This is a genomic window from Micromonospora sp. WMMA1947, from assembly GCF_027497355.1.
In the GTDB taxonomy this organism is placed as follows: Bacteria; Actinomycetota; Actinomycetes; order Mycobacteriales; family Micromonosporaceae; genus Micromonospora.
Map to the genome: position 1 here is coordinate 3,872,801 of NZ_CP114909.1, position 57,104 is coordinate 3,929,904.

General features: G+C 73.0%; 49 protein-coding genes and 1 pseudogene (2 of these 50 running past the window's edge). 33 read left to right on the forward strand and 17 right to left on the reverse strand.

Going from position 1 to position 57,104, the window contains the following annotated elements; all coding sequences use genetic code 11:
• The 4 genes from O7604_RS18600 to polA all read left to right on the forward strand — a co-directional run.
• Positions 1-142: the final stretch of an ABC transporter substrate-binding protein gene (locus tag O7604_RS18600; protein WP_104114974.1), read on the forward strand. Its footprint begins 770 nt before the window's first position; the window shows 142 of its 912 coding nt (coding positions 771-912); its start codon lies beyond the left edge, outside the window; it ends in the stop codon at positions 140-142.
• A gap of 2 nt (positions 143-144) precedes the next feature.
• On the forward strand, positions 145-1,119 hold the full coding sequence (locus O7604_RS18605) for an amino acid ABC transporter permease (RefSeq protein ID WP_269704970.1): 975 nt from the start codon (positions 145-147) through the stop codon (positions 1,117-1,119).
• Positions 1,116-1,919: an amino acid ABC transporter ATP-binding protein gene (locus tag O7604_RS18610; protein WP_269704971.1), complete on the forward strand. Its 804-nt coding sequence runs from the start codon at positions 1,116-1,118 to the stop codon at positions 1,917-1,919. The genes O7604_RS18605 and O7604_RS18610 overlap by 4 nt, the downstream gene beginning before the upstream one ends.
• Before the next feature lie 72 nt (positions 1,920-1,991).
• Positions 1,992-4,691, forward strand: a complete 2,700-nt coding sequence (gene polA / locus O7604_RS18615) for a DNA polymerase I (protein ID WP_269704973.1) — start codon at positions 1,992-1,994, stop codon at positions 4,689-4,691.
• 101 nt (positions 4,692-4,792) lie between these two features.
• Here the strand turns inward: polA and O7604_RS18620 are convergent, their stop codons facing one another.
• From O7604_RS18620 to O7604_RS18645, 6 genes are all read right to left on the reverse strand, one after another.
• The gene (locus O7604_RS18620; protein ID WP_281577221.1) at positions 4,793-5,053 is read right to left on the reverse strand and encodes a MerR family transcriptional regulator; all 261 of its coding nucleotides are present in this window, start codon (positions 5,051-5,053) and stop codon (positions 4,793-4,795) included.
• Between the two features lie 7 nt (positions 5,054-5,060).
• Positions 5,061-5,810: an SDR family oxidoreductase gene (locus O7604_RS18625; RefSeq protein WP_281577222.1), complete on the reverse strand. Its 750-nt coding sequence runs from the start codon at positions 5,808-5,810 to the stop codon at positions 5,061-5,063.
• Positions 5,811-5,850: 40 nt separating this feature from the next.
• Positions 5,851-6,717 carry a CPBP family intramembrane glutamic endopeptidase gene (locus tag O7604_RS18630; RefSeq protein ID WP_281577223.1) on the reverse strand — a complete coding sequence of 289 codons (867 nt, stop codon included), beginning with the start codon at positions 6,715-6,717 and terminating at the stop codon, positions 5,851-5,853.
• Between the two features lie 41 nt (positions 6,718-6,758).
• The gene (locus O7604_RS18635; protein ID WP_194803517.1) at positions 6,759-7,106 is read right to left on the reverse strand and encodes a DUF3140 domain-containing protein; all 348 of its coding nucleotides are present in this window, start codon (positions 7,104-7,106) and stop codon (positions 6,759-6,761) included.
• The gene (locus tag O7604_RS18640) at positions 7,093-7,311 is read right to left on the reverse strand and encodes a DUF2945 domain-containing protein (protein ID WP_030503817.1); all 219 of its coding nucleotides are present in this window, start codon (positions 7,309-7,311) and stop codon (positions 7,093-7,095) included. The genes O7604_RS18635 and O7604_RS18640 overlap by 14 nt, the downstream gene beginning before the upstream one ends.
• A gap of 125 nt (positions 7,312-7,436) precedes the next feature.
• Positions 7,437-8,240 carry a methyltransferase domain-containing protein gene (locus O7604_RS18645; RefSeq protein WP_269704978.1) on the reverse strand — a complete coding sequence of 268 codons (804 nt, stop codon included), beginning with the start codon at positions 8,238-8,240 and terminating at the stop codon, positions 7,437-7,439.
• A gap of 312 nt (positions 8,241-8,552) precedes the next feature.
• Between O7604_RS18645 and rpsA the strand changes: the two genes are divergently transcribed.
• Together rpsA and coaE are read left to right on the forward strand one after the other, a co-directional pair.
• Positions 8,553-10,082, forward strand: a complete 1,530-nt coding sequence (gene rpsA / locus O7604_RS18650) for a 30S ribosomal protein S1 (protein ID WP_051611429.1) — start codon at positions 8,553-8,555, stop codon at positions 10,080-10,082.
• Positions 10,083-10,243: 161 nt separating this feature from the next.
• Positions 10,244-11,422, forward strand: a complete 1,179-nt coding sequence (gene coaE, locus O7604_RS18655; protein ID WP_281577224.1) for a dephospho-CoA kinase — start codon at positions 10,244-10,246, stop codon at positions 11,420-11,422.
• Positions 11,423-11,452: 30 nt separating this feature from the next.
• Here the strand turns inward: coaE and O7604_RS18660 are convergent, their stop codons facing one another.
• Positions 11,453-13,075: a hypothetical protein gene (locus O7604_RS18660; RefSeq protein WP_281577225.1), complete on the reverse strand. Its 1,623-nt coding sequence runs from the start codon at positions 13,073-13,075 to the stop codon at positions 11,453-11,455.
• Positions 13,076-13,373: 298 nt separating this feature from the next.
• On the opposite strand from O7604_RS18660, the gene uvrB reads away from it, so the two are divergent.
• From uvrB to O7604_RS18680, 4 genes are all read left to right on the forward strand, one after another.
• Positions 13,374-15,479, forward strand: coding sequence for an excinuclease ABC subunit UvrB (gene uvrB, locus O7604_RS18665; protein WP_281577226.1), 2,106 nt, complete (start codon positions 13,374-13,376; stop codon positions 15,477-15,479).
• Between the two features lie 25 nt (positions 15,480-15,504).
• A complete protein-coding gene (locus tag O7604_RS18670; RefSeq protein ID WP_281577227.1) occupies positions 15,505-16,341 on the forward strand; it encodes a helix-turn-helix domain-containing protein in 837 nt (278 codons plus the stop codon).
• Positions 16,342-16,366: 25 nt separating this feature from the next.
• A complete protein-coding gene (locus tag O7604_RS18675) occupies positions 16,367-16,735 on the forward strand; it encodes a VOC family protein (RefSeq protein WP_281577228.1) in 369 nt (122 codons plus the stop codon).
• A gap of 85 nt (positions 16,736-16,820) precedes the next feature.
• A complete protein-coding gene (locus O7604_RS18680) occupies positions 16,821-17,720 on the forward strand; it encodes a DUF5753 domain-containing protein (RefSeq protein ID WP_269704986.1) in 900 nt (299 codons plus the stop codon).
• A gap of 108 nt (positions 17,721-17,828) precedes the next feature.
• Here O7604_RS18680 and O7604_RS18685 read toward each other — a convergent pair whose 3' ends face one another.
• A complete protein-coding gene (locus O7604_RS18685) occupies positions 17,829-18,122 on the reverse strand; it encodes an antibiotic biosynthesis monooxygenase (RefSeq protein ID WP_281577229.1) in 294 nt (97 codons plus the stop codon).
• Positions 18,123-18,503: 381 nt separating this feature from the next.
• Here O7604_RS18685 and O7604_RS18690 point away from each other — a divergent pair, with 381 nt between their 5' ends.
• Positions 18,504-19,502: a TerC family protein gene (locus tag O7604_RS18690; protein WP_281577230.1), complete on the forward strand. Its 999-nt coding sequence runs from the start codon at positions 18,504-18,506 to the stop codon at positions 19,500-19,502.
• A gap of 58 nt (positions 19,503-19,560) precedes the next feature.
• Here the strand turns inward: O7604_RS18690 and O7604_RS18695 are convergent, their stop codons facing one another.
• On the reverse strand, positions 19,561-20,691 hold the full coding sequence (locus O7604_RS18695; protein ID WP_281577231.1) for an NlpC/P60 family protein: 1,131 nt from the start codon (positions 20,689-20,691) through the stop codon (positions 19,561-19,563).
• A gap of 57 nt (positions 20,692-20,748) precedes the next feature.
• Positions 20,749-21,846 (reverse strand): dipeptide epimerase, encoded by a 1,098-nt coding sequence (locus O7604_RS18700; RefSeq protein WP_281577232.1) that lies wholly within the window; start codon positions 21,844-21,846, stop codon positions 20,749-20,751.
• A gap of 44 nt (positions 21,847-21,890) precedes the next feature.
• Between O7604_RS18700 and O7604_RS18705 the strand changes: the two genes are divergently transcribed.
• Positions 21,891-22,688 carry a tyrosine-protein phosphatase gene (locus tag O7604_RS18705; protein WP_281577233.1) on the forward strand — a complete coding sequence of 266 codons (798 nt, stop codon included), beginning with the start codon at positions 21,891-21,893 and terminating at the stop codon, positions 22,686-22,688.
• A gap of 41 nt (positions 22,689-22,729) precedes the next feature.
• Here O7604_RS18705 and O7604_RS18710 read toward each other — a convergent pair whose 3' ends face one another.
• Positions 22,730-23,596 (reverse strand): serine hydrolase, encoded by an 867-nt coding sequence (locus O7604_RS18710; protein ID WP_281577234.1) that lies wholly within the window; start codon positions 23,594-23,596, stop codon positions 22,730-22,732.
• 61 nt (positions 23,597-23,657) lie between these two features.
• Here O7604_RS18710 and O7604_RS18715 point away from each other — a divergent pair, with 61 nt between their 5' ends.
• On the forward strand, positions 23,658-24,323 hold the full coding sequence (locus O7604_RS18715; protein ID WP_281577235.1) for a class I SAM-dependent methyltransferase: 666 nt from the start codon (positions 23,658-23,660) through the stop codon (positions 24,321-24,323).
• Positions 24,324-24,937: 614 nt separating this feature from the next.
• On the opposite strand, the gene typA is transcribed toward O7604_RS18715, so the two are convergent.
• Entirely contained in the window at positions 24,938-26,806 is a 1,869-nt protein-coding gene (typA, locus tag O7604_RS18720) for a translational GTPase TypA (protein ID WP_174535428.1), read from the reverse strand.
• A 131-nt stretch (positions 26,807-26,937) separates the two neighbouring features.
• On the opposite strand from typA, the gene O7604_RS18725 reads away from it, so the two are divergent.
• Positions 26,938-28,437, forward strand: a complete 1,500-nt coding sequence (locus O7604_RS18725) for a DedA family protein (protein ID WP_269704998.1) — start codon at positions 26,938-26,940, stop codon at positions 28,435-28,437.
• A 31-nt stretch (positions 28,438-28,468) separates the two neighbouring features.
• Entirely contained in the window at positions 28,469-29,338 is an 870-nt protein-coding gene (locus O7604_RS18730; protein ID WP_269705000.1) for a transglycosylase SLT domain-containing protein, read from the forward strand.
• A 72-nt stretch (positions 29,339-29,410) separates the two neighbouring features.
• Here the strand turns inward: O7604_RS18730 and O7604_RS18735 are convergent, their stop codons facing one another.
• Positions 29,411-31,537 carry an efflux RND transporter permease subunit gene (locus tag O7604_RS18735; RefSeq protein WP_281577236.1) on the reverse strand — a complete coding sequence of 709 codons (2,127 nt, stop codon included), beginning with the start codon at positions 31,535-31,537 and terminating at the stop codon, positions 29,411-29,413.
• A gap of 136 nt (positions 31,538-31,673) precedes the next feature.
• Here O7604_RS18735 and O7604_RS18740 point away from each other — a divergent pair, with 136 nt between their 5' ends.
• The 5 genes from O7604_RS18740 to O7604_RS18760 all read left to right on the forward strand — a co-directional run bounded on the left by O7604_RS18740 (position 31,674) and on the right by O7604_RS18760 (position 36,916).
• Positions 31,674-32,189 (forward strand): MarR family transcriptional regulator, encoded by a 516-nt coding sequence (locus tag O7604_RS18740; RefSeq protein ID WP_269707055.1) that lies wholly within the window; start codon positions 31,674-31,676, stop codon positions 32,187-32,189.
• Positions 32,186-33,841 carry a CocE/NonD family hydrolase gene (locus O7604_RS18745; protein WP_269707056.1) on the forward strand — a complete coding sequence of 552 codons (1,656 nt, stop codon included), beginning with the start codon at positions 32,186-32,188 and terminating at the stop codon, positions 33,839-33,841. Before O7604_RS18740 ends, O7604_RS18745 begins: the two co-directional genes overlap by 4 nt.
• Positions 33,842-34,011: 170 nt before the next feature.
• Positions 34,012-34,920 carry a hypothetical protein gene (locus tag O7604_RS18750; protein WP_281577237.1) on the forward strand — a complete coding sequence of 303 codons (909 nt, stop codon included), beginning with the start codon at positions 34,012-34,014 and terminating at the stop codon, positions 34,918-34,920.
• 96 nt (positions 34,921-35,016) lie between these two features.
• The gene (locus O7604_RS18755) at positions 35,017-35,589 is read left to right on the forward strand and encodes a metalloregulator ArsR/SmtB family transcription factor (RefSeq protein ID WP_281577238.1); all 573 of its coding nucleotides are present in this window, start codon (positions 35,017-35,019) and stop codon (positions 35,587-35,589) included.
• Between the two features lie 52 nt (positions 35,590-35,641).
• A complete protein-coding gene (locus tag O7604_RS18760; protein ID WP_281577239.1) occupies positions 35,642-36,916 on the forward strand; it encodes an MFS transporter in 1,275 nt (424 codons plus the stop codon).
• Positions 36,917-36,965: 49 nt separating this feature from the next.
• On the opposite strand, the gene O7604_RS18765 is transcribed toward O7604_RS18760, so the two are convergent.
• A complete protein-coding gene (locus O7604_RS18765; RefSeq protein ID WP_013287480.1) occupies positions 36,966-37,169 on the reverse strand; it encodes a cold-shock protein in 204 nt (67 codons plus the stop codon).
• Between the two features lie 181 nt (positions 37,170-37,350).
• Here O7604_RS18765 and O7604_RS18770 point away from each other — a divergent pair, with 181 nt between their 5' ends.
• Both O7604_RS18770 and O7604_RS18775 read left to right on the forward strand, forming a co-directional pair.
• On the forward strand, positions 37,351-38,025 hold the full coding sequence (locus O7604_RS18770; RefSeq protein WP_269705006.1) for a 50S ribosomal protein L11 methyltransferase: 675 nt from the start codon (positions 37,351-37,353) through the stop codon (positions 38,023-38,025).
• 88 nt (positions 38,026-38,113) lie between these two features.
• On the forward strand, positions 38,114-38,722 hold the full coding sequence (locus tag O7604_RS18775) for a VTT domain-containing protein (RefSeq protein WP_281577240.1): 609 nt from the start codon (positions 38,114-38,116) through the stop codon (positions 38,720-38,722).
• 45 nt (positions 38,723-38,767) lie between these two features.
• Here the strand turns inward: O7604_RS18775 and O7604_RS18780 are convergent, their stop codons facing one another.
• Both O7604_RS18780 and O7604_RS18785 read right to left on the reverse strand, forming a co-directional pair.
• On the reverse strand, positions 38,768-39,421 hold the full coding sequence (locus O7604_RS18780) for an MBL fold metallo-hydrolase (RefSeq protein WP_269705008.1): 654 nt from the start codon (positions 39,419-39,421) through the stop codon (positions 38,768-38,770).
• Positions 39,422-39,429: 8 nt separating this feature from the next.
• Positions 39,430-40,145: pseudogene (locus tag O7604_RS18785) on the reverse strand (maleylpyruvate isomerase family mycothiol-dependent enzyme).
• A gap of 224 nt (positions 40,146-40,369) precedes the next feature.
• Between O7604_RS18785 and rsgA the strand changes: the two are divergent.
• From rsgA to O7604_RS18810, 5 genes are all read left to right on the forward strand, one after another.
• Positions 40,370-41,449, forward strand: coding sequence for a ribosome small subunit-dependent GTPase A (rsgA, locus tag O7604_RS18790; protein WP_281577241.1), 1,080 nt, complete (start codon positions 40,370-40,372; stop codon positions 41,447-41,449).
• A gap of 208 nt (positions 41,450-41,657) precedes the next feature.
• On the forward strand, positions 41,658-44,600 hold the full coding sequence (uvrA, locus tag O7604_RS18795; protein ID WP_269705013.1) for an excinuclease ABC subunit UvrA: 2,943 nt from the start codon (positions 41,658-41,660) through the stop codon (positions 44,598-44,600).
• A gap of 118 nt (positions 44,601-44,718) precedes the next feature.
• Positions 44,719-45,207, forward strand: a complete 489-nt coding sequence (locus O7604_RS18800) for a Rieske (2Fe-2S) protein (protein WP_269705015.1) — start codon at positions 44,719-44,721, stop codon at positions 45,205-45,207.
• A gap of 83 nt (positions 45,208-45,290) precedes the next feature.
• On the forward strand, positions 45,291-47,237 hold the full coding sequence (gene uvrC / locus O7604_RS18805) for an excinuclease ABC subunit UvrC (protein WP_269705017.1): 1,947 nt from the start codon (positions 45,291-45,293) through the stop codon (positions 47,235-47,237).
• Between the two features lie 874 nt (positions 47,238-48,111).
• The gene (locus tag O7604_RS18810; protein WP_281577242.1) at positions 48,112-48,768 is read left to right on the forward strand and encodes a C39 family peptidase; all 657 of its coding nucleotides are present in this window, start codon (positions 48,112-48,114) and stop codon (positions 48,766-48,768) included.
• 104 nt (positions 48,769-48,872) lie between these two features.
• Here O7604_RS18810 and recQ read toward each other — a convergent pair whose 3' ends face one another.
• The gene (gene recQ / locus O7604_RS18815) at positions 48,873-50,759 is read right to left on the reverse strand and encodes a DNA helicase RecQ (RefSeq protein WP_281577243.1); all 1,887 of its coding nucleotides are present in this window, start codon (positions 50,757-50,759) and stop codon (positions 48,873-48,875) included.
• 172 nt (positions 50,760-50,931) lie between these two features.
• Here recQ and rapZ point away from each other — a divergent pair, with 172 nt between their 5' ends.
• The 6 genes from rapZ to tpiA all read left to right on the forward strand — a co-directional run.
• Positions 50,932-51,855 carry an RNase adapter RapZ gene (gene rapZ, locus O7604_RS18820; protein WP_269705021.1) on the forward strand — a complete coding sequence of 308 codons (924 nt, stop codon included), beginning with the start codon at positions 50,932-50,934 and terminating at the stop codon, positions 51,853-51,855.
• Positions 51,852-52,856 carry a uridine diphosphate-N-acetylglucosamine-binding protein YvcK gene (gene yvcK / locus O7604_RS18825; RefSeq protein WP_120568917.1) on the forward strand — a complete coding sequence of 335 codons (1,005 nt, stop codon included), beginning with the start codon at positions 51,852-51,854 and terminating at the stop codon, positions 52,854-52,856. The genes rapZ and yvcK overlap by 4 nt, the downstream gene beginning before the upstream one ends.
• A 54-nt stretch (positions 52,857-52,910) precedes the next feature.
• Positions 52,911-53,891: a DNA-binding protein WhiA gene (whiA, locus tag O7604_RS18830; RefSeq protein ID WP_018788213.1), complete on the forward strand. Its 981-nt coding sequence runs from the start codon at positions 52,911-52,913 to the stop codon at positions 53,889-53,891.
• Positions 53,892-54,155: 264 nt separating this feature from the next.
• Positions 54,156-55,160 (forward strand): type I glyceraldehyde-3-phosphate dehydrogenase, encoded by a 1,005-nt coding sequence (gene gap / locus O7604_RS18835; RefSeq protein ID WP_013287466.1) that lies wholly within the window; start codon positions 54,156-54,158, stop codon positions 55,158-55,160.
• Positions 55,157-56,356 (forward strand): phosphoglycerate kinase, encoded by a 1,200-nt coding sequence (locus O7604_RS18840; protein ID WP_281577244.1) that lies wholly within the window; start codon positions 55,157-55,159, stop codon positions 56,354-56,356. The genes gap and O7604_RS18840 overlap by 4 nt, the downstream gene beginning before the upstream one ends.
• Positions 56,357-57,104, forward strand: partial view of a triose-phosphate isomerase gene (gene tpiA, locus O7604_RS18845; RefSeq protein ID WP_269705031.1) — the 5' portion only. 44 nt of this gene lie beyond the right edge of the window; the window shows 748 of its 792 coding nt (coding positions 1-748); its start codon is at positions 56,357-56,359; the stop codon falls past the right edge of the window.

The following is a 57,104-nucleotide window of genomic DNA, read 5'->3' on the forward strand; positions in this document are numbered from 1 at the left end:
CAAGGAGCAGCAGGCGTTCGCCGAGGTGCTCAAGGAGGCCGTGCAGGCGGTCATCGCCGACGGCAGCTACAAGGCCGCGCTGAGCAAGTGGGGTGTCGAGGGCGGCGCGATCACCAACGCTGAACTGAACCCGTCGGTCTGACCATGTCGGTCGACACATCCGGACGGGCACGGCCTGAACCGATCAAGGCCGTGCCCGTGCGGCACCCCGGGCGCTGGGCCGGTGTGGCGGTCATCGCCGTGCTGGTCGCGATGTTCGTGCACATGCTGGTCACGAACTCCGCGTTCCAGTGGTCGTTCATGGTGGACGAGATGTTCCGCCCGCCGATCATCGAAGGACTGCGCGGCACCATCCTGCTGCTGATCACGTCGATGGTGATCGGCATCGGCCTGGGCATCGTCATCGCGATCATGCGGCTGTCGCCCAACCCGGTGCTGCGCGGCGTGGCCTGGGTCTACACCTGGTTCTTCCGTGCGGTCCCGCGGCTGGTGCTGGCGATCCTCTTCGGCAACCTCGGCATCCTCTGGTCGCGCCTGGAGTTCGGTCTGCCGTTCGACAGGCAGATCGGCGCCCTGTTCGGGTTGCACGACTTCGAGGCCCGCCTGTTCGGGTTCAGCGCGGTGGACATCCTGACCGGCTTCGTCGCCGGCATGCTGGCGCTGGGTCTGTCCGAGGCCGCGTACATGGCCGAGATCGTCCGGGCCGGCATCCAGTCGGTGGACGAGGGGCAGACCGAGGCGGCTCAGGCGCTGGGCATGAGCCGGGCGCAGATCCTGCGGCGGATCGTGCTGCCGCAGGCGATGCGGGTGATCATCCCGCCGACCGGCAACGAGACCATCGCGATGCTCAAGGACACCTCGCTGGTGGCCTTCGTGCCGGTGTCGATGGAGCTGTTCTTCCAGCTCAAGGCCGTCGGTTCCCGGACCTTCCAGCCCTTCCCGATGTACGTCGCCGCGACGCTGTGGTACCTGCTTCTGACCAGCGTCCTGCTGGTGGGGCAGTACTACCTGGAGCGGCACTACTCCAAGGGTGTCGGACGCAGCGGGCGGGCTCGGCAGCGGCTCCGGGGTCTGGCCGCCGAGAGCGGCGGCACCACGAGTGGGACGGCGGAATCATGACCGAGGCGACGGTTTCCCCGCAGGCGCCGGGCGCCGAGTCCGGGCTGATGGTGCGGGCCGAGCAGGTGCACAAGTCGTTCGGGCCGCTGGAGGTGCTCAAGGGCATCGACCTGGAGGTCCGCTCCGGCGAGGTGTGCTGCCTGCTCGGGCCTTCCGGCTCCGGCAAGTCGACGTTCCTGCGCTGCATCAACCACCTGGAGAAGATCGACGCCGGCCGCATCCGGGTCGACGGTGACCTGATCGGCTACCGGGAGCGCGGCGGCAAGCTCTACGAGATGCGGGACAGGGAGGTGGCCGCGCAGCGCCGTGCCATCGGCATGGTGTTCCAGCGGTTCAACCTGTTCCCGCACATGACGGTGCTGCAGAACGTCATGGAGGCCCCGGTGCTGCTGCGCCAGGCCAAGAAGGCGCAGGCCCGCGAGCACGCCGCGCAGCTGCTGGACCGGGTGGGCCTGGGTGACAAGCTCGGCGCGTACCCCGGTCAGCTCTCCGGCGGCCAGCAGCAGCGGGTGGCTATCGCCCGGGCGCTGGCCATGCGGCCGAAGCTGATGCTGTTCGACGAGCCGACCAGCGCGCTCGACCCGGAGCTGGTGGGCGAGGTGCTGGACACGATGAAGGACCTGGCCCGCGACGGCATGACGATGATCGTGGTGACCCACGAGATCGGTTTCGCCCGCGAGGTGGGCGACCACCTCGTGTTCATGGACGGCGGCGTGGTGGTCGAGCAGGGCGACCCGCGCGAGGTGATCTCGGCGCCGCAGCACGAGCGGACCAAGGCGTTCCTGGCCAAGGTTCTCTGACCTCGGCCTCCGGTGCGGCGCGCGCCGCACCGGAGGCCGGAGTTGTCGGGCGTACGGACTAGAGTCGCAGCCGTGACAGCTACGACGCCGCGCCTGCTCCTCGTCGACGGACATTCCCTGGCATACCGGGCGTTCTTCGCCCTGCCTGTGGAGAACTTCTCCACCACCACGGGGCAGCCGACCAACGCCGTCTACGGCTTCACCTCGATGCTGATCAACGTGCTGCGCGACGAGCAGCCGACGCACATCGTCGTGGCGTTCGACGTCTCCCGCCGATCCTTCCGCACCGAGAAGTACTCCGAGTACAAGGCCGGCCGCAGCGAGACCCCGACCGACTTCAAGGGTCAGGTCAGCCTGGTCAAGGAGGTCCTCGCCGCGCTGCGCGTGCCGGTGGTCGAGAAGGAGGGCTACGAGGCCGACGACGTCATCGCCACGCTCGCCTGCCAGGCCCGCGACCAGGGCATGGACGTGCTGATCACCACCGGCGACCGGGACGCGTTCCAGCTCGTCGGCGAGCGCGTGACGGTGCTCTACCCGCGCAAGGGCGTCTCCGACCTGGCCCGGATGGACCCGGCCGCGGTCGAGGCGAAGTACGGCGTCACCCCTGATCGCTACCGCGACCTGGCCGCGCTGGTCGGCGAGACCAGCGACAACCTGCCCGGCGTGCCGGGCGTCGGCCCGAAGACCGCGGCCAAGTGGATCAACCTGTACGGCGGCGTCGAGGGCGTGGTGGCCCGCGCCGACGAGATCAAGGGCAAGGCCGGCGACAGCCTGCGCGAGCGGCTCGCCGACGTGATCCGCAACTACGAGATCAACTGCCTGGTCTCCGACCTGGAGCTGCCGGTACGCCCCGAGGACGCCCGCTGGCAGGGCTGGGACCGCGAAGCCGTGCACCAGGTCTTCGACACGCTCCAGTTCCGCATCCTCCGCGACCGGCTCTACCAATACCTGGAAGCGGTCGAGCCGGAGGCCGAGGCGGGCTTCGACCTGGCCGGCGAGGTGCTCACCGAGCCGGGCGCGCTCACGGGCTGGCTCGACACGCACGCCCCGGCGGGCGCACCGGTCGGCCTGGCGGTCACGCTCGACACCGGCCCCAACCGCCGGCACACCGCCACCGTGACCGCGATGGCGCTGGCCACCGCCGACGGGGCGGGCGCCTGGTTCGACCCGAGCCGGCTGGAGGCCGGCGACGAGGCCGCGCTGGCCGGGTGGCTGGCCGACGCGGAGCGCCCGAAGGTGCTGCACGACAGCAAGCCGGCGGTGCTGGCGTTCGCCGCGCACGGCTGGGAGCTGCACGGCATCGCCCGCGACACGCAGATCGCCGCCTACCTGGCCCGCCCCGACCAGCGCTCCTACGACCTGACCGACCTGGCCCTGCGCTACCTGCACCGCGAGCTGCGCGTCGACGCGCCGGAGACCGGTCAGCTCACGCTCGACGGGCTCGGCGACGAGGGGGTGGCCGAGCAGAACCTCATGCTCCAGGCCCGCGCCACGCTCGACCTGGCCGACGCGATCGACGCCGAGCTGTCCCGCGACGGCGAGCAGTCGGCCCGGCTGATGGCCGGCGTGGAGCTGCCGCTGATGCGGGTGCTCGCCACCATGGAGCGCACCGGCATCGCCGCCGACACCGACTACCTCTCCGAGCTGGAGGCGCACTTCGCCGCCGAGGTGAAGGCCGCCGCCCAGAGCGCGTACGAGGTGGTCGGCCGCGAGTTCAACCTCGGGTCGCCGAAGCAGCTGCAGGAGATCCTCTTCACCGAGCTGGGCCTGCCCAAGACCAAGCGGATCAAGACCGGCTACACCACCGACGCCGACGCGTTGCAGTGGCTCTACGCCCAGACCGAGCACCCGCTGCTGCACCACCTGCTGCGCCACCGCGACGTGGCGAAGCTCAAGTCGACTGTCGACGGTCTGCTCAAGTCGGTCTCCGACGACGGCCGGATCCACACCACGTTCAACCAGACGGTGGCGGCGACCGGGCGGCTGTCCTCCACCGAGCCGAACCTGCAGAACATCCCGATCCGCACCGAGGAGGGGCGGCGGATCCGGCGCGCGTTCGTCGTCGGCGAGGGCTACGAGTGCCTGCTCACCGCCGACTACAGCCAGATCGAGATGCGGATCATGGCGCACCTGTCCTCGGACGACGCGCTGATCGAGGCGTTCAACTCCGGGCATGACTTCCACGCCGCCACCGCGTCGTCGGTCTTCACCGTCGAGGTCGGTGACGTCACCGCCGACCAGCGCCGCAAGATCAAGGCGATGAACTACGGCCTGGCGTACGGGCTCAGCGCGTTCGGCCTGTCGCAGCAGCTCGGCATCAGCGCCGAGGAGGCGCGCGGGCTGATGGAGAACTACTTCGCCGGGTTCGGCGGGGTGCGCGACTACCTCCAGGAGGTGGTGGCCCGCGCCCGCCAGGACGGCTACACCTCCACCATTCTGGGCCGCCGCCGCTACCTGCCCGACCTGGTCAGCGACAACCGGCAGCGCCGGGAGATGGCCGAGCGGATGGCACTCAACGCCCCGATCCAGGGTTCGGCGGCCGACATCATCAAGGTCGCGATGCTGCACGTCGACAGCGCGCTGCGCGACGCCGGGCTGCGCTCCCGGATGCTGCTGCAGGTGCACGACGAGCTGGTCTTCGAGGTCGCGCCGGGCGAGCGCGAGGCGCTGGAGGCGCTGGTACGCAAGCAGATGGGCGAGGCGTACCCGCTGTCGGTGCCGCTGGAGGTCTCGGTGGGCGAGGGCCGCGACTGGAACAGCGCCGACCACTGACACCCCACCGCCGTCCCACCCGCGCCACCACCCGCCCGCCCCGGCGATGATCAAGGAGTTTGTGTCCCCGAACGGGCTCTGGCGTGACACAAACTCCTTGATTACCGCACAGGAGGCGACGGCGGCGCGGACGCCACGTCCCCGTCCAGGCACGGCAGGAAGACCCGCACGTCGTCCAGCGTCAGCCCGGCGTCGAGCAGGTGACGGATGTTGCGGACCCGGGTGACGACCCCGTCGTCGTACTCGCGGTAGCCGTTCGCCGCCCGGGCCGAGGCGATGAGCCCGTGTTCCTCGTAGTGCCGCAGGGCACGTGGTGTGCAGCCCGTCGCCTTCGCCACCGCGCCGATCCGCACCGTCGCCACCGTCCTCTCACGCGACCACCGCGCCCCCGTCCACCGGCAGCACCACGCCGGTGACGAAGTCCGCCTCCGGCTCGCACAGCCGCCGGATCGCCCAGGCTACGTCCTCCGGGCGGCCGAGCCGGCCCGCCGGGGTGTGCGCGAGCTGCCAGTCCCGCACCGCCGCGCGCCGCTCGGGGGACAGGCCACTGTGCACCCCGATGGGAGTGTCGATCGCGCCCGGCGCCACCGCCACCACCCGGACGCCGCGCGGCGCGAGTTCCACCGCCCAGCTGCGGGTCAGGGAGTCCAGCGCCGCCTTGCCCGCCGCGTACACCGAACTGCCCGGCCAGGCACGCAGGCCGACCGACGTGGTGACGTTGACCAGCACACCGCGTGTCGCGGCGAGCGCCTCGACGGCGGCGTGCGCCAGCCGGACGGGCGCGAGGAGGTTCGTCTCCAGTTGCCGCCGGGCGGCGTCCTCGTCCAGATCCGCGAGCGGCCCGCCGCCGGCTACGCCCGCGTTGTTGACCAGGACGTCCAGGCGGCCGTACCGGTCGAGCGTGACGCTGACGATCCGGCCGGGCCCGTCGGGCGCGGTGACGTCGGCGGTCAGTGGCGTGATGTCCGGCCGGCCGGCGGCGGTCTCCGACAGCGGCGCGGCGCGCCGGCCGACGGCGACGACGGCGTACCCGGCGGTGGCGAGGGCGTGTCCGGTGGCCCGGCCGATGCCGGTGCCCGCACCGGTGACCACGGCGACGCGTGGTGTGCGGCGTTCCATGCCGGCATCGTCCGACCCTGCCGCCTGCGGCAGGGTCAAGTCAGAGGCCGAGCAGGACGGGCATCGCGTTCACCGCGCCGTGCACCACGAGCAGCGGCCACATCCGGCGGTACCGGGACCACAGGTAGCCGAGGAACAGCCCGATCACGCCGTGGTTGACCAGCACCGCGGCCAGGTCGATGCCGGGCCGGCCGCTGCCCTGGATGGCCACGTGCCATACCGCCCACACCAGCGACGCGAGCACGATCGCCGGCCACCGGCCCAGCAGCGACTCCCACCGGGTCTGCAGCCACCGCCGGTAGAAGACCTCCTCCAGCAGTGCGTTCACCGCGAAGGCCACCAGCAGCGTGACGGCCAGCTCGACCGGCGTGACGGTCCGCCCCCAGTCGCTGGCCGGCACGGCCAGCGGCGTCGCGTAGCTGAGCACCAGCCACACCGCCACCGGCAGCGCCGGACCCCACCGGTGGGCGGCGTCCGCCGGGGCCGGCCCCGGACGCCACCGTGGCGGCCGGCGGCGCGCGGCCAGGAACACCACAAGGGGTACGCCGAGCAGCAGCGCGAGCTTCAACACCGTGTACGCGGGTTCGCCGCCCAGCAGCGGCATCACGGCGGCGAACGCGATCCCGGCCAGCAGCAGCGGCACCGCCTCGCGGTACGGCGCGACCGGGTCGGGCCACCTAGGGTCGGGCGCGGGCGGGATCAGCCGGATCAGCGCGATCCCGGCCAGCGCCGGGATCCAGCGGCTCCACATCGGCACGGTGCCGTCGTGGTCGGCGCTGTACCTGACGCCGGTGTTGCCGGTCACCACCAGGACGAGAGCCGCGACGGCGACGAGCCCGAGGCCCGCCAGGAGGACAATCCGTCCGGCGCGGGGATGACGGCCGGCGGTCGAGACGTCTGTCGTCATCGCCGGCACGGTACCAACGCGCGGCGAACGGCTCGGGCGGCTCAGCCCTTGAGCGGGTCGTGCCCCCAGTTCATCAGCGACCACCGCCACCGGGTGTCCCGGACGTCGCCGGACGGGCGCTGCGCCAGGTGGCGGTGGACGTACCCGATCACCTTGCGCATGTGCTTGTAGTCGGCGGCGGTCAGGTCGGCACGCTTGCGGCGCAGCAGGTCGACGATGCGCCGGCCGGAGTCGTGCCCGACCGACTCGCCGCCCTGGGTGCCCTTCTTGTGCCAGCCGACGTGCTTGGACTCCTCGGTCTCCAGCCAGCGGGTCAGCTCACCGGGCTTCATGTTCACCGCGTCGGTGAACTCCCGGTACGTCTGCTGCGGGTCCTCAGCGCGACTCATGGCGCAGCACCTCCGGGCGGTGGGCGACGTCGCGGCCCGAGTCGTCGTTGGTGATCCGGTACTGCGGCTGCTCCGGCGAGGCGTTCACGGTGTGCCCGCGGACGTGGGTGCGCTCGGTCAGCTTCTCCTTGACGACCCCGTACGCCCGGCCGCTGTGGCTGGCCCAGGAGACGTGGTCGCCGGCGCGGAACTCCTTCTCGGCCATGCCGGCCGGTTACCCGCGGCCGGTACCGAGTAACGGAGAGGGTGGTGTCGCGATCGGCTCGGCGCTCACCGGGGCAGCATGGGGGCGCTACCGCCGGCCCGATCGCACCGCGCGTCCGTCCGGCGTCAGCGGGCCGGCTTCTCGGCGACGAAGATCGCGGTGCCGGGGAACAGCCGACCGCGCAGCGGGCTCCACTGGCCCCAGATCCCCTCGTGCCCGGCCGGCCACTCCGGCTCCACCAGGTCCAGCAGGCGGAAACCGGCGCCGACCAGTTCCCGGATCCGGTCGCCCAGGGTGCGGTGCTGCTCGACGTACGTGGCGACGCCGTGCTCGTCCTGCTCGACGTAGGGGGAGCGGTCGAAGTACGAGTGCACGGCGGTCAGCCCGCCCTCGCCCGGGTCGTCCAGGAAGATCCAGCGCATCGGGTGGGTGACCGAGAAGACCCACCGGCCGCCGGGCCGCAGCACCCGGGCCACCTCGCGCATCGCCGCCGCCGAGTCGTCCACGAACGGAATCGCGCCGAACGCGGTGCAGACGGTGTCGAACGCGGCGTCGGCGAACGGCAGGGCGAGCGCGTCGGCCTGCACCAGCGGCACGCGTACCCCGGTGCGGTCGGCGGCCTCGGCGGCGTGCCGCAACATGCCGGCGGACAGGTCGAGCGCGACCGGCCGGGCGCCCTGGCCGGCGAGCCAGCGGGCGGCGGCGGCCGCCCCGGCGCCCAGTTCGAGGATCCGTCGGCCGGCCACGTCGCCGAGCAGCCGGGCGTCGGCCTCGCGCAGGCCCTCCGGGCACCAGACGAAGTCGGCGTCGCCGAGGAACGCGCCGTGCTCGGCCTGGTACGCGTCGGCGTCGGTGTCCCACCAGCCGCGGTTGGCCCGGCGGATCTCACCGGCGTCGACCCGTCGGCGGGTCACCCTGTCGTCGTCCACCCGTCCACGCTAGGTCCGGCGGCCTCCGGCCGGACGGGTGGGGTGGCGGTTGGGACGGGTGTGACGGACGAGACAGCTGTGGCCCCTTACCGCGCAAAATCTCCGCTTTCGCAGCGGATGAGTTCGCACGGACCCGGGAGGGCTTGCACGCTGTGGTAATGCAGCGGGTAGGCTAGACGATGCGCTCGCGGATCGTGTGCCTCGGCAGGGAGCAGGTGCGCGGTCACCGGAGCCACTAATGATCTTCTCGCGTCGATCGTTCGGTGTGCCCGGCGACGGATCCGCTGGCGCGGAAGAGTCACTGCGACACCCATGCCCGCTGTGACAACCCATCCGACCGGAGCAACCGCCCACATGACGAGCAGCATCGAGGCCACCTCGAGCGCCAACAAGGTCACCCACGACGACCTCGGCTCTGAGGAAGCTTTCCTCGCCGCGATCGACGAGACCATCAAGTACTTCAACGACGGCGACATTGTCGAAGGCACCGTCGTCAAGGTCGATCGGGACGAGGTCCTGCTCGACATCGGCTACAAGACCGAGGGTGTCATCCCCTCTCGGGAGCTGTCGATCAAGCACGACGTGGACCCGGCCGAGGTCGTTTCGGTGGGCGACCACATCGAGGCCCTCGTCCTCCAGAAGGAGGACAAGGAGGGTCGGCTGATCCTCTCCAAGAAGCGGGCGCAGTACGAGCGGGCCTGGGGCACGATCGAGAAGATCAAGGACGAGGACGGTGTCGTCCGCGGCTCGGTCATCGAGGTCGTCAAGGGTGGTCTCATCCTCGACATCGGCCTGCGTGGCTTCCTGCCCGCGTCGCTCGTCGAGATGCGGCGCGTGCGTGACCTGCAGCCGTACGTCGGCCGCGAGCTCGAGGCCAAGATCATCGAGCTGGACAAGAACCGCAACAACGTGGTCCTGTCCCGCCGTGCCTGGCTGGAGCAGACGCAGTCCGAGGTGCGCACCGAGTTCCTCAACAAGCTCCAGAAGGGGCAGGTCCGCAAGGGCGTCGTCTCCTCGATCGTCAACTTCGGCGCGTTCGTCGACCTGGGCGGCGTGGACGGCCTCGTGCACGTCTCCGAGCTGTCCTGGAAGCACATCGACCACCCGTCCGAGGTCGTCGAGGTGGGCCAGGAGGTCGAGGTCGAGGTCCTGGACGTCGACCTGGACCGCGAGCGGGTCTCGCTGTCGCTGAAGGCGACGCAGGAGGACCCGTGGCGTCAGTTCGCCCGCACCCACGCGATCCAGCAGATCGTGCCGGGTAAGGTCACCAAGCTGGTGCCGTTCGGCGCGTTCGTCCGGGTGGACGACGGCATCGAGGGCCTGGTCCACATCTCCGAGCTGGCCGAGCGCCACGTGGAGATCCCGGAGCAGGTCGTGCAGGTCGGCTCCGAGGTCATGGTCAAGGTCATCGACATCGACCTGGAGCGCCGCCGGATCTCGCTGTCGCTCAAGCAGGCCAACGAGGGCTTCGTCGAGGGCGAGGAGCACTTCGACCCGACCCTCTACGGCATGGCCGCGACCTACGACGAGCAGGGCAACTACATCTACCCGGAGGGCTTCGACCCGGAGACGGGCGAGTGGCTCGAGGGCTACGACAAGCAGCGCGAGACCTGGGAGCAGCAGTACGCCGAGGCGCGTCAGCGCTGGGAGGCCCACACCAAGCAGGTGCAGACCTCCCGCGCCGCCGACGCCGAGGCCGCTGCCAACCCGGCTCCGCCCGCCACCAGCGGCACCACCACCTCGACCTCGGCCCCGAGCCGTCAGGCCGAGGAGCCGGCCGGCACGCTCGCGACCGACGAGGCGCTCGCCGCGCTGCGGGAGAAGCTCGCCGGCGGCAAGTGACCGGACGCTGACGCCCGTTCGTCCCACCGGACGAACCGGCGACTGCCTCTGACGACGGGCCCCGTCCCCGCGTTCCGCACCAGCGGAGCGCCGGGGGCGGGGCCCGCGTCGTGTGCCGGGGCGGTTTGGCATGCCGACACCGCATCCGGTTGACTGTCCGGGTGCTGAAGGTGGGGCTGACCGGCGGAATCGGATCGGGCAAGAGCGCGGTGGCGAGCCGGCTCGCCACGCTGGGCGCGGTGATCGTCGACTCGGACCGCATCGCCCGCGAGATCGTCGCGCCCGGCACCGACGGGCTGGCCGAGGTGGTCGCCGCCTTCTCCGACAAGGTCCTGGACGCCGACGGGGCGCTGGACCGGGCCGCCCTCGGCGCGCTGGTCTTCGGCGACGAGGCCGCCCGCCGCACGCTCGAAGGGATCACCCATCCCCGGGTACGGGCGCGCAGCGCCGAACTGGTGGCCGCCGCTCCCGCCGACGCGATCGTCGTGAACGACGTACCGCTGCTGGTCGAGGTGGGACTCGCGCCGACGTACCACCTGGTGGTCGTGGTGCAGACGGCCGTGCCGATCCGGACGGCCCGGCTGACCCGCGACCGGGGGATGGCCCCGGCGGAGGCGCAGCGGCGCATCGCCGCGCAGGCCGACGACGCCACCCGCGGCGCGGCCGCCGACGTGCTGCTGAGCAACGACGGCACGCTGACCGAGTTGCACGCCGCGGTGGACGCCCTGTGGCGGGACCGCCTGCTGCCCTACGAGCGCAACGTGCGCGAGCACCGCGCCGTCCCGCCCGACCCGGTGGCGCTCGCCGGGCCGGACCCGACGTGGCCCGAGCAGTACGCCCGGCTCGCCGCCCGGATCCGCCACGCCGCCGGCGGTGACATCCGGGTCGATCACGTCGGCTCCACCGCCGTGCCCGGGCTCGCCGCGCCGGACGTGATCGACATCCAGGTGACGGTGTCCTCCCTGGACGAGGCGGACGGGCCGCTCGCGCAGCGGCTGGCCGAGGCGGGGTTCCCGCGTCTGCCGGGTGACTGGTGGGACGCGCCGCGACAGCCGGAACCGGTTCGCTGGGCCAAGCGGCTGCACGGCGGTGCGGACCCGGGGCGTCCGGTGCGGCTGCACCTGCGGGAGGCCGGTTCGCCCGGCTGGCGGTACGCGCTGCTGATGCGCGACCACCTGCGTGCCGACCCGGCACGGCGGGCCGACTACCTCCAGGTGAAGCGGGAGCTGGCGGCCGCGGCGCCGGAGCACGCCGCGTGGGGCACGGTGACCGATCCGTGGTTCGACGAGGAGCACCTGCGCGCCGAGGAGTGGGCCGCGCAGACCGGCTGGCGCCCCTGAACGGGCCGTCCCGCCCGCGCCGGGCCCGGTTCAGCGGGCCGTCGACGCCGACGAGCCGCCGCCGCCCGCCGCGCCCGGGGTGAGGTCGAGCCGGATCCACACACCCGGCCCGGTCCGCAGTTCCAGCCGGTGCGGCAGGCCGCCCCGGTCCAGCCACCAGCGCCTGCCGCCCGGCACCTCGAACACGTCGACCGCCCGGTCGCCCAGCCGGTCCTCCCGGACCCGGACGGTGTCGCCGGCCGGTGCGCGCCGGGTCGTCCGCAGCGCCGCGTCGAGCAGCCGGTTCAGGTCGTCGCCGGGCGGGCGCGCGGGGGCCGCGAGCAGCGCGGCCGGCATCGGCGCCGGGGGTGTCGCGGGTCCGTCGGGGGAGCGCTGCACCTCGGCCACCCGTCCCGGCCGGGCCCACCGCAGGGTACGCCGGCCGCTGCCCTGCTCGATCACCGTGACGTACGCCGACGGCGTCGTCCCGTTCACCGTGCCGGTGGCCCGCAGGTTGGCCGACGGGGCGAGCGGAGCGTCCACCGCCACCGTCGCGCCGCGCAGTGCCCGGAGCCGGGCGGGCAGCGCGGCCAGCCGGGCGGTCTCGTCGTCGGTGAGCGCCCGGGGCTGCCCGGGCCGGCCGCCGAGGGCGTCCACCGGATGCACGGTGGGCCGGTCGGCGCGGGTCAGGTCGACGGTGACGGGGGTGCCGTCGGCCAGCCGCCCGGTGAGCCGGTGCAGCCGGGCGTCCGCGTCCACCCACAGCGTCGGCGGCGGGTCACCGGGCGGTCCGAGGGGCGCCTGGAACACGTCCACCGGGATGCCGCCCACCCGGTCGCCGCGCAGCCACCGCCCGTCGGTGGCGGGCCTGTCGACCCGGTCGGCGCCGAGCCCGATCAGCAGGTCGCGTACCGCGCCCAGGCCGTGCCCGCCGGCCGGCTCCCGCATCCGCCAGCGGTCCGCCGGCGGCACCAGCGGGGGACGGGCGGGGGTGGGGAGCGCGCCGGGGTCGGGCCGCACCAGCAGCGCGGACGCGGTGGCCTGGACCAGGCCCCGGTCGGCGCCCGCGCCCGGGCCGCCGACGTCCAGGTAGACCAGGGGGCGCGCCCAGTCGACCCAGCCGACCAGTTCGGTACGGGCACCGCCGGCCCCGACGGTGACCCGGACGCCGGCGCGTACGTCGCGCAGGTTGGTGACTCGCAGCGCGGCCACCCGGTCGGCCTCGGCGGTGGTGAGCGGACGTGCGGTCCCGGTGTCGTCGGCCCGGTCGGGTACCCAGGCGAGAAGGGCGGCGACGAGCATGGCGGCGGAGAGCGCGGCCGCCGCCACGAGCGTGACGAGCGCGATGCGGCGCCGGTCCGGCCCGTCCGGCGGGTCGTCGGCGCCGTCCAGTTCCGGGTCGACTCCCGGCCGGGTGGTGAGTGTGGGGTGGCGGCCGCCGAGCGGGTCGGCCCGGCGGCGCCGACCGGCCACCGCGGCGGGCCGGGTCGGTGTGCTGGTGCGGCCGCGGCGGTGGCCGCGTCCCGGCTCCCGGGGTACGGCCTGGTCGCCGTCGCCCCGGGCGGAGAGCCGGTGGGGGTGGCTCGCGCCGCGGCGGCGGCCCGGCTCGCCGGCGGGTGGGGGCGCGGCGGGGTCGGGCTCACGTCGCGGCCGGCGCTCGGGAGAGGTCCCCACGAGTGGAGAACGCGAGAGCGGGGTTTCGGTGACGAGCAGGGGCGCTCGCGGCGGCCGGTCAGCGCTGCGCGCGACCACCGTCGGCGCGCACGCCGGTCGTCCCGGGTGCTGCGGCCCTGGCGCCGGGGGCGACCGGCCCCGCGAGGGGGCGATCACCGGCCCGGTCGGCCGCCGCGAGCGGCCTACGGTACGAGGGTAGACCGGTGAGATGAGCCACACAATGGGAATATCGAAGCCGATCAGGGACGGTCCGTGGTCGTGGCCGGAAGTGTCGGACCGCGGGCGTACGGTTGGTGTCATGGCGCTCGACATTCCCCGGCTCGACGGCCGCTTCCAGGTCGTCAGTGAGTTCCAGCCGGCCGGTGACCAGCCGGCTGCCATCGACGAGCTTGAGCGTCGCGTGCGGCGCGGCGACCGCAACACGGTGCTGCTCGGCGCGACCGGCACGGGCAAGAGCGCCACCACGGCGTGGCTGGTCGAGCGGCTCCAGCGGCCGACCCTCGTGCTCGCCCCCAACAAGACCCTCGCGGCCCAGCTGGCGAAGGAGTTCGGCGAGCTGCTGCCGCACAACGCCGTCGAATACTTCGTCTCCTACTACGACTACTACCAGCCCGAGGCGTACATCCCGCAGACCGACACCTACATCGAGAAGGACTCCTCGGTCAACGAGGAGGTCGAGCGGCTGCGCCACTCCGCCACCATGTCGCTGCTCACCCGGCGCGACGTCATCGTGGTCGCCACCGTCTCGGCGATCTACGGCCTGGGCACGCCGGAGGAATACCTCGACCGGGCCGTGCGGGTGAAGGTGGGGCAGGAGCTCGACCGCGACCAGCTGCTGCGGCGGCTGGTCGACATCCAGTACACCCGCAACGACATGGCCTTCCAGCGCGGCACCTTCCGGGTCCGCGGCGACACGCTGGAGATCATCCCGGCGTATGAGGAGCTGGCGGTCCGCATCGAGCTGTTCGGTGACGAGATCGAGAAGCTCTACTACCTCAACCCGCTGACCGGTGACGTGGTCCGCGAGGTCGACAGCCTGATGATCTTCCCGGCCACGCACTACGCCGCCGGCCCCGAGCGGATGGAGCGGGCGATCCGCGACATCGAGGCCGAGCTGGGCGAGCGACTGGCCGAGCTGGAACGGCAGGGCAAGCTGCTGGAGGCCCAGCGCCTGCGCATGCGCACCACGTACGACATCGAGATGATGCGCCAGGTGGGCTTCTGCTCCGGCATCGAGAACTACTCCATGCACATCGACGGCCGGCTGCCGGGCAGCCCGCCGCACTGCCTGCTCGACTACTTCCCCGACGACTTCCTCACCGTGGTCGACGAGTCGCACGTGACGATCCCGCAGATCGGCGGCATGTACGAGGGCGACGCCTCCCGCAAGCGGATGCTGGTCGACCACGGCTTCCGGCTGCCGAGTGCCGCCGACAACCGGCCGCTGCGCTTCGACGAGTTCCTTGAGCGGGTGGGCCAGATGGTCTACCTCTCCGCCACCCCCGGCCCGTGGGAGCTGGAGCAGGCCCAGAGCGAGTTCGTCGAGCAGGTGATCCGGCCCACCGGCCTGATCGACCCCGAGGTGGTTCTCAAGCCGACGAAGGGCCAGATCGACGATCTCATGCACGAGATCAAGCTGCGCACCGAGCGGGACGAGCGGGTGCTCGTCACCACGCTGACCAAGAAGATGGCCGAGGACCTCTCCGACTACCTGCTGGAGAACGGCATCCGGGTGCGCTACCTGCACTCCGAGGTCGACACGCTGCGCCGAGTCGAGCTGCTGCGCGAGCTGCGCAAGGGCGACTACGACGTGCTGGTCGGCATCAACCTGCTCCGGGAGGGTCTCGACCTGCCCGAGGTCTCCCTGGTGGCGATCCTCGACGCCGACAAGGAGGGCTTCCTGCGCAGCGGCCGGTCGCTGATCCAGACCATCGGCCGCGCGGCCCGAAACGTCTCCGGCCAGGTCCACATGTACGCCGACAAGATCACCCCGTCGATGGCGAGCGCCATCGACGAGACCAACAGGCGCCGGGCCAAGCAGATCGCGCACAACGAGGCCAACGGCATCAAGCCGGAGCCGCTGCGCAAGAAGATCCACGACATTCTCGACGACATCTACCGCGAGGCGGAGGACACCGAGAACAGCAACGTCGGCGGTGCCGTGCGGCAGTTGTCCCGGGGCAAGGCGCCGGTCAAGGAGACGCGCAGCCGCCGGGGCGCCGCCGCGACCCCGTCGCGGGAGGGGATGGCCCGGGCCGACCTGGCCAACCTCATCCAGGAGCTCAACGACCAGATGCTCGCCGCCGCGCGCGAGCTGCAGTTCGAGCTGGCCGCGCGGATCCGCGACGAGGTCGCCGACCTCAAGAAGGAGCTCCGCGGGATGGACGCCGCAGGGGTCCGGTGACCGGCGTGACGGCCGGGGTGGCGCGATGCTGACCGAGGCCGTCATCGCACGCCCCGACCCGCGGCTGCGCCAGTGGGTGGACCGCTACCTCGGATACCGCGAGGACGCGCCCGTCCCGCTGGTGCGCAGGGAGGTGGCGGGCGCGTTCGTCGTGCTGATCCTCGGCTGGGGCGACCCCATGGAGGTGACCGACCCACGCGCCCCCGGCCGGGGCGGGTGCGCCGGGAACGCCTTCCTGGCCGGTCCGTTCGACGGCTGGTGCGCCACCCGGACCGCCGGGACGGGCACCGGGGTGCAGGTGCTGCTGACCGCACCGGCGGCCCGCCGCCTGCTCGGGCTGCCGCTGGCCGAGCTGGCCAACCAGGCGGTGCCGCTCGACGCGGTGGCGGGCTGGCTGGCCCGGCTGCGCGACGAACTGGCCGGTGCGCCGGGCTGGCCGGAACGCTTCGCCCGGCTCGACGCCGCAGTGGCCGCACGGCTGGCGGCGACCGCGCCGGTGGACCCGCACCTGCTGGCGGCCTGGCGGCGCCTGGGCGGCAGCGGCGCGGCGGTCGGCGTGGCCACGCTCGCCGGGGAACTCGGGTGGTCCCGCCGCCATCTGTCGGTCCGGTTCCGGCGGGAGTTCGGCCTGCCGCCCAAGACGGTCGACCGGCTGCTGCGCTTCGAGCGGGCGTACGCGAGCCTCGGCCGGACGCTCCTCACCGCGGACGCCGCCGTGCCGGACGACGCCGGGTGGGCGGAGCGGGCCGCCCGGTGGGGCTACTACGACCAGTCGCACCTGATCCGGGAGTTCCGCGAGTTCGCCGGCGCCACCCCGGCGGCGCTGACCGCGCCCGGATCGCATTCGTCCAATCCGGCCTGACCGGCCCGGCGGCAGACTGACTGTCATGCGAAGCATCTATCCGGTCCTGCGGTATCCCGACGTGCGAGCCGCCGTCGGTTTCCTCTGTTCCGCGTTCGGCTTCACCGTGCGCGAGGCCCACGAACTCCCGGACGGCACGATCGGCCACGCCGAGCTGGCGTACGGCGACGACTTGGTGATGCTCGGCCCGGGGCCGGCGCCCCGGTCCCGGCCCGCCGACGACGACTACCGCGTCTACGTGGCGATCGACGACGTCGACGCGCACCACGAGCGTGCCCGGGCAGCCGGCGCGGAGATCGTCCGGGCGCCGTTCGACACCGACTACGGCTCCCGTGACTACGCCGCCCGCGACCTCGCCGGGCTGGTCTGGTCGTTCGGCACCTACCGGCCCTGAGCGCGTCGCCCGCCCGGTTGCGCTGTGTGGGCGAGGTATTGCCGAGCGTGACGGTGATGCGTACGCTCCCTCCCGGGAGGCGTGCATGCCGTTGTCAGCAAGTCCTGTGGTCCGGAGGGCGCGGCTCGGTGTGGAGCTGCGCCGGCTGCGTCGTCGCGAGTCGCTCACGTTGGAGCAGGTCTGCGCCCGGCTCGGCTGGGCGTCCACGTCGAAGCTGTCCCGCATCGAGCTGGGGCAGAGCCGGCCCGACCTGGCCGACGTGCTCGACCTGCTCGACGTCTACGAGGTGCCGCCGCCGCAGCGCGACGAGCTGATCGTCATCGCCCGCGACGCCGCCACCGGCCGGGGCTGGTCGAAGGCGCTCGGCGAGATGGGGGAACGCCAGCGGGCGTACGCCGAGCTGGAGGCGGGCGCGGAGCGCATCGTGGAGTACCAGTGCGTGCTCGTGCCCGGCCTGCTCCAGACCCCGGCGTACGCCCGGTTGCGCGTGTCGGCCGGTGCGGCGCTGACCGGGGAGGTGAACGTGGACGCCGACGTGCGCGCCCGGGTGGCGCGTCAGGAGCTGCTGATCCGGCCGGACCCGCCGCACTACACCGCACTTGTCGACGAGCGCGTCTGCGACCCGGACGGCCTGCCGGGGGACGTGTGGCGCGACCAGATGCGGCATCTGCTCGCCCTCGCCGAGCGGCCGCGCGTCAGCGTCCGGGTGCTGCCGTCAGCGGTGTCGAGCGGTGACGGACCGCACCCGCTGGCGCCGTTCTCCTACTACGCCTATCCCGACCCCGAGGACCCGCGCACCGTCCTGGTGGAGACGCTCACCACCGACCTGCGGCTGGTCGCCGAGGCGGACGTGACCCACTACGAGCGGATCATCGAGCGGCTGCTGGCGGCGGCGCTGCCGCCGGACGCGTCCGCCGAACTGGTGGCCCGGCGGCTCGGCGCGGCGCCGGTGCCCCGGCCGCGCGGTCCGCACGAGTCGGAGTGAGCCTCGCGACCCGCAGTCGGTCGGGCGCGACCACCGGGCCCGGCGCCCCCGACGCCCGTCGGGACCGGTGGCCGCGCAGCGCGCAGGCTACGACGGGGGTACGACAGTTCAGGCCGGAACGTCGATGAAGTGCTCGACCAGCGGCGGGCCGGCGAAGTGCGGGCCGATCAGCCCGCGCCACTGCGCGAAGCGCTCGGTCTGGCGGAAGTTCACGTCGTGTGCCTCGACCGAGTCCCACTCGACGAGCAGCACGAAGCGGCTGGGCGACTCCACGCCCCGGGTCATCCGCACGGAGCGGCAGCCTTCGGCCCCGGCGAGGATCGGCCGCGCCTGTGCGTAGGCGGCGGCGAACTCGTCCTCGTGTCCGGGCGTCACATCGATGAGCGCAACCTCAAGAACCATGCTGGCAGCCTGCCATGCCGGCCCACCGCCGGTACGTCCCGGGGCAGGCGCTCGACCCGATAGAGCTAGCCTCCTAGGACGCACTGCGGGACGTGAGCCGCGGCACGTCGGGAGATCAACCGAGAGCCCGGAGATGCGCCTCCTGGGTGTGATGGTGAACAATGGCGCCCGAGGAGGGGAGTATTCCCCCGCGACGGAGTCGTCAGCACGGAAGAGCGCCGGCACCCCCGGTGGCTCGACCCGGCTCCGCCGGTCGGAACCCGGCACCCGGTTTCCGGCGGAAGAGACCTCCGACAGTCACCCCTGTCAGCGTCGACGCACCCCGGCACCCTGTCCGGCGTACGGTGTGCACCGACGCAGCGTGTCTGCCGGAGGATGGATTTGAACGTGTCCGCATGGGTGTGGGCGGTAACGCTGATCGCGATGACCGCGATCCTGCTCGCCGACCTGTTCATCATCGGCCGGCGGCCGCACGAGCCGAGCGTCCGCGAGTCCAGCCTGTGGGTGGGCTTCTACGTCGGCCTGGCGCTGATCTTCGGCGTGGTGCTCTGGCTAACCGCGGGTGGTCGCGTCGCCGGCGAGTTCTACACCGGCTGGCTCACCGAGTACAGCCTCTCGGTGGACAACCTCTTCGTCTTCGTGATCATCATGGCCCGGTTCGGGGTGCCCCGGCAGTACCAGCAGAAGGTGCTGCTCGTCGGCATCATCCTGGCGCTGGTCATGCGGGGTGGCTTCATCGCGGCCGGCGCGGCGCTGATCTCCCAGTTCTCCTGGGTGTTCTACATCTTCGGCGCGTTCCTCATCTACACCGCGGTGAACCTGGCCCGGCAGGGCGAGCCGGACGAGGACGAGTTCAGCGAGAACCTGCTGATCCGGTGGAGCCGCCGGGCGCTGCCGCTGTCCCGGGACTACGACGGAGCGAAGATCACCACGCGGGAGCACGGACGGCGCCTGTTCACCCCGATGCTGATCGTCATGATCGCGATTGGCACCACCGACCTGATCTTCGCGCTGGACTCCATCCCGGCGATCTTCGGCATCACCCAGGAGCCGTACCTGGTCTTCACCGCCAACGTGTTCGCGCTGATGGGCCTGCGGCAGCTCTACTTCCTGCTCGGCGGCCTGCTGGACCGGCTCATCTACCTCAGCTACGGCCTCGCCGTGGTGCTCGGCTTCATCGGCGTGAAGCTGGTGCTGGAGGCGCTGGCCGAGAACAACCTGCCGTTCATCAACGGCGGCGAGCACGTGGGCTGGGCCCCGCACATCCCGATCTGGCTCTCGCTCACCGTCATCCTCGGCACCCTGGCCGTGGCGACGGCGGCGAGCCTGGCGAAGTCCTCGCGGGACCGGCGCCGGGAACTGGCCCAGGCCCGCCGCTGACCCACCCGTACCGTCGGGGCGCCTCCGTGCCGGGGGCGCCCCGACGCGTGTCAGGGGGTCAGACGCGGTGGGCGCCGACGAGGGTGGCGGTCCGGTCGGCCGGCAGCTCCTCCTCGACCACGCGGCGGGTCAGGTAGCAGGCGTGCAGCATCCGGCGCCGGCCGCCGCGCGGCTCGGCCGACACGATCCCGACGTGGTGGATGCGCCGGCCGGGCCGGGCGAAGAAGTAGAGGTCGCCGGGGCGCTCGGCGTCCAACGGCACCCGCGAGGTCGCCGCCGCCTGGTCGTCGGCGTCGCGGGGGAGCGTGATCCCGTACCGCCGCCAGGCCAGGTGCACCAGCCCGGAGCAGTCGATGCCGTCGGTGGACATGCCGCCCCAGACGTAGACCAGGTCGCGCAGCCGCTCGGCGACCGCGAGCACCTTCTCGGCCTCCGGGCGTTCGGCGGGCAGCGGCACCAGGTCGCTCTCCGGGGCCCAGAGCGGGTCGGCCCGTCCGGGTACGCGCACCGGTCGCGTGCCGTCCACCGGCGGCCCGGCCGGGGTGAGGCGGGTGCCGAGGACCACGCCGGTGAGGGCCGCGTCGCCGTCCGGCTCGGTGCGCAACGCGGTGTGCGCGACGTCGACGGTCAGCGGACCGTCGGCCGCCGTCCCGGAAGCGGTCGGCGCGGAGGCGGTCGGCCCGGAGGCGGTCGGCCCGGAAGCAGCCGGCCCGGGGACAGCCGGACCGGAAGCGGCCGGTCCGAAGGCGGCCCGATCGCTTCCGGTCGCACCGGCACCGGAGTGACCGGCACCGGCCGGAGCGGTGCCGGCCGGAGTGGTGCCGGCCGACGTGGTGCCGGCGGGAACGATGCGAGCCGGATCGGCGTCGGAGGTGTCGGCCAGGTGGGCGGCTCGCAGCCAGCCCGGGTAGCCGTCGGCACCCAGCTTCGCCGCCGGCTGGCCCAGGGCCACCACCCGCACCCAGCCGTCCGGCCGGGTCTCGGTGACACGCACCGGCTCGCCGAGCAGCAGCTGGGTCAGGACGCAGTCACCGACGAGCTGGTCGCGGTCCATGCCGGCGACCCAGGCGGCGACGTTGGGGGAGCCGGCGAGGGCGGGGCAGTCGACCGGGCGTACCGCCTCGGGCGCGGTCCAGAGGGTCGCCACCGGTACCCGTACGACGGCCCGGCGGCCGGGCTGAGGCGCCACGCGTACCCCTCTCTGCGGTGGTCGTCGGGGCGACCATATGAAAAATTCTGACGTTGCTCAAGCAGTTGTCTGAATTTTAGCTTCACGCAGCCCGGTGACGCCGAGGCCCGGCGCGTCCGGCAGCAGCACGCTCGCGTCCTCGTACCGGATGCCGCCGGCGACCGGCGACCAGGCCAGCCACCAGGCGGCGTCGAGGTCCGACACGGCAGTGGTGCCGCAGGCGGCGACCAGGCTGGCCGCGGCGCCGACCCCCACCGGGCCCTCCATCATCGAGCCGACGATGGTGCCCATGCCGTGCGCGGCGGCCAGGTCGAGCAGCGTACGGGCCGGCTGCAGGCCGCCGCACTTGGCCAGCTTCACGTTCACCATGTCGGCGGCCCGCCGCCGGATCACCTCGACCAGGTCGCGCACGTCGAAGACGGACTCGTCGGCCAGGATCGGCACGTCCACCCGGTCACTGACCCAGGCCAGCCCGTCCAGGTCACGACGGTGCACCGGCTGCTCGACCAGCTCCACGTCGAGCCCCGCGTCCTCGATCGCGCGGATCACCCGGACCGCCTCCCGGGGCGTCCAGCCCTGGTTGGCGTCCAGCCGGATCCGCACGTTCGGACCGACCGCGGCCCGCACCGCGCGGACCCGGTCCAGGTCGCCGCGGGCGTCGGTGCCGACCTTGAGCTTGAGCACGGTGAACCCCTCGGCGCCGCGCCGCGCCGCCGTCGCGGCCAGGTCGACCGCGTCACCGGCGGCCAGCGTGACGTCCGTCGGCACGCGCAGCGCCGTGCCACCGAGCAGACGCACCAGCGGTACGCCGAGCCGCCGCGCGGCCAGGTCGTGCAGCGCCACGTCGAGCGCCGCCTTCGCCGACTCGTTGCCCACCACGGCGCGACGCACCAGGGCGCAGCCCGCCTGGAGGTCGTCGGCGTCCCGGCCGATCAGCAGCGGCGCGAGCAGTTCGCGTACGCACGCCTCGGCGCCGGCCACCGACGCGCCGGTCACCTGCCAGACCTGCGGCGCCTCCCCGAAACCGGGCCGGCCGTCGCCGTCGATCACCTCCACGACCAGGGTGTCCACGGTGGTGGTACGGCGCAGCGCGGTGACGAACGGGGTGTGTAAGGGGGCCGAGAGCCGGTGGGTGCGTACCGCGGCGATCGTCATGTGGGGCACCCTATAGCCAACTGGCGGCGAGCAGGGGAGGGCCGATGGCCGGACGGGACTGGGAGCTGGTGGGCGCGCCGAACGCGCGCGACCTGGGTGGATTGCCGACGACCGATGGGCGGCGGGTACGCGCGGGGCGGCTCATCCGCACGCCCGCGCTGGGCCGCCTCACCGACGAGGACCTGCCGGTGCTGGGCAAGCTCGGCCCGGCCTGCGTGGTGGACCTGCGCGACGTCCACGAGCAGGCGGTGGCCCCGCCGGACCGGCTGGTGGGCGAGCCCCGCACCGTGCACCTGCCGGTGTACGACGCGGCGCACCCGGTGTTCACGTACGTCTCGGCGGTGTTGCAGGGCCACGACCTGAACGCGTACGCGGCGCTGGCCCGCGAGGGCATGCCGGGGGCGATGACGGCGATCTACCGCTGGTTCGTCACCGGTGAGTCGGCGCGGACCGGGTTCGGCGCGGCGGTGCGGCTCGCCGCCGAGGGCGCGAACCTGCCGCTGCTGTTCCACTGCTCGGCCGGCAAGGACCGCACCGGCTGGCTGTCGGTGGTGCTGCTGACCGCGCTGGGGGTGGAGGAGGAGGCGATCCGCGCCGACTACCTGGTGCACAACGAGCTGACCGAGAGCCTGCGCGAGGTGCTGCTGTCGGCGATGATCGAGCGCCGGCCGGACCTGGACCCGGCGGTGGCGCGGCCGCTGCTGGAGGTGCGCCCGGAATACCTGGACGCCGCCTACGACGAGGTGCGCCGCGCGCACGGCTCGTTCGACGCGTACCTGCGCGACGGTCTGGGGGTGACCGACGCGCACCGCGCGGCGCTGCGCGAGCGGCTGCTGGAGTAGCCGGCCGCGGCCGTGCGCGGGCGGCTGCTGGAGTAGCCGGGTCAGCCGGCCAGGTCGTGCCGCGCGGCCCAGACCCGCTCGGAGACGTGCGCGATCAGCCGGCAGGCGTCGTCGGAGACCTCGTCGCCGTCCGCGCCGCCGTCGGCCAGGTCGGTGGTGGTGCAGACGACGATCGTGTACGGCGGCGCGTCGTCCGGGAACACCACGCCCGCGCCGTGGCGCACACCGCGTACCCAGCCGTTCTTGTGCGCGATCCGGGTGCCGTCGGGCAGCCCGGCGGCCAGGTCCTCGCGGTGCTCCTGGGCGACGAGCACGTCGAGCATGGCGGCGCAGCCGGACGGCGAGGCGAGCGGGCCGGGCCGGGTCGCGCCGAGCGCCAGCTCACCGAGCAGGGCGGCCAGGTCGGCGGCGGTGACCAGGTTGTCGACGCCGGAGTCGCGGGCGGCGAAGTCCTCGATGCCGCGGCCGGTGACGCTGTGCCGGGCACCGGCGAGCGCCCACGCCTGCGCCACGGCGGGCAGCCCCACCTGGCCGATGCAGATGTTCGTGGCCAGGTTGCTGGACCGGATGATCATCCGCTCGGCGAGCCAGCGCAGCGGCGCCTCACCGCCGACGCGGTCCCAGACCGCCTCGTCGTTGTCGTAGTTCCGGGCGTTGGCGAACCGGGGTGCACCGGGCAGCGCGGAGTCGAACGAGTTGCGCACCGGCACCGGCGCGTCCAGGTCGAGCCGGCCGGCCTCGGCGGCCCGGAACAGCGCCGCCAGCACCGCCAGCTTCATGGTGCTCGCCGCGTAGTGGGTGGCGTCGGCCCGCCGCGTCCACGTGGGTCGCGCGCCGGGCCGACCCACGTACGCGGAGACGGTGCCGGGCACCTTGTCCAGGTGCGCGTCGAGCTCCTCCCAGGTCATGGGGGCACCGTAGCCGATCTGCGGGGCAGCGGCGGGCCCGGTGCGGGGCTAGCGTGCGGAGATGACGACCCCGTTGTACGACGACATCGCCGACTGGTACGAGGAGTACGCCAGCGAGACCTCGTCGGTCTACATGGACCGGGTCCGGTCGGTGCTGGCCGACCTGCTCGGTGACGGCCCGGGTCGCTGCCTGGACCTGTGCTGCGGCACCGGGGCGCACGCGGCCGAACTGCACCGTCTCGGGTGGACACCGGTGGGGGTGGACCTGTCCGGCGGGCAGCTACGCCACGCCCGCGCCCGGCTGCCGGTGGCCCGGGCCGACGCGACAGCGCTGCCGCTGGCCACCGGCGCCGTACCGGCGGTGGTCTGCGTGCTCGCGCACACCGACATGCCGGACTACCCGGCGGCGGTCGCCGAGGCGGCGCGGGTGCTGGCACCCGGCGGGCGGCTGGTGCACGTCGGCGTGCACCCGTGTTTCGTGGGCGCGTTCGCCGACCGGTCCGAGCCGGAGCGGATCGTGATCGACGGCGGGTACGCCTCGCGGGAGCACACGGTCCGCTCGTGGAACTCGGTAGGCGTCCGCGCCCGGGTGGGCGCCTGGCACCTGCCCCTGGCCGGTTTGCTGAACGCCGTGACGGCCGCCGGCCTGCGGCTGACCCGGGTGGTCGAGTCCGGCTCCGGTCCTGTCCCCGACGTGCTGGCCCTGGAGGCCACCAAGCCCCACTGACCCCGCAGCCGTGACTTCGTCCCGCGCCCGTTCCCGCGGCACCGGCCCCGTGGTGCGTCTCGCGTCCGTGGCGCGGTGCGGGAACCGTGACGCCGTCCCGCGTCCGGTCGCGCGGTGGTCGGCCCGTGGCGCGTCTCGCCGTCTCGCATCTGTCGCGCAGCCGTGCACCCGTCGCGCAGCCGTGCACCCGTCGCGTCGTCTCGCGCGCCCGTCACCGCGCTCATCCGTCGGCGGAGAGGTTCCGCTGCCGCCCTGCCCTCGCAGTAGCCCGGCGACCCACTTCCGCCCTTCACCTCCCTCCTGCCTTGCCCCCAACCAGCCGCCTTCGTCGCCGTCCGATCCCAAGCAACGGGATCCGCGTCCGCAGAACGAGACACGCGGAAGATCTTGGAAGGAATGCGCCCCTATGGGGGCCATTTCGTACCAAGATCTCCCGCTCACCCCGTCGATCATGAGGTTGGCGGCGGACTTGATCTCCAGAACTGCCGCCAACCTCATGATCGACCGGCGACCGGCGACCGGCGACCGGCGACCGGGGGGGCGGTGGAAAGGGGGAGCCCGGTCCGCCGAGGGGCGGGCCGGGCTCCGGGTGGGGCTCGTGAGCGGGCGGTGCGTCAGCCGGCGTGCTTGCGGCGGGCGGCCATCCGGCCGCGCTGGGTCTGGTCCAGCACCACCTTGCGGATGCGCACCGCGGCCGGGGTGACCTCGACGCACTCGTCCTCGCGGCAGAACTCGAGCGCCTGCTCCAGCGACAGCTTGCGCGGCGGGATCAGCTTCTCGGTCTCGTCGGCGGTCGACGAGCGCATGTTGGTGAGCTTCTTCTCCTTGGTGATGTTGACGTCCATGTCGTCGGAGCGGGAGTTCTCACCGACGATCATGCCCTCGTACACCTCGGTGCCCGGCTCGACGAAGAGCTGGCCACGCTCCTGGAGGTTGGTCATCGCGAACGCGGTGACCGACCCGGACCGGTCGGCGACCAGCGACCCGTTGTTGCGGGTGCGCAGCTCGCCGAACCACGGCTCGTACGACTCGAAGACGTGGTGCAGGATGCCGGTGCCGCGGGTCTCGGTGAGGAACTCGGTCCGGAAGCCGATCAGGCCGCGCGCCGGGACCAGCCACTCCATCCGGATCCAGCCGGTGCCGTGGTTGACCAGCTGCTCCATTCGGCCCTTGCGGGTGGCCAGGAGCTGGGTGATGGCGCCCAGGTACTCCTCCGGGGCGTCGATGGTCAGCCGCTCGACCGGCTCGCAGGTCTTGCCGTCGATCTCCCGGGTGACGACCTGCGGCTTGCCGACGGTCAGCTCGAAGGACTCGCGGCGCATCTGCTCGACCAGGATCGCCAGGGCCAGCTCGCCACGGCCCTGCACCTCCCAGGCGTCCGGCCGCTCGGTGGGCAGCACCCGCAGCGACACGTTGCCGACCAGTTCCTTGTCGAGCCGGTCCTTGACCATCCGGGCGGTGACCTTGGCGCCCTTGACCCGGCCGACGAGCGGCGAGGTGTTGGTGCCGATGGTCATCGAGATGGCCGGTTCGTCCACCGTGATCAGCGGCAGCGGCACCGGGTTCTCGGCGTCGGCGAGCGTCTCACCGATCATGATCTCCGGGATGCCGGCGACGGCGATGATGTCGCCCGGCCCGGCGGACTCGGCCGGCTTGCGCTCCAGGCCCTCGGTCATCAGCAGCTCGGAGATGCGTACCCGCTGGGTGCTGCCGTCGGTGCGGCACCAGGCCACGGTCTGGCCCTTGCTGATCGTGCCCTGGCGGACCCGGCACAGCGCGAGCCGGCCCAGGAACGGGGAGGCGTCGAGGTTGGTGACGTGCGCCTGCAGCGGCGCGCCCTCGTCGTAGGCGGGGGCGGGGATGGTGTCCAGCAGGGTGCGGAACAGCGGCTCCAGGTTGCTGCTGTCGTCCGGGACGGCGCCGTCGGCGGGCTGGGTCAGCGAGGCGATGCCGTCGCGGGCGCAGGCGTAGACGATCGGGAAGTCGATCTGCTCCTCGTCGGCGTCCAGGTCGAGGAACAGCTCGTACGTGTCGTCCACGACCTCCTTGATCCGGGCGTCCGGACGGTCCACCTTGTTGATCACCAGGATGATCGGCAGCCGCGCGCGCAGCGCCTTACGGAGCACGAACCGGGTCTGCGGCAGGGGGCCCTCGCTGGCGTCGACCAGCAGCACCACACCGTCGACCATGGTCAGGCCGCGCTCGACCTCGCCGCCGAAGTCGGCGTGACCGGGGGTGTCGATGATGTTGATGGTGACCGGTTCCGAGCCGTCCGCCGGCAGGTACCGCACGCCGGTGTTCTTGGCGAGGATGGTGATGCCCTTCTCGCGCTCGAGGTCCATCGAGTCCATGACCCGCTCGGTGTTCTCACCGCGGGCGCCGTAGGCGCCGGCCTGCCGCAACATGGCGTCGACCAGGGTCGTCTTGCCGTGGTCGACGTGGGCGATGATGGCGACGTTGCGGAGGTCGGTGCGTAGCTGCATACCCTCCATACTCCTGTCTGCGGTTGCCGGGGCACGCCTCGGGGTCACCCCGAGACAACCCGGATCTGCGTCGAAAGTGCTGTGCCGACCGTTCCAGCGACTGGCATGCTGACACCCGTGCGGGGTGTCCGATGCCTGACCTGCTGAGCTGGCTGCAGGAGCTGCCGCCCCTGCTGATCTACCTGGCCGCCGCGGCGATCGTCGCGGCGGAGACCGCGGTGATCGTCGGGCTGCTGATGCCCGGCGAGGCGACCCTGCTTCTGGTCGGCTTCCTAGCGTACGCGGGCACGCTGCGCCTCGCGCCCGTGCTGGTGGCCATGACCGCCGCCGCCGTGATCGGAGACACACTCGCGTGGCGGGCCGGCCGCCGGTACGGCCCCCGGCTGCGCGCCTCGGGAGTCGGCGCCCGGATCGGCGCGCACCGGTGGCGGCGGGCCGACTCGCTGCTGGAGCGCCTCGGTGGCCGGGGCGTGCTCGCGGCCCGCTGGATCGCGTTCGCCCGCACGCTGGCGCCCCGGCTGGCCGGGTCGGCGGGGATGCCGTACCGGCGGTTCGCGCCGTGGAACCTGGCCGGGGTGGCGAGCTGGGTCGGCGCCTCGGTGCTGGCCGGATACCTGGCCGGTGAGTCGTACGAGCGGGTGTCGAAGCTGCTCGGCCGGGCCACCGGTGCGGTGCTGGCCCTGCTGCTGTGCCTGCTCGCCGTGGTGCTCGCCGGCCGCTGGCTGGGGCGCAACCCGGACCCGGTACGCGCACTGGCGGCGCGGGCCGCCGCGTTGCCGCCGCTGCGCTGGGTGCGGGCCCGGTACGGCGTGCTGTTCTTCCTGGTCGCCATGCGGGTCGGCCCGGCCTGGACGCTGCTGATCAACCTGGCGCTGGGGCTGGCGCTGCTGTTCGTCGCCGGGCTGGCCGTGGCGGTCCTGCTGGAGGCGGTCGTCGCGCACAGCGGGCTCGGGGTCCTCGACGGGCTGGTCGCCGACTGGTTCGCCGCCCGGCGTACCCCCGGGGTGGTCGACACGGCGCTGCTGGCGGTGTCGGTGCTGCGCGGCTGGGTGCTGATCGCCGCGGTCGCCCTGGTCGCCGCGGTGGTGGCGCGGCGGGCTCGGGCGTGGCGGGCGGACCCGCTCGGAGTGCTGGGCACTGCCGGCGCCGCCGTACCGCTGGTGTTGCTCGTCGTCGTCGCGGACCTGACCGGTCCGGGCGGCCCGGACCGCCCCGGTGACCTGTTCCCGACACAGAACGCGGTGGTGACCGCGAGCTTCGGCACGCTGGCCTGGCTGCTGTCGCGGGGTGCCCGCTGGCCGGTGGGCGCGGCGGTGTGGACGGCCGCGTCGGCGGGGGTGGTCACGGTCACCGGCGCGCGGCTCTATCTGGGCTTCAGCACGGCGAGCGGCACCGTCACGGCGGTTCTGCTGGGCCTGGCCTGGACGACCGTCTTCGTGGTGGCGTGGGCGACCCGGAACCGCCTGGCCGAGCGGGACGAGCGTCCGGCGGGCGTGGACCGGGAGGAGCGGACCGCGTACGCGGAGCCGGACGACGGTCCGGCCGACGCGGTGGCGGGGGAGCCGCCGCCCCGGCCCCGGGGCCGCCGGTCCGCGTTTCGGGTACCCCGCGGACCTGTCGATCCTTGCTAGGGTGCGCCGACGAGGACTACGGGGAGGTCCGATGCGGCGAGGACTCGGCCGGTGGGCCGTGACAGTGGTGGCGTTGCTCGCGGCAGGCACGCTGACGGCGTGCGGCGACGAGGAACGGCCGGTGCGAGAGGTCGCTGTGGAACTGCCCACGGCGGCGTCGGCGGACCAGCCGCAGGAGGCGCCCGCCGACGCGCCGAGCGAGGAGCCACCGGCGGTTGCGGCGATGGGTGGACGGCCCAGCCCGAGCGCGTCGGCGAAACCGAAGCCGCGGGCGAAGCCGTCCCGCACGTCGACGGCGCCGCTGGCCCGGCCGAAGCCGCCGACCGAGACCCAGGTGCCACCGGCGCCACCGAAGCCGGCCGACGACGGCTGCAAGCCGAGCTACCGGGGCACCAAGGCCAGCCAGAGCCAGGTGAAGGCGGCGCTCGCCGACGCCGCGGCGCGTACCTACTGGCCGACCTCGGCGCCGGACATCCGCATCCCGTCGGCGCTGCTGAAGGCCACCGCCTGGCAGGAGAGCGGGTGGCAGTCCAACATCATCGCCTGTGACGGCGGGGTCGGGCTGATGCAGGTCATGCCGGCCACGGCGGACTGGATGAACCAGCGGTTCGGCCAGTCGTACGACATCGACGCCTACCGGGACAACGCCTACCTGGGCGGCACCTACCTGGCCTGGCTGACCAAGTACATCGGCGACATGTACTTCGAGTCCGACTACCGGCTCGACGCCTCACTGTGCACCAGCGAGCTGAACTCCTGCCTGCTCAACGCCGTGATCGCGGCCTACAACTACGGGCACGGCGCGGTGGCGCGGGAGGATCAGCCGCTGACCATCCCCAACCCGCAGTACGTGCGCAACGTGCGGGCGCTGATGACCGAGTGCGAGTGCCTGAGCTTCTGAGCGAACCGACGAACGGGCGGACGGACGAACGGGCGGGGGCCGGCGCGTACGCGCCGGCCCCCGCCCGTCTGGTCAGTCCCGCGCGGCGACCGGCTCGGCCGGCGTCGCGGCGGGCGCGTCGGCGTCCCGCTTGATCCGTCCGGGCCACCAGAACCGGTCGCCGAGCAGGAACGCCAGCGCCGGCACCAGCACCGTACGCACCAGCAGCGTGTCCAGCAGCACACCGATGCAGACGATGATGCCGATCTGGGTCAGCGTGATCAGCGGCAGCACGCCGAGCACCGCGAACACCGCGGCCAGCAGGATGCCGGCGCTGGTGATCACGCCGCCGGTGACCCGCAGCGCCGACAGCATCCCGTCGCGGGTGCCGGTGCGCCGGGCGTCCTCCCGGGCCCGGGTGACCAGGAAGATGTTGTAGTCGACGCCGAGCGCCACCAGGAAGACGAACGCGAGCAGCAGCACCCCGCTGTCCAGCGCCGGGAAGTCCAGCACGTGGTCGAAGAGCAGCCAGGCCGCGCCGAGGCTGGCGAAGAACGAGGCGATCACTGTGAGCACCAGCAGCAGCGGCGCCAGGAGCCCGCGCAGCAGCAGCACCAGCACCGCGCCGACCAGCAGCAGGATGAGCGGCAGGATCAGCTTGAGGTCCTTGGTGTTGGCCTCGTTCGAGTCGTACGTCGCGGCGACCGAACCACCGACCAGGGCGCCGTCGGGGGCGTCCGCGCCGTCCACGGCGGGCGGGGCGGAGTCCGGTACGGCGGCCACGGCGTCGCGCAGCGCCACCACGGCCCGGTCGGAGGCGGCGCTGCCCGGCTCGGCGGTGAGCACCACGTCGATCTGGGCGACCCGGTCCCCGGCGGCGCCGGGGCGGGCCGAGGCGACCCCGTCGACGCCGCTCGCCGCGGCCAGGACCGCCTGCGCGGCCTGCGGGGTGGTGAGCACCGCGACCGGCTGGGTGCTGCCGGCCGGGAACGCCCGGGCGAGCGTCTCGGCTCCGGCGACGGCCTCGGGCTTCTCGCTGAACTGCTCGGTCTCGGACAGCCCGGTGCGGATGCCGAGGCCGCCGAGGGCGAGGCCGGCGAGCAGCAGGACGGCGAGCGCGGCGACCGGCAGCGGCCGGCGGACCACCAGCTCGCCGAGGCGGCCCCAGATCCGGCCCTCGCGGGCGGCGCTGCCGACGCGGGGGATGAACGGCCAGAACAGACCCCGGCCGAACAGCAGCAGGGCGGCAGGGAGCACGAACAGCGCGGAGAGCATGGCGAGGATCACACCGGTGGCGCAGGCGATGGCGAGCGCCCGGTTGGTCTCCTGCTCGGACAGCAGCAGCGTGAGCACGCCGAGGACGACGGTGCTGCCGCTGGCCAGGATCGGCTCGGCGGTACGGCGCAGCGCGCGCCGCATGGCGGCGAACCGGTCCTCCTCGCGGCGCAGTTCCTCCCGATAGCGGGCGATGAGCAGCAGCGCGTAGTTGGTGGCGGCGCCGAACACCAGCACGCTGGCGATGCCCGTGACCTGCCCGCTGGGCAGGTAGATGCCGAAGGCGGGGACGAGGGACTCCACCACGCGCAGCGTGATCTGCTCGGTGGCGCCCACGACCAGCAGCGGTACGAGCCACAGGAACGGGCTGCGGTAGGTGACCAGCAGCAGCACCGCCACCACGGCGGCGGTGACCAGCAGCAGCGTGGTGTCCGCGCCCTGGAACACCTTGCCCAGGTCGGCGGTGAACGCGGGCCCGCCGGTGACCTCGACGGTCAGCTCACCGGGCAGGTCACCGACCGCCTCGCGGAGCTTCTCCACCTCGTCGACCACCGCCGACGGGCCGCCCTCGGTGGACAGCGGCACCGCGACCAGCGCCACCGTGCCGTCCGGGGAGACCTGGGCGGGGGAGACCCGTCCGCCCGCGGCGAGCGAGCTCAACTCGCCGCCGAGGCCGTCGAGGACGCCTCGGTCGGCTCCGCTCAGCGGGGCCTGGTCGGCGCGGCTGACCACCACCAGGGCGGTCTGGGCGTCCTTGGAGGGCAACTGGTCCTGCAGTCGCTCGACCTGCGTCGACTGCCATTCCACGGACAGGCCGGTGCCGGAGACGGGCTCGGGATTGTCCGGCTTCGGTAGCCCGAAGGCGACCACGCCGACGACGAGCGCGGCGGCCAGGGTGAGCCAGGCGGCCAGCCGGCCCCGGACGACGCGGGTGAACAGAGACATCTGATGCCCTCACATGTTGGTCGCGGGGGATTCTCTTTGAACGAGTATCTTGATGAGCGAGATTATCCGGGGTGGTTCTATGCTGCAACCGGAACTGTTCGACAGGGGGTGGCGGCAAGCGGTGGCGGCGCACAGGATGTATCGGCGACGCGACGACCCGCGCGGGCGCATGGTCGCCGACATCACAAACGACCTGCGCCGTTACTCGGTCGACGCCCAGCACATCGGGCACGCGTTCGCCGGGCTGCACGGCCTGAACGCCACCGACCTGTACGCGCTGATCGCGGTCATGGAGGCCGAGCTGGTGGGCGACCCGATCACCCCCGGCCGGCTCGGTGAGGCGCTCAACCTCTCCTCCGGCTCGGTGACGGCGCTGGTCGACCGGCTGGAGCGCGGCGGGCACATCCGGCGCGACCGGGACACCGCCGACCGTCGCAAGATCCTCCTGCACTACGCCGACCGCGGCGCGACGCTGGCGCAGAGCTTCTTCGGGCCGCTGGGCCGCCGTACCGACGAGGTGATGGACCGCTTCAGCGACGACGAGCTGGCCGTGGTGCACCGGTTCATGGCCGAGATGGTGCACTCCATGCGCACCCACCGGGACGAGATCCGCGCCGCGCCCCGCCGTGGCGCCGCCTCCGGAGACGCCTGATCGTGCGGCTGGTCACCCGGGCCGCCGCCGCGGTGCTGCGACTGCCCGCCGCCCGGACCGGGCGGGTCGCGGTCACCCGGGACATCCCGGTCCGGGTACGCGACGGCGTGACGCTGCGCACCGACCACTACGCGCCCGGCCCGGCCGCCGCGCCGTGCGTGCTGATCCGCACCCCGTACGGGCGGGGCGGGCCGATCCGGCTGCTCGGCCGCCTGATCGCCGAGCGGGGCTTCCACGTGGTGATCCAGTCGTGCCGCGGCACGTTCGGCTCGGGCGGCGAGTTCGCGCCGCTGGTGCACGAGCGCGACGACGGCCTGGACACGCTGGACTGGCTGCGCCGCCAGCGGTGGTGGACCGGCGCCTTCGGCATGTTCGGCGCCAGCTACCAGGGCTTCGTGCAGTGGGCGCTCGCCGCCGAGGCGGGCGACGAGCTGCGCGCGATGGTCGCCGTGGTGACCGCGTCGGCCACCCGGGACTCCACGTACGCGGGGGAGTCGTTCGCGCTGGACACGGTGCTCACCTGGGCCGAGCTGCTCGAGGCGCAGACGGTGCCCTGGCTGGCCCGGCAGTGGGAACTCAAGCGCGGCCAGCCCCGGCTCGCCCGGGCGCTGGCGCACCTGCCGCTGGCCGAGGCCGACCGGGTCGCCACCGGCGTCACCGTGCCGTTCTTCCAGGAGTGGCTGCGGCACCACACCCCCGACGCCGACTACTGGCGTACCCGGGTCTTCGGTGACCGGATCACCGAGGTCCGCGCGCCGGTGGCCATGGTCAGCGGCTGGCAGGACATCTTCCTGCCGGCCCAGCTCGACGACCATGCCCGCCTGCGGGCCGCCGGGGCGCATACCCGCCTGGTCGTCGGGCCGTGGACGCACGGCAGCCCCGGGCTGCTCCTGGCCTCGCTGCGGGAAGGGCTGGACTGGCTCGACACCCACCTGGCCGGACGGCCCGGCCCGGAACGCGCGCCGGTGCGGGTGCACGTCGGCGGCGCCGGCGGCGGCTGGCGCGACCTGCCGGACTGGCCGCCACCGGCCACGCCCACCCGGTGGCACCTGCGATCCGGCGGCGGACTGGCCGCGCAACCGCAGGAGCACGGCGCGCCGGACCGGATCTGGTACGACCCGGCCGACCCCACCCCGTCGCTCGGTGGCCCGCTGCTGGTGGCTCAGCGGGCCGGCGCGGTGGACAACCGGCCGGTCGAGGCCCGCCCGGACGTGCTGACGTACACCAGCGAGCGGTTGCGGGAGCCGGTCGAGGTGGCCGGGCCGGTACGCGCCGAGATCCACCTGCGCAGCGAACTGTCGTACCTGGACGTGTTCGTGCGTCTGTGCGACGTGGACCGGCGCGGGCGCTCCTGGAACGTCTGCGACGGCCTGGTCCGCGTCGAGCCCGGGCGGTTCCCGCGCGATCCGTCCGGAGTGGTCACCGTGCCGGTGACGCTCTGGCCGACGGCGTACCGCTTCGCGCCGGGCCACCGCCTGCGGGTGCAGGTCTCCGGTGGCGCCCACCCGCGTTACGCGCGCAACCCCGGCACCGGCGAGCCACTCGGCACGGCTGTGACCCTCCGTGCTGGCTGGCGGGAGATCCTCCACGATCGCGAGCATCCCTCGGCACTGGTGCTGCCGCTCGTGCCGGCACCGTCCACAGCGGGCTGATAGTTCAAAAAACCGTCCCTGAGCTGGGCACTTCTGCCTAACCGTGGTTAAGCTCGGAGCAAGTGCCCGGTGCCGTGCAGTTATCCGGCGGGGCGCGTCCGCGGATCGCACGTCATCACGCGGTGTGATTGTCGTGCCCTCGCCGGTCATCGATCGGAAGGGGACCTGCCATGACGTCGGCCCCGGCGAACCTGCTGGCCGTCCGCAACCTGTTACTCACCTACCTCAACGTCGACAAGAAGGCCGTACGCGCCGACGACCTGGAGCCGGCGGAGGTCGGCATCGTCGGCGACGTCAACCACCGCGGCGGCTACCACTGCGGCTCCGACCGGGTCGTCAAGAACGACTACTCCGTGGTGGAGTCCAACCGGGACCGGTCCGGGCTCACGCTGTACGCGTCGGCGCTGGACGTCGGCACGTTCTCCGTCCGCTCCGGCGGCGGCACGCACAACCTGCGGACGTTCTCCACCTGGATGGTGGCGCAGTGCGTGGCGAACGCGGCCGACACCCGGGACATCAGGGAGATCATCTACTCCCCGGACGGGCGGACCGTACGCCGCTGGGACCGGCTGGGGCGGCGTACCGGCGGGGACAGCAGCCACCTGTTCCACACCCACATCAGCTTCTTCCGCGACTCCACGAAGGCGGGCCGGGACCAGACCCCGCTGTTCCGCCGCTACCTGACCGCGATCGGGATGATCGCCATCGCGAAACCGGAGGACGACATGGAACAGACCGACAAGCTCATCCGGGACACCGGCTCGAAGAACCGCACAGTGGGCGATGCCCTGGCCGACCTGCAGAACCTGCGCAACTGGCTGATCTCGCCGGTCAACACCACGGGACTCGTGAACCCGCCGATGGCGAACTCGCCGTTGCAGCAGATGCTGGCGATGCTGCGCGCCTGGCCGGCGCTGGTGGCGCAGGTGAACGAGCTGTCCGGCAAGGACTTCACCGACGAGGAGCAGATCGTCTCCGGGGTGCTGGCCGGGCTGCCGCCGGAGAAGATCGCCGAGGCCATTCCGCCACAGATCGCCAGGGACGTGGCCGACGAACTGTCCCGGCGGCTGACCGCCTGACCGCACGGCGCCGCGACCACGGGTCGCGGCGCCGTGGTCCGGCCCATTCCGCAACAGCTGTTGCGCAACATCTCTTGCGAATGCCAGACTCGCCGCATGGAACCCACCGTCCGGCAGGTCACCGACTCGCGGGTGCTCGCCGCGCTCGCCCACCCCCTGCGCCGCCGGCTCATGGACGTGCTCAAGGTGTACGGCCCGTGCACCGTCGGCATGCTCGCCGAACGCACCGACCAGGCCCCGGCGAACGTGAGCCACCATCTCAAGGTGCTGGCCGCCGCCGACCTGCTGGTGGAGGCGCCCGAGCTGGCACGCGACCGCCGGGAACGCTGGTGGCGGCTGCGCGACCGCGGGGTGCGCTGGTCCAACAGCGACTTCGACGACGACCCGGCGGCCCGGGTCGTGGCCGACGCTGCCAGCTCGCTCAACCTGGAACGGCACGCCGAACTGGTCCGCGCCTGGCACTCGGCACCCGACGACGCGCACGCCGCGTGGGGCGAGGGGCCGTTCAGCACCGACAAGTGGCTGCGCCTGACCCCCGACGAGCTGGCCGAACTCAGCCGCGAGGTGATCGCGCTGTTCGCCCGGTGGGCCGACCGGCCGATCCCCGACGACGGGCAGCGCCGCGAGCCGGTCTTCGTGTTCGCCCACGGCGTCCCGGGCCGGCCGTGACCGCCCACACCGTTGCGGCGACGGCAGCGCGCGCCTTACCGGGGCGCCCGTCGTGACCGCCCCCGCGTCTACGGCCGGGCCGGTCGCCCCGCCGCGCGGCGGGCTGTTCCGGCACCGCGACTTCCGGCTGCTCTGGACCGGCCACACGGTGAGCGCAGTGGGCAGCAACATGACCGCTGTGGCGCTGCCCCTGGTCGCGGTCGCGGTGCTCGACGCCACCACGTTCCAGGTGGCGGTGCTCACCGCCGCGGCGTGGCTGCCCTGGCTGCTCGCCGGCCTGCCGGTCGGGGCGTGGGTCGACCGGGTCCGTCGCCGCCCGGTGATGATCGCCGCCGACCTCGCCGCCGCGGCGCTGTTCGCCAGCGTGCCGCTGGCCGCCCTGGCCGGGCTGCTCACCGTCGGGCATCTGCTGATGGTGGCGCTCGGCGCCGGCCTGGCCCGGGTCTTCTTCGAAACCGCCGACCAGGTCTACCTGCCCACGCTGCTGCGTCCGGAGCAGGTGCCCGAGGCCAACGCCCGGCTGCACGCCACCCAGACCGCGAGCTACCTCGTCGGGCCCGGACTGGCCGGTCTCGTCGCCCAGCTCGTCGGCGCGGTGACCGCGGTGGCGCTGGACGCGCTCACCTTCCTGCTGTCCGCGCTCTGCCTGCGCCGGATCAGCGCGGTCGAGGCCCGCCCGCACCGTCCGGACGGGACGACGTCGCTGCGCCGCGAGGTCGCCGCCGGATTGCGGTTCGTCGTCCGCGACCCGTACCTGCGGGTGCTGACGGTCTTCGGGGCGGCGAGCAACATCGGGCTCATCGGCTACCAGGCGGTGCTCGTGGTGTTCCTGGTCCGCTCGGCCGAGCTGCCCGCCGGGCTGGTCGGCCTCCTGATCGGACTCGCCAGCCTCGGCGGTGTGATCGGGGCCGCGCTCGCCGCGCGCCTGGCCCGTCGGCTCGGCAGTGCCCGTACGCTGCTCGTCGCCGGCGCCCTGACCGGCCCGCCCGCGCTGCTCATCCCGCTGGCCGGGCCCGACGCGCGGACCGCCTGGCTGGTGCTCGGCGGCGTGCTGGTGAGCCTCGGCGTCGCGATCGGCAACGTGGTGAAGGGCAGCTTCCGGCAGACGTACACACCACATCGGCTGCTCGGCCGCGTCACGGTGAGCATGCACCTGCTCAACTACGGCACGATCCCGCTCGCCGCGCTGCTCGCCGGCGCGCTGGGCGCGGCGTGGGGGCCGGGTGGCGCGATCCGGGTGATGACCGCCTGGCTGGCGCTGACCCCGCTGATCCTGCTGGCCGGGCCACTACGGAAACGGCGCGACCTGCCGGCCGCGCCGTCCTGATGATGCACTGCGGCGGCGGTCGGACTCCGACCGCCGCCACCGGCACGCGTTACATCGGACGAACGTTGTCCGCCTGCGGGCCCTTCTGCCCCTGGGTCACCTCGAACTCGACCTTCTGGCCCTCGTTCAGCTCGCGGTAGCCACTGCTCTGGATGGCCGAGTAGTGGACGAACACGTCCGGGCCTCCGCCGTCCTGCTCGATGAAGCCGAAGCCCTTTTCCGAGTTGAACCACTTGACCGTGCCGGTTGCCATGCGTCTCTCCCTGTTCCAATGCGGGCGAACACCGGCTCCGCGGCCGGTGATCGCCCTGTACCACCCCGACAGTAACCGTCCGCGCCGGAATTCGCTGCCGGAAGCGCGCGGCGCGCCCGTGAATACGTGCGCGACGGGAAAAAGACCCCGCCGTCGCGCGGCGCACGGCATGCTTGCCCCGATGAGCAGGCAGACGGCTCTGGCCGACCTGGAGCAGGAGATCGCGGCGCCCGGCGCGGGCCCGGACCGCCTGCGCCTGGTCGGTACGCCGTTCGTGCCGGAGGTGCGCCTGCACCTGGCCGAGGACGCCATCCTGTGGTGGGCCCGGATGGAGGCCGCCGCCGGGCGGTCGCTGCCGCCGCCGTACTGGGCGTCGGTCTGGGCCGGTGGGCAGGCGCTCGCCCGGCACCTGCTGGACCATCCCGAGCTGGCCGCCGGGCGGCGGGTGCTCGACCTGGGCGCCGGATCGGGGCTGGTGGCCATCGCCGCCGCGCTCGCCGGGGCCGACCAGGTGGTCGCCAACGACATCGACCCGTACGCGGTGGCGGCGGTCACCCTGAACGCCCGGGCCAACCGGGTCCGGGTGGCCGCCGACGGCGCCGACCTGCTCGACGGGGTGGCGGGCGCCGACCTGCTGGTGGCCGGGGACGCGCTCTACGACGCGGGCCTGGCCGCCCGGGTCCTGCCCTACCTGCGGCGCTGCGCCGACCACGGCGTCGAGGTGCTGGTCGGTGACCCGGACCGGGGCCACCTGCCACCGGACGGGCTGGAACTGGTGGCGAGCTATCCGGTGCCGACCACGGAACCCTCCGTCGACTCGCCGGTGCGCCGGGTGCAGGTGCTCCGGCCCCGCTGACCCTAGGGGTCTCCCGGGCGGGTGTCGGGGACCACTGGGGGATCATGCCCGATGTGCCGGGGTGCCGGCGCGGCATAGCGTGCAGCTCATGAACGAACTCATGGCCGCCGCCGGTGAGCTGCCCACCACCCTGCTGATGGGGCTGCTGGGCGTGGTGATGCTCGCCGACGCCGTACCCCTGATCGGGGTGCTGGTGCCCGGCGACGCCGCGGTCCTGGCCGCGGTCGGCGCGGGTCGCCCGGCCGGAGGCGCGCTCACCGTCGCGGCGGTGGTCGCCGGCTGCCTGGCCGGCTGGTCACTGAGCTTCTTCGCCGGCCGGCGCTGGGGCGGGCAGCTGCGCGACAGCCGGGTGGGCGGCTGGATCGGCGAGTCCCGCTGGGTCGCCGCCGAGACGCTGCTGCACCGCGGCGGCGGGCGGATCGTGCTGGTGGCGCCGTTCCTGCCGGTGTTCAACGCGTTGCTGCCGCTCGCGGCGGGCGGGCTGCGGATGTCGTACCGGCGGTTCCTGGCCTGCGCGGCGGCCGGGGCCACCGCGTGGGCCGCGCTCTACGTGGCGCTGGGGCTCGCCGCGCGGGCGCTGACCGGCCTGCTGCCCGGGGCGCTCGATCCGACGGTGCTGACCATGGCGGTCGGGCTGCTGCTGGCCGGACCGGTGCTGCTCGCCACCCGGCGCCGGCTGCGGGCGGTCACCGGCTGACCGCGCCCGGCCCGGCCGTCACGGGGGAGGCCGGACCGGGCGTGCTCACCAGCCGCGGGCGCGCCACTGCGGCAGTGCGGGCCGCTCGGCGCCGATGGTGCTGTCCTTGCCGTGGCCCGGGTAGAACCAGGTGTCGTCCGGCAACTGGTCGAAGAGCTTGGCCTCGACGTCGTCGATGAGCCGGCCGAAGCGCTCCGGGTCCTGGTCGGTGTTGCCGACTCCACCCGGGAAGAGCGAGTCGCCGGTGAACAGGTGCGGGGTACCGGCCGGGTCGCGGTAGAGCAGCGCGATCGAGCCCGGCGTGTGCCCGCGCAGGTGGATGACCTCCAGCGCGCAGTCGCCGACCGGCACCGTGTCGCCGTCGGCGAGCCGCTCGGCGGAGATGGGCAGCCCCGCGGCGTCGTCGGCGTGCACCAGCGCGCGCGCCCCGGTCTTGGCCACCACCTCCTCCAGCGCGACCCAGTGGTCCATGTGCTGGTGCGTGGTCACCACGGCGGCCAGCCCGCCGTCGCCGACCAGCTCCAGCAGGCGCGGCGCCTCGTTCGCGGCGTCGATCAGCACCTGCTCGCCGGTGGCGTGGCAGCGCAGCAGATAGGCGTTGTTGTCCATCGGGCCGACCGACAGCTTGGTGACGGTGAGCCGGTCGAGCTCGCGCACGGCCGGCGGACCGCCGGGCGTGACGTGTCCGGTGTAGGTCATGACGATGTTCAGATCCATTCCGGTGGGTTCGGCAGGGGGCCGTCGGGTCGACGGTGAGCAGTTCGCCCGCGCCCCGGCCGGTCAGCCAGGCGGCGAGTTCCGGCGCGGGGCCGGTGACCGTGGGCGCCCCCTCGGGGTCACCCACGACGAGTTCGGACGCCGCGCCGTCGAAACGCAGCACCATGGCCGGGGCGGCCGGGTTGCCGGCCAGCCCGGTCACCACCTCGTGCAGCAGCCGCTGGGCGAACGCCTCCGGCCAGTCCGCGGGCCGGTAACCGGCCGCCAGGTCGACGTGGTGCACCTCGACCTCGCGCAGCCGGCCCCAGACCAGCATCGCCGCCGGCCACGGGCCGCGCCGGGTCTGCACCGTGGCGCCCCAGGCGTCCACCGGCATCGCCGCGACCGCCGCGTCGAAGCGCTGGCCGCTGCGGCGTACGTCGTCCAGCAGGTCGGCGGGACCGCGGTCGGCGCCGGCCTCGATGTCGTCGGCGCGGGCCTGCGCCGAGGCGTACATCGGGATCTCCTCGCCGGTGCGCGCCGAGGTGAGGAGGTTGACGAACCCGTCGGCGTTGCGGGCCAGGTGGGTGAGCACATGCGCGCGGGACCAGCCCGGCAGCAGGGAGGGCGCCGCGACGTCCGCCGCGGTCAGGCCGGACACGGTACGCACCAGCCGGTCGTTCGCCTCGGCCAGCGCGCCGGTCAGCAGCAGGGGGTCGGCGGTCATCTCGTACTCACGCGTCCGACCCTAGCGGGCCGGACCTTGCCGTGCCCGCGGGGAAATCGCTTTCGGCGCGTCGGCGCGCCACCTACCGTCGGGGCCGACGAGGTCGGGCCGCGCGGTCCACCTCGTCGCGAACGCGGCACCGGGAGTCGGAGGGGAGGTGGTGTGCATGCCGGTCGCAGCGCGTGTGTTCCGCCGTACCTCCCCTCGACACCGATGAGGACACCATGACTCTCGATCTGACCGCCCTCGGCTGGGACGCCGGCTGGGCGGCCCACCTCGACCGGCGCGCCGGCCACCGTCACGGGCGCGTCGCCCGGGTGGACCGGGGCGTCTGCACCGTGCTGTGCCCGCAGGGGCCGGTGCGGGCCAGCCTCGGCGGCGGCGTGCTTTCCGCCGCCGCCCGTGACCTGACCGCGTTGCCCTGCGCGGGTGACTGGGTGCTGCTGTCCACCTGGCCGGACGGCCCGGTCACGGTGGAGGCGGTGCTGCCGCGGCGGACCGCCCTGGTGCGGCGTACCGCCGGCAAGGACGCCAGCGGCCAGGTGCTGGCCGCCAACCTCGACGCCGCCGCGGTGGTCGAGCCGGTGCACCCGGAACCGGACGCCGCGCGGATCGAGCGGCTGCTGTCCCTGGTGCACGAATCCGGGGCGGAGCCGCTCGTCGTGCTCACCAAGGCCGACCTCGCCGCCGACCCGGAAGCGGTGGCCCGGCAGCTGACCGACCTCGCGCCGGGGGTGCCGGTGCTGCCGGTCAGCGCCGAGCGGGGCACCGGCCTGGCGCCGCTGCGCCGCCACGTCGCCCCGGGGCGCACGCTCGGCCTGCTCGGCCCCTCCGGGGCCGGCAAGTCGAGCCTGGTCAACGCGCTCGCCGGGGCCGAGGTGATGCGTACCCAGGCGATCCGCCGGGTCGACGGCAAGGGCCGGCACACCACCACCTGGCGGTCGCTGGTGCCGCTGCCGGGTGGGGGAGCGGTGCTGGACACCCCCGGCGTACGGGCGGTCGGCCTGCTCGACGGCGCGGCCGGACTGGACCGGGCGTTCGCCGACATCACCGAGCTGGCCGCCGGCTGCCGGTACGGCGACTGCGCCCACGACGCCGAGCCGGGCTGCGCGGTGCGGGCCGCGCTGGACGACGGCGAGCTGCCGGTGCGCCGCTGGGAGAGCTGGCGGCGGCTCCAGCGGGAGATCGAGTACGAGAGCGGTCGCCGCGCGGCCCGGCTGGCGGCCGAACGGCGGGGTGGCCGGCGGGGCGGGAGGCGACGGACCGGACGTCCGGCGACCCCGCCCGCTCCCGGGGGATTCTGAACCGGCCCGGGCCGGTCGGGCCGACCTGCGTGGTTCGCGCCCGACCGGCCTGAGCTGGGGGAATGTTCGCGCGACGGAAGTTGTCATACGTCGGGGCTAGAGTTGCCGAGGCGTCTTTTCTGCGCCCCGACAACCTGTGAAAACCACCCAGACCCGGCGTCTGGTGCACAGATCCGCCTCATATCTTTCTTCCGGGAGCACACGCACCGTGGCCGACCGACTGATCATCCGTGGCGCGCGCGAGCACAACCTGCGTGACGTCAGTCTCGACCTGCCCCGGGACGCCCTGATCGTCTTCACCGGGCTCTCCGGTTCGGGCAAGTCGAGCCTGGCGTTCGACACCATCTTCGCCGAGGGGCAGCGCCGCTACGTCGAGTCGCTGTCGTCGTACGCCCGGCAGTTCCTCGGTCAGATGGACAAGCCCGACGTCGACTTCATCGAGGGCCTCAGTCCCGCCGTCTCCATCGACCAGAAGTCCACCTCGCGCAACCCGCGCTCCACGGTCGGCACCATCACCGAGGTCTACGACTACCTCCGCCTGCTGTTCGCCCGCATCGGCGAGCCGCACTGCCCGATCTGCGGCGAGCGGATCTCCAAGCAGAGCCCGCAGCAGATCGTCGACCGTGTCCTGGCCATGGCCGAGGGCACCCGGTTCATGGTGCTCGCGCCGGTGGTGCGCGGCCGCAAGGGCGAGTACGTCGACCTGTTCGCCGAACTCCAGGCCAAGGGCTACGCCCGGGCCCGGGTCGACGGCGTGGTGCACCCGCTGACCGAGCCGCCGAAGCTCAAGAAGCAGGAGAAGCACACCATCGAGGTGGTGATCGACCGGCTCAGCGTCAAGCCGAGTGCCAAGCAGCGGCTGACCGACTCGGTCGAGGCCGCGCTCGGGCTGTCCGGCGGTCTGGTGCTGCTCGACTTCGTCGACCTGCCGGAGGACGACCCGGCCCGGGAGCGCCGCTACTCCGAGCACCTGGCCTGCCCGAACGACCACCCCCTCGCCATCGAGGACCTCGAACCCCGGGTCTTCTCCTTCAACGCCCCCTACGGCGCCTGCCCGGAGTGCACCGGCCTCGGCACCAAGAAGGAGGTGGACCCGGAACTGGTCATCCCCGACCCGGAGCGCACGCTGCGCGAGGGCGCGATCCAGCCCTGGGCCACCGGGCACAACCTCGAATACTTCCTGCGGCTGCTGGAGGCGCTCGGCGAGGCCGAGCACTTCGACATCGACACGCCGTGGCGGGCGCTGCCGTCGCGGGCGCAGAAGACGATCCTGCACGGCTCCGACGACCAGGTGCACGTGCGCTACCGCAACAAGTACGGCCGCGAGCGCTCCTACTACACCGGCTTCGAGGGCGTGGTGCAGTGGATCGAGCGCCGGCACACCGACACCGAGTCGGAGTGGTCCCGGGACAAGTACGAGGGCTACATGCGGGACGTGCCCTGCGCGGCCTGTGGCGGCACCCGGCTCAAGCCGGAGGTGCTCGCGGTCACCCTGGCCGGCAAGAGCATCGCCGAGGTCTGCAACCTCTCCGTCGGCGAGGCGGCCGACCTGCTCGCCGGCATCGAACTGACCGACCGGCAGAAGATGATCGCCGAGCGGGTCCTCAAGGAGATCAACGCCCGGCTGAAGTTCCTGCTCGACGTCGGCCTGGACTACCTCTCGCTGGACCGCCCGGCCGGCACGCTCTCCGGCGGCGAGGCCCAGCGCATCCGGCTCGCCACCCAGATCGGCTCCGGTCTGGTCGGCGTGCTCTACGTGCTCGACGAGCCGTCGATCGGCCTGCACCAGCGTGACAACCACCGGCTCATCGAGACGCTGCTGCGGCTGCGCGGGCTGGGCAACACGCTGATCGTGGTCGAGCACGACGAGGACACCATCCGGGTGGCGGACTGGATCGTCGACATCGGCCCGGGCGCGGGCGAGCACGGCGGCAAGATCGTGCACAGCGGCTCGGTACCGGCGCTGCTCGACAACACCGAGTCGGTCACCGGGGCGTACCTGGCCGGGCGCAGGTCCATCCCGACGCCCGCCACCCGCCGGCCGCAGACCCCTGGCCGGGAGCTGGTGGTGCAGGGCGCGCGCGAGCACAACCTGCGCAACCTCACCGTGAGCTTCCCGCTCGGCCAGCTCATCGCCGTCACCGGTGTCAGCGGCTCGGGCAAGTCGACGCTGGTGAACGACATCCTCTACGCCGTGCTGGCCAACCAGATCAACGGCGCCCGGCTGGTGCCCGGCCGGCACACCCGCATCACCGGCCTGGAGAACGTGGACAAGGTCGTCGGCGTGGACCAGTCGCCGATCGGGCGGACGCCGCGCTCCAACCCCGCCACGTACACCGGCGTCTGGGACCACATCCGCAAGCTGTTCGCCGAGACCACCGAGGCCAAGGTCCGGGGGTACGGTCCGGGCCGGTTCTCGTTCAACGTCAAGGGCGGCCGCTGCGAGGCGTGCTCCGGTGACGGCACCATCAAGATCGAGATGAACTTCCTGCCGGACGTCTACGTCCCCTGCGAGGTGTGCAAGGGCGCGCGCTACAACCGCGAGACGCTCGAGGTGCACTACAAGGGCAAGACGGTCGCCGAGGTGCTGGACATGCCGATCGAGGAGGCGGCCGAGTTCTTCTCCGCCATCCCGGCCATCCACCGGCACCTCCGGACGCTCGTCGACGTCGGTCTCGGCTACGTCCGCCTCGGCCAGCCCGCGCCGACGCTGTCCGGCGGCGAGGCGCAGCGCGTCAAGCTCGCCTCCGAACTGCAGAAGCGCTCCACCGGCCGCACCGTCTACGTGCTCGACGAGCCCACCACCGGCCTGCACTTCGAGGACATCCGCAAGCTGCTGATGGTGCTGGAGGGCCTGGTCGACAAGGGCAACACGGTCATCACCATCGAGCACAACCTCGACGTGATCAAGACCGCCGACTGGCTCATCGACATGGGCCCCGAGGGCGGCCACCGGGGCGGCACCGTGCTCGCCACGGGCACGCCGGAGGAGGTCGCCGAGGTGCCGGAGAGCCACACCGGGCAGTTCCTGCGGCCGATCCTCAAGCTCGACGGCGAGGCCAAGGGCGCCAAGGCGGCCACCACCCGGGCGGCAAAGGCCAACGGCAGCGCCAAGTCGCGGACCCGCAAGGTTCCCGCCGGGGCGCGCTGACCCATCCGGTACGCGTTTTCGCAGGCCGGGCCGTCGGTGCCCGGTCTGTGACGCGCCAGTATGAACCGTGCCCCACGCTGGTGCGTGTTTCCGCAGTAAGCCAAGAGAAAGGCCGGATATGAGTGATGATCAGGCGTTGACCCGACCGGTCACCCAGAGCCGCCGTACCCTGCTCGCCGGGGCCGGAGCGCTCGGCGCGGCCGTGGTGCTCGCGGGCTGCGGCAGCGACGACGACGCGTCCCCGGGGGCGGCCCCGACCAGCGGCGGCCCGCCCGGCGCCACCGCGACCGGCGACGCCGGCGGCGGCGACCGGGACGGCAGCAGCGCGCTGGCGCGCACCTCGGACATCCCGGTCGGCGGCGGTGCCGTCTTCGCCAGCCAGGGCGTGGTGATCACCCAGCCCGAGGCCGGCCAGTTCAAGGCGTTCGACCCGATCTGCACGCACCAGCGCTGCCCGGTGTCGAACGTCGACGGCGGCACGATCAACTGCACCTGCCACAACAGCCGGTTCTCGATCGTCGACGGCTCGGTGAAGGGTGGCCCGGCCACCAAGCCGCTCGCGGCGAAGGAGATCAAGGTCGACGGCGACCAGATCAAGCTGGCCTGACCCGTTCCGCGCCCCCGCCGGCACGTCGTCGGCGGGGGCGCGGCGACGGTCGCGTGTCAGGGGTGCGGACTAGGCTTGACACCGTGGCTGACCCCTCGACCTACCGTCCCGCGCCCGGCACCATCCCGGAGTCGCCAGGGGTCTACCGCTTCCGCGACGGCACCGGCCGGGTGATCTACGTCGGCAAGGCGCGCAACCTGCGCAGCCGGCTCAACTCCTACTTCGCCGACCCGGTCGGCCTGCACCAGCGCACCCGGCAGATGGTGTTCACCGCCGAGTCGGTCGACTGGATCACCGTCGCCACCGAGGTCGAGGCGCTCCAGCAGGAATACACCTGGATCAAGCAGTACGACCCCCGGTTCAACGTCCGCTACCGCGACGACAAGTCCTACCCCTACCTCGCGGTCACGCTCGACGAGGAATACCCCCGGTTGCAGGTGATGCGCGGGGTGAAGCGCAAGGGCGTGCGCTACTTCGGGCCGTACTCCCACGCCTGGGCGATCCGCGAGACGCTCGACCTGCTGCTGCGCGTCTTCCCGGCGCGGACCTGCTCGTCCGGGGTGTTCAAGCGGGCCGGGCAGGTCGGCCGGCCCTGCCTGCTGGGCTACATCGGCAAGTGCTCCGCGCCGTGCGTCGGCAGCGTCACCGCCGACCAGCACCGGGAGATCGTCGACGGCTTCTGCGACTTCATGGCCGGCCGCACCGACACCATGGTCCGGCGGCTGGAGAAAGAGATGCTCGACGCCAGCGAGCAGCTGGAGTTCGAGCGGGCCGCCCGGCTGCGCGACGACGTCGCGGCGCTGCGCCGGGCGATGGAGAAGCAGACGGTGGTGCTCGGCGACGGCACCGACGCCGACGTGGTCGCCTTCGCCGACGACCCGCTCGAAGCCGCCGTGCAGGTGTTCCACGTCCGCGGCGGCCGGGTGCGCGGTCAGCGCGGCTGGGTGGTGGAGAAGACCGAGGAGCTGACCACCGGCGACCTCGTGCACCACTTCTGCACCCAGGTGTACGGCGGCGAGCAGGGCGAGGCCGACGTGCCCCGCGAACTGCTCGTCCCCGAGCTGCCGGGCGACGCCGAGGCGCTCGCCGACTGGCTCACCGCCCGCCGGGGCAGCCGGGTGTCGCTGCGGGTGCCGCAGCGCGGCGACAAGCGGTCGCTGCTGGAGACCGTCGAGCGCAACGCCAAGGACGCGCTGGCCCGGCACAAGCTCAAGCGGGCCGGTGACCTGACCACCCGCAGTCAGGCGCTCGACGAGATCGCCGAGGCGCTCGGCATGAACACCTCGCCGCTGCGCATCGAGTGCTTCGACGTGTCCCAGATCCAGGGCACCGACGTGGTCGCCAGCATGGTCGTGTTCGAGGACGGGCTGCCCCGCAAGAGCGAGTACCGCCGGTTCATCGTGCGCGGCGCCACCGACGACCTGTCGGCCATGTCCGAGGTGCTGCGGCGGCGGTTCGCCCGCTACCTCGACGCCCGCGCCGAAACCGGCGAGCTGGGCGAGGAGACCGCCTCCGACCCCGACCGCCCCGGCATCGACCCGACCACGGGGCGACCGCGCAAGTTCGCGTACCCGCCGCAGCTCGTGGTGGTCGACGGCGGCCCGCCCCAGGTCGCCGCCGCCGCGAAGGCGCTCGCCGAGCTGGGCATCGACGACGTGGCGCTGTGCGGGCTGGCCAAGCGGCTGGAGGAGGTCTGGCTGCCCGACGACGAGTTCCCGGTGATCCTGCCGCGCACCTCCGAGGCGCTCTACCTGCTGCAGCGGGTCCGCGACGAGGCGCACCGCTTCGCCATCACGTTCCACCGGCAGCGGCGTTCCAAGCGCATGACCGAATCCGCGCTGGACAACGTCCCCGGCCTCGGTGAGGTACGCCGCAAGGCGCTGCTGCGGCACTTCGGCTCGTTGAAGCGGCTGGCGTCCGCCACGGTGGAGGAGATCACCGAGGTGCCCGGGGTGGGCAGGCGTACGGCCGAGGCGATCCTGGCCGCGCTGGACGGCTCCACCACCACCGAAGCCGCCCCCCGTTCCTGACCCTTCTCCTGCTCGCGCCTGCCGTCGTGGGGCCCCGGCCGCTGTCCGGCGTGCGTCAACAAACGCCCGGTGTCCGGTCCGCCGGCCCCCCACCGCCGTCGCGTGCCGTGGGTGGAACGCCATGGGTGCCTCGGGCTGCTTTTGGCACCCATGCCGCTCCAGTCGCCGTCGCCAGGTGCCTCGGGTGGAACGCCATGGGTGTCTTCGCCCGCCTTTGACACCTACGCCGTTCCAGCCACGCCTGTTCCCGATGGGCGAAACCGCCATCCCGTCCCCTGATCTTGCAGTTGGTGCCCAACAAGTGCCCGCTTTGCGAGGCTTGTCGCGCACCAAACTGCAAGATCGGCCGTGCGCGTGCACCGCGCGAAGGCGCCGCCCAGCGCGCCCTGGGACCGATGTCCGGTTTGCCGGCGTGGCGCGTTGTGGTCGGCGCCATGCTCACGGCGGAATCCGGGGGTGGGGCGCAGGCGTTGTACATGGCTGACAGCCCAGGTACCAGGTCGAGCGGCCGGACACCGGCCCGCCGAGGCGCCCGGATTGGTCAGGGAATCGGCCCGGCCCGGTCGTCGTTACATCCCCGAGCGACGGGCACCGCCGTCCCGGAATGACCCCGGCCCGCCGGCCGTTACGTCTCCCGGGATCGAGCCGCGAGGCCACGCCACCGGACAGGCCCCGTCGGGTCGCACCGCCCCGACCGGGAGCCACGGTCGGCGGGAATGACCCCGGCCCGGTGGTCGTTACATCCCCGAGCCGCGCAGAGCAGGCCCCTCCGGGTCGCCCGCGTGCCGCCCGTCCGACGGGCACCCCTCAAGACTTTTCCCCTTCGCGGCATCCCCCTGCCGCGCTTATCCCCCACTTCAGGGAGGCAACCATCATGGCTACCACTCTGCTGCGCAAGACCGTTCTGACCGCTGCCGGTGTCGTCGCCACCGCTGGTGGCATCGCCGGCCCCGCCATCGCCGCCCACGCCGCCCCGGCCGAGAAGGCCGCCATCGTCGCCGACCGCAAGAGCGGTCATGGCGAGCGGGAGCTGGACGTGCGCTACGAGGCGCAGCCCAACTTCTACTTCTGCGGCCCCGCCGCCGCCCGCAACGCGCTGAGCGTGCAGGGCAAGAACATCGACGTGCACGCCATGGCCAAGGAGATGGGCACCACCGAGGCCGGCACCAACTCCATCAACGACATCACCCCCGTGCTGAACAAGGAGACCGGCGCGAAGGACGCCTACAAGTCGGTCGAGATCAGCACCCCCAAGGCCGACGACAAGCAGACCGACAAGCTTCGCGCCGACGTGGTCAAGACCGTCGACGCCGGCCGGGCCGTGGTCGCCAACATCGCCGGCACCGCCACCGACACCGACGGCACCACCCACTCCTTCGAGGGCGGCCACTACATCAGCGTCATCGGCTACCGCGACGACGGCCGCACCGTCACCATCGCCGACAGCGCCGACCCGAACACCGCCACCTACCGCATGAGCATCGACAACCTCGCCGACTGGATCGCCACCCGCGGCTACAGCACCAGCTGACCAACCGCACCACCCCACCGCGCCCACGAGTGCAGAGCAAAAGAGCAAGACGCACGCGGAAGGGCCCGACCCCCACCACGGGGGCCGGGCCCTTCTCGCGTGCGTCAGGACTCGGCGAGGACGGCCAGGATCGCCTCGCCGTACTTGGCGAGCTTGTTCTCGCCGACCCCGTTGACCCGGGACAACTCGGCCAGCGAGGCGGGTGGCTCGGCGGCGATCTGCCGCAGCGTCGCGTCGTGGAAGATGACGTACGCCGGAACGCCCTGCTCCTTGGCGGTGGCCGCGCGCCACGCGCGGAGCCGCTCGAAGACGGGCGCGGCGGCGGGGGACAGGTCGGCGACCACTGTGGCGACGCCCCGGGGTTTGGCGGACCGGCCGCCCGCCGGGCGCTCCGGCTCCTTGCGCAGGGTGACAGTGCGGCGGCGGCCGAGCACGTCCGCGCTCGCGTCGGTCAGCGCCAGCGTGCCGTAGTCGCCCTCGACGGCGAGCAGCCCTTCGGCGAGCAGTTGCCGCACCACGCCCCGCCACTCGGCCTCGCGCAGGTCGGTGCCGATGCCGAAGGTGCTCAGCGCGTCGTGGCCGTACTGGTCGATCTTGTCGGTGTGCTTGCCGAGCAGGATGTCGATGCTGTGCCCGGCGCCGAACCGCTGGTTGCGTTCGCGGTCGAGCCGGTAGACGGTGGACAGCAGCTTCTGCGCGGCGACGGTGCCGTCCCAGGACTCCGGCGGGTCGAGGCAGGTGTCGCAGTTGCCGCAGTCGGCCACCTCGGTCTCGCCGAAGTATTCGAGCAGCTGGGCGCGGCGGCAGCGGACCGTCTCGCAGAGCGCCAGCATCGCGTCCAGGTGGGCGGCGAGGTTGCGCCGGTGCGCCAGGTCGCCCTCGGACGTCTCGATCATCTTGCGTTGCTGCACCACGTCCTGGAGCCCGTACGCCAGCCAGGCCGTGGACGGCAGCCCGTCGCGTCCGGCGCGGCCGGTCTCCTGGTAGTAGCCCTCCACCGACTTCGGCAGGTCCAGGTGGGCGACGAAGCGTACGTCGGGCTTGTCGATGCCCATGCCGAACGCGATGGTGGCGACCATGACCAGGCCGTCCTCGCGCAGGAACCGCTGCTGGTTGGCGGCGCGGGTCGAGGCGTCCAGCCCGGCGTGGTACGGCAGCGCGGGGATGCCGTTGGCGACCAGGAACTCGGCGGTCTTCTCCACCGAGGCCCGGGACAGGCAGTAGACGATGCCGGCGTCGCCGGGGTGCTCGTCGCGCAGCAGGCTCAGCAGCTGGCGGCGCGGCTCCCGCTTGGGCACGATGCGGTACTGGATGTTGGGCCGGTCGAAGCTGGCCACGAAGTGCCGGGCCTCGGTGAGCCGCAGCCGGGTGGCGATCTCGGTGCGGGTCGCCCGGGTGGCGGTGGCGGTCAGCGCGATCCGCGGTACGTCCGGCCAGCGCTCGTGCAGCATCGACAGGTTGAGGTAGTCGGGGCGGAAGTCGTGCCCCCACTGCGAGACGCAGTGCGCCTCGTCGATCGCGAACAGCGCGATCCGGCCGCGTTCCAGCAGGCCGAGCGTGGACCGCACGGCGAGCCCTTCCGGGGCGAGGTAGAGCAGGTCCAGCTCGCCGGCGAGGTAGGCCGCCTCGACCCGGCGCCGCTGCGCCGGATCCTGGGTCGAGTTGAGGAACCCGGCCCGGACGCCGACCGCGGTGAGGGCGTCGACCTGGTCCTGCATGAGCGCGATCAGCGGCGACACGACCACCGCCACACCGTCGCGGACCAGCGCGGGGATCTGGTAGCACAGCGACTTGCCGCCACCGGTGGGCATGAGCACCAGCGCGTCGCCGCCGGCCACCACGTGCTCGACGACCTCCTGCTGGAAGCCGCGGAAGGCGTCGTACCCGAAGACCCGCCGCAACACGTCGAGCGCGCCGCCGGTCGGTGGGGAGCCGGCCGATGGGGAGGTGGCCGGTGGGGAGGTGGTCCGCTCGTCGGTGGGGGAGACCATCCGCGCAGTCTACGAGCGTCCCCCGACAGCGCCCGCCTCGGCGAGCCGTGACGAGGGCGGCTAACTGTTCCGGTCGTCACCCCGTGGAATCCCGGGCCGGGTCGCAGCCGTTAGAGTCGCTGATTGACCATGCGCGGCCGACCGGCCGCGGCGCCACGGCTGGGGGTAGCGGGTGAGCGAGGCGCGTACAGCGGGTGACCTGGGGCCGACCGAGGGGGAGACGGCGCCGGCCGAGTCGGACACCTCCCTGGTGGTGGTGACCGGCCTGTCCGGCGGCGGTCGCAGCACCGTGGCCCGGGCGCTGGAGAACGTCGGCTACTACGTGGTCGACAACCTGCCGCAGGCGTTGCTGCTGGACATGGCCGAGCTGGCGTTCAAGGCCGGCGGCGCGGCCCGGCGTACGGCGATGGTGCTGGACGTGCGCTCCCGCGCGTTCTCCACCGACCTGGCCGGGGCGATCCGGGAGCTGCGCGAGCGCGGCTTCTCCCCCCGGGTGGTCTTCGTCGACGCCGACGACGAGGTGCTGATCCGCCGGTTCGAGAGCGTGCGCCGCTCGCACCCGTTGCAGGGCGACGGGCGGCTGGCCGACGGCATCGCGGTCGAGCGGACCCTGCTGGAGGAGGCCCGCGAGCAGGCCGACGTGATCATCGACACCAGCCACCTGAACGTGAACCAGCTGCGCCGCCGGGTCGAGGAGCTGTTCGGTGGTGAGGACGCCCGTCGGCTGCGGATCACCGTGATCTCGTTCGGCTTCAAGTACGGCCTGCCGCCGGATGCCGACTTCGTGATGGACGCGCGCTTCCTGCCGAACCCGTACTGGGTGCCGGAGCTGCGTGAGCACACCGGCCGGGAGGAGGCGGTGAGCGCGTACGTGCTCGGCCAGGAGGGCGCCGACGCGTTCGTGGCCGGCTACGCCGACCTGGTCAACGCCACCACCGCCGGGTTCGAGCGGGAGGGCAAGCGCTACCTGACCGTGGCGGTCGGCTGCACCGGTGGCAAGCACCGCAGCGTGGCCATCGCCGAGGAGCTGGCGTCCCGGCTGCGCCACTCCGGCATCGCCGCCAACGCCCAGCACCGGGACCTGGGGCGGGAGTGACCCCGACCAGGGTGGTCGCCTTCGGCGGCGGGCACGGGCTCTCGGCGTCGCTGCGGGCGCTGCGTCACTGCGTACCCGAACTGGACCTGGACATCACCGCGGTGGTCACCGTCGGTGACGACGGCGGCTCCAGCGGCCGGTTGCGCGCCGAGCGCGGCGGCCTGCCGCCGGGCGACCTGCGTCAGGCGCTCGTCGCCCTGGCCGGTGACCACCCGGCCACCCGGCGCAGCGCGGCGTTGTTCCAGCACCGCTTCGCCGCCGCCGTGCCCCCGGCGCCGACGATCGCCGCGCCGGTCCCGGTCGCGGTGGGCGACTCGCTGGCCGGTCACGCGGTCGGCAACCTGCTGCTGCACGGGCTCACCGAGCTGCTCGGCGATCCGGTGGCCGCGCTCGACCACGCCGGGGCGATGCTCGGCGCGGTGGGACGGGTGCTGCCGATGTCCCGCCAGCCGGTCGGCATCGAGGCCCGGGTCCGCGGCGCCGACCCGGAGCATCCGGACGAGGTGTCCACGGTGCGCGGCCAGCACCAGGTCGCGGTCACCCCGGGCACCGTCGAGTCGCTGCGGCTCAACCCGTCCGCGCCGGCCGCGTGCGCCGAGGCGGTGACGGCGGTACGCGCGGCCGACTGGCTGATCTTCGGGCCCGGCAGCTGGTACACGAGCGTGCTGCCGCACCTGCTGGTGCCGGGGCTGGCCGACGCGATCGTGTCCAGCCCGGCGCGGCGGCTGGTGACACTCAACCTGGTGGCCGAGAAGGAGACCTCAGGGCTCTCCCTGCCCGACCATCTGGACACCCTGCGGCGCTATCTGCCCGAGCTGAAGGTGGACCGGGTGCTCGCCGACTCCACGGCGGTGGGTGATCCCGCGGCGGTCGAACGTGCGGCAGAATCGCTTGGTGCCCGGCTGGTCCTCGCTCCCGTCGCCGTCCTGGACGGCACGCCCCGTCATGACCCAGCCGCCCTGGGCGCCGCGCTGGTGCCTGTCCTGCGCGCCGATCGTTAGACACGTACGTAAACACCGGCGACACGCCGGAACCGGTCCGTGAGGGGGCGCACTATGGCGATGACGGCTGCGGTCAAGGACGAGCTGAGTCGGGTCGACGTGCCCAAGCCCTGCTGTCGCCGGGCGGAGATGGCCGCCCTGCTGCGTTTCGCCGGCGGCCTGCACATCGTGTCGGGCCGCGTCGTGGTCGAGGCGGAGCTGGACACCGGCGCGGTGGCCCGCCGGCTGCGGCGGGAGATCGCCGAGGTCTACGGCTACCCGAGCGAGATCCACGTGCTCGCCTCCGGCGGCCTGCGCAAGGGCAGCCACTTCATCGTGCGGGTGGTCAAGGACGGCGAGGCGCTCGCCCGGCAGACCGGCCTGCTCGACGTGCGGGGCCGCCCGGTGCGCGGCCTGCCGCCGCACGTGGTGGCCGCGAACGTCTGCTGTGCCGTGTCGGCCTGGCGGGGCGCGTTCATGGCGCACGGCTCGCTGACCGAGCCGGGCCGTTCGAGCGCCCTGGAGATCACCTGCCCCGGCCCGGAGTCGGCGCTGGCGCTGGTCGGCGCCGCCCGCCGGATCGGCATCACCGCCAAGAACCGCGAGGTGCGCGGCGTGGACCGGGTGGTGGTCAAGGACGGTGACGCGATCGCCGCGCTGCTCACCCGCATCGGCGCGCACTCCAGCGTGCTGGCCTGGGAGGAGCGGAGGGTACGCCGGGAGGTGCGCGCCACCGCCAACCGGCTGGCCAACTTCGACGACGCCAACCTGCGCCGCTCGGCGCGGGCCGCGGTGGCCGCCGCCGCCCGGGTGACCCGCGCGCTGGAGATCCTCGCCGACGACGCCCCGAACCACCTGACCTCGGCCGGGCGGCTGCGGCTGGAGCACCGTCAGGCCTCGCTGGAGGAGCTGGGCGCGCTCGCCGAGCCGCCGCTGACCAAGGACGCCATCGCCGGCCGGATCCGCCGGCTGCTCGCGCTGGCCGACAAGCGTGCCCGTGACCTGGGCATCCCGGATACGGAAGCGGCAGTCACGCCGGACATGCTCGTGGTCTGATAGGACTCGGGCGGCAGCGCACCGCGAGCGGGATCACCACCCGCCGCAGCGCGACGCCGCGCGCTCGGATATGGTCGCTGCGTACGGCAAGGGGGCCGGAACAGGCGCTCCTCGCCGTGCTCACCGCCTCGGGCGGTCAGGTCTCCGGGACCGCGGCGGGGTGGCCGAGATGACATGTCGACGGCCGGCTCCAACGGTCGGCGCACACACCTCCGCCGGCCCCGGTCTGGCGCCGGCGGACCAGAACGCGAGGAGATGGGACCTGTGACCATCCGGGTTGGCATCAACGGCTTCGGCCGGATCGGCCGCAACTTCTTCCGGGCAGTGCTGGCGTCCGGCGCTGACATCGAGGTCGTGGCGGTCAACGACCTGACCGACAACGCGACGCTCGCCCACCTTGTCAAGTACGACAGCATCCTGGGCCGCCTCCCGCACGAGGTGAAGGCCACCGCCGACGAGATCACCGTGGGCGGCAAGACCATCAAGGCGTACGCCGAGAAGGACCCGGCCAAGCTGCCGTGGGGCGAGGTCGGCGCCGACGTCGTCATCGAGTCCACCGGCTTCTTCACTGACGGCACCAAGGCGAAGGCGCACCTCGACGGCGGGGCCAAGAAGGTCATCATCTCCGCGCCGGCGAAGAACGAGGACGTCACCGTGGTCATGGGCGTCAACCAGGACCAGTACGACCCGGCCAAGCACAACATCATCTCGAACGCCTCCTGCACGACGAACTGCCTCGCGCCGATGGCGAAGGTCCTGCAGGACACGTTCGGCATCAAGCAGGGTCTGATGACCACCATCCACGCGTACACGCAGGACCAGAACCTGCAGGACGCGCCGCACAAGGACCTGCGCCGGGCCCGGGCCGCCGCGCTCAACATCGTGCCGACCTCGACCGGCGCCGCGAAGGCCATCGGCCTGGTGCTGCCGGAGCTCAAGGGCAAGCTGGACGGCTACGCGCTGCGCGTGCCGATCCCGACCGGCTCGGCCACCGACCTGACCGTCGAGGTCGGCCGGGAGACCACTGTGGACGAGGTGAACGCCGCGCTCAAGGCCGCCGCCGAGGGCCCGCTGCGGGGCATCCTCACCTACAACGAGGACCCGATCGTCTCCGCCGACATCGTGACCGACCCGGCGTCGTGCATCTTCGACGCGCCGCTGACCAAGGTGATCGGCAACCAGGTCAAGGTCGTCGGCTGGTACGACAACGAGTGGGGCTACTCGAACCGCCTGGTGGACCTGGTGAAGCTGGTGGGTCAGTCGCTGTGACGATCCGTAACCTCGACGACCTGCTCGCCGAGGGGGTGTCGGGTCGGCGCGTGCTGGTGCGCGCCGACCTGAACGTCCCGCTCGACAAGCAGACCGGGGAGATCACTGACGACGGCCGGATCCGGGCCGTCCTGCCGACGCTGAGCGCGCTGGTGCAGGCCGGCGCGAAGGTGGTCGTCTGCTCGCACCTGGGCCGCCCGAAGGGCACGCCGGACCCGCAGTTCAGCCTCCGCCCGGTCGCCGGGCGGCTCGGTGAGCTGCTCGGCGCCCCGGTGCACTTCGCCGAGGACACCGTCGGCGACTCGGCGCGGGCATGCGTGGCCGACCTGGCCGACGGGCAGGTCGCGCTGCTGGAGAACCTGCGGTTCAACAAGGGCGAGACCAGCAAGGACGACGCGGAGCGGGGCGCGTTCGCCGACCAGCTCGCCGCGCTCGGTGACGCCTACGTGGACGACGCGTTCGGCGCGGTGCACCGCAAGCACGCCAGCGTGCACGACGTACCGGCCCGGCTGCCGCACTACGCGGGCCGGCTGGTGCTGCGCGAGGTCGAGGTGCTCAGCCGCCTCACCGGCTCCCCGGAGCGGCCGTACGTGGTGGTGCTGGGCGGCTCGAAGGTCTCCGACAAGCTCGCCGTGATCGAGGCGCTGCTGCCGACCGTGGACCGGCTGCTCATCGGCGGCGGGATGTGCTTCACCTTCCTCAAGGCCCAGGGCCACGAGGTGGGCACGTCGCTGCTGGAGAAGGACATGGTCGAGACCTGCCGCAACCTGATGGAGCGCGCGCCGGGCAAGATCATGCTCCCGGTCGACGTGGTGGCCGCCGACGCGTTCGCCCCGGACGCCGCGCACGACACCGTGCCCGCCGACGGCATCCCCAGCCACCGGCTGGGCCTGGACATCGGCCCGGAGACGGTGGCCGGTTTCGCCGCCGCGCTGTCGCAGGCGAAGACCATCTTCTGGAACGGCCCGATGGGCGTGTTCGAGATGGCGGCGTTCGCCAACGGCACCCGGGGCGTGGCCGAGGCGATCACCAAGGCCGACGCGTTCAGCGTGGTCGGCGGCGGCGACTCGGCCGCGGCGGTGCGCGCGCTGGGCCTCGACGAGTCCTCGTTCGGGCACATCTCCACCGGTGGTGGCGCCTCCCTGGAATACCTGGAGGGCAAGACCCTCCCCGGCATCGCGGCCCTGGAGAACTGAATGGCGAGCACGACCCGCCGGCCGCTGATGGCCGGCAACTGGAAGATGAACCTGAACCACCTCGAGGCCAACCTGCTGGTGCAGAAGCTGGCCGCGAGCCTGAACGAGAAGCAGCTCACCGACGTCGAGTGCGTGGTGCTGCCGCCCTTCACCGACCTGCGTACCGTGCAGACCGCCGTGGACGGCGACAAGCTGCTGATCGGCTACGGCGCGCAGGACCTCTCTCCGCACCCGTCCGGCGCGTACACCGGTGACATCGCCGGGCCGATGCTGGCCAAGCTGGGCTGCGGGTACGTGGTGGTCGGCCACTCCGAGCGGCGGCAGTACCACAACGAGGACGACGCGCTCGTCAACGCGAAGGTGGCGGCGGCGCTGGCGAACGGGCTCACCCCGATCCTCTGCATCGGCGAGGGCCTGGAGGTCCGGGAGCAGTCGGGTCAGGTGCGGCACTGCTGCGACCAACTCGACGGCGCGCTGAAGGGGCTCACCGCCGAGCAGGTCACCAAGGTCGTCGTGGCGTACGAGCCGGTCTGGGCGATCGGCACCGGCAAGACGGCGACCCCGGAGGACGCCCAGGAGGTCTGCGGCGCGGTGCGCAAGCGCATCGCCGAGACCTACGACGAGGGCACCGCCGCGCAGGTCCGGATCCTGTACGGCGGGTCGGTCAAGGCGTCGAACGTCGCCGCGATCATGGCGCAGCCGGACGTGGACGGGGCCCTGGTCGGGGGCGCCAGCCTGGACGCGGACG

Excerpts from the sequence above, each read along its gene's own strand:
- O7604_RS18605 (WP_269704970.1), top strand. The coding sequence starts at position 145 with ATGTCGGTCGACACATCCGGACGGGCACGGCCTGAACCGATCAAGGCC.
- O7604_RS18610 (WP_269704971.1), top strand. The coding sequence starts at position 1,116 with ATGACCGAGGCGACGGTTTCCCCGCAGGCGCCGGGCGCCGAGTCCGGG.
- O7604_RS18625 (WP_281577222.1), bottom strand. The coding sequence starts at position 5,810 with ATGGAACGCCGCACACCACGCGTCGCCGTGGTCACCGGTGCGGGCACC.
- O7604_RS18630 (WP_281577223.1), bottom strand. The coding sequence starts at position 6,717 with ATGACGACAGACGTCTCGACCGCCGGCCGTCATCCCCGCGCCGGACGG.
- O7604_RS18635 (WP_194803517.1), bottom strand. The coding sequence starts at position 7,106 with ATGAGTCGCGCTGAGGACCCGCAGCAGACGTACCGGGAGTTCACCGAC.
- O7604_RS18640 (WP_030503817.1), bottom strand. The coding sequence starts at position 7,311 with ATGGCCGAGAAGGAGTTCCGCGCCGGCGACCACGTCTCCTGGGCCAGC.
- rpsA (WP_051611429.1), top strand. The coding sequence starts at position 8,553 with ATGCCCGCTGTGACAACCCATCCGACCGGAGCAACCGCCCACATGACG.
- uvrB (WP_281577226.1), top strand. The coding sequence starts at position 13,374 with ATGGCGCTCGACATTCCCCGGCTCGACGGCCGCTTCCAGGTCGTCAGT.
- O7604_RS18670 (WP_281577227.1), top strand. The coding sequence starts at position 15,505 with ATGCTGACCGAGGCCGTCATCGCACGCCCCGACCCGCGGCTGCGCCAG.
- O7604_RS18675 (WP_281577228.1), top strand. The coding sequence starts at position 16,367 with ATGCGAAGCATCTATCCGGTCCTGCGGTATCCCGACGTGCGAGCCGCC.
- O7604_RS18680 (WP_269704986.1), top strand. The coding sequence starts at position 16,821 with ATGCCGTTGTCAGCAAGTCCTGTGGTCCGGAGGGCGCGGCTCGGTGTG.
- O7604_RS18685 (WP_281577229.1), bottom strand. The coding sequence starts at position 18,122 with ATGGTTCTTGAGGTTGCGCTCATCGATGTGACGCCCGGACACGAGGAC.
- O7604_RS18700 (WP_281577232.1), bottom strand. The coding sequence starts at position 21,846 with ATGACGATCGCCGCGGTACGCACCCACCGGCTCTCGGCCCCCTTACAC.
- O7604_RS18705 (WP_281577233.1), top strand. The coding sequence starts at position 21,891 with ATGGCCGGACGGGACTGGGAGCTGGTGGGCGCGCCGAACGCGCGCGAC.
- O7604_RS18710 (WP_281577234.1), bottom strand. The coding sequence starts at position 23,596 with ATGACCTGGGAGGAGCTCGACGCGCACCTGGACAAGGTGCCCGGCACC.
- O7604_RS18715 (WP_281577235.1), top strand. The coding sequence starts at position 23,658 with ATGACGACCCCGTTGTACGACGACATCGCCGACTGGTACGAGGAGTAC.
- typA (WP_174535428.1), bottom strand. The coding sequence starts at position 26,806 with ATGCAGCTACGCACCGACCTCCGCAACGTCGCCATCATCGCCCACGTC.
- O7604_RS18725 (WP_269704998.1), top strand. The coding sequence starts at position 26,938 with ATGCCTGACCTGCTGAGCTGGCTGCAGGAGCTGCCGCCCCTGCTGATC.
- O7604_RS18730 (WP_269705000.1), top strand. The coding sequence starts at position 28,469 with ATGCGGCGAGGACTCGGCCGGTGGGCCGTGACAGTGGTGGCGTTGCTC.
- O7604_RS18735 (WP_281577236.1), bottom strand. The coding sequence starts at position 31,537 with ATGTCTCTGTTCACCCGCGTCGTCCGGGGCCGGCTGGCCGCCTGGCTC.
- O7604_RS18740 (WP_269707055.1), top strand. The coding sequence starts at position 31,674 with ATGTATCGGCGACGCGACGACCCGCGCGGGCGCATGGTCGCCGACATC.
- O7604_RS18750 (WP_281577237.1), top strand. The coding sequence starts at position 34,012 with ATGACGTCGGCCCCGGCGAACCTGCTGGCCGTCCGCAACCTGTTACTC.
- O7604_RS18755 (WP_281577238.1), top strand. The coding sequence starts at position 35,017 with ATGGAACCCACCGTCCGGCAGGTCACCGACTCGCGGGTGCTCGCCGCG.
- O7604_RS18765 (WP_013287480.1), bottom strand. The coding sequence starts at position 37,169 with ATGGCAACCGGCACGGTCAAGTGGTTCAACTCGGAAAAGGGCTTCGGC.
- O7604_RS18770 (WP_269705006.1), top strand. The coding sequence starts at position 37,351 with ATGAGCAGGCAGACGGCTCTGGCCGACCTGGAGCAGGAGATCGCGGCG.
- O7604_RS18775 (WP_281577240.1), top strand. The coding sequence starts at position 38,114 with ATGAACGAACTCATGGCCGCCGCCGGTGAGCTGCCCACCACCCTGCTG.
- O7604_RS18780 (WP_269705008.1), bottom strand. The coding sequence starts at position 39,421 with ATGACCTACACCGGACACGTCACGCCCGGCGGTCCGCCGGCCGTGCGC.
- rsgA (WP_281577241.1), top strand. The coding sequence starts at position 40,370 with ATGACTCTCGATCTGACCGCCCTCGGCTGGGACGCCGGCTGGGCGGCC.
- O7604_RS18800 (WP_269705015.1), top strand. The coding sequence starts at position 44,719 with ATGAGTGATGATCAGGCGTTGACCCGACCGGTCACCCAGAGCCGCCGT.
- O7604_RS18810 (WP_281577242.1), top strand. The coding sequence starts at position 48,112 with ATGGCTACCACTCTGCTGCGCAAGACCGTTCTGACCGCTGCCGGTGTC.
- recQ (WP_281577243.1), bottom strand. The coding sequence starts at position 50,759 with ATGGTCTCCCCCACCGACGAGCGGACCACCTCCCCACCGGCCACCTCC.
- whiA (WP_018788213.1), top strand. The coding sequence starts at position 52,911 with ATGGCGATGACGGCTGCGGTCAAGGACGAGCTGAGTCGGGTCGACGTG.